At 65.4% G+C, this 57166-nt stretch carries 56 protein-coding genes (2 of these 56 running past the window's edge); 22 read left to right on the top strand and 34 right to left on the bottom strand.

The window, feature by feature from the left end; all coding sequences use genetic code 11:
* The 4 genes from CK489_RS24480 to CK489_RS24465 form a co-directional block, all read right to left on the bottom strand.
* A protein-coding gene (locus tag CK489_RS24480) for a potassium transporter Kup (protein WP_095734109.1) crosses the window boundary here: on the bottom strand, positions 1-1258 show its 5' portion. The gene continues 668 nt to the left of window position 1, outside the view; only the first 1258 of its 1926 coding nucleotides appear in the window; the start codon lies at positions 1256-1258; the stop codon falls past the left edge of the window.
* Positions 1259-1411: 153 nt separating this feature from the next.
* Positions 1412-3310 (bottom strand): potassium transporter Kup, encoded by a 1899-nt coding sequence (locus tag CK489_RS24475; RefSeq protein ID WP_095734108.1) that lies wholly within the window; start codon positions 3308-3310, stop codon positions 1412-1414.
* 112 nt (positions 3311-3422) lie between these two features.
* The gene (locus CK489_RS24470; RefSeq protein WP_050627046.1) at positions 3423-4253 is read right to left on the bottom strand and encodes an OmpA/MotB family protein; all 831 of its coding nucleotides are present in this window, start codon (positions 4251-4253) and stop codon (positions 3423-3425) included.
* Positions 4254-4281: 28 nt separating this feature from the next.
* The gene (locus CK489_RS24465) at positions 4282-5055 is read right to left on the bottom strand and encodes a motility protein A (protein ID WP_050418782.1); all 774 of its coding nucleotides are present in this window, start codon (positions 5053-5055) and stop codon (positions 4282-4284) included.
* A 375-nt stretch (positions 5056-5430) separates the two neighbouring features.
* Between CK489_RS24465 and CK489_RS24460 the strand changes: the two genes are divergently transcribed.
* The 4 genes from CK489_RS24460 (at position 5431) to CK489_RS24445 (ending at position 8729) form a co-directional block, all read left to right on the top strand.
* Positions 5431-6408 (top strand): NADPH:quinone oxidoreductase family protein, encoded by a 978-nt coding sequence (locus CK489_RS24460; RefSeq protein WP_095734107.1) that lies wholly within the window; start codon positions 5431-5433, stop codon positions 6406-6408.
* A 69-nt stretch (positions 6409-6477) separates the two neighbouring features.
* Entirely contained in the window at positions 6478-7365 is an 888-nt protein-coding gene (locus CK489_RS24455) for a haloalkane dehalogenase (RefSeq protein WP_095734106.1), read from the top strand.
* Positions 7366-8054: 689 nt separating this feature from the next.
* Complete coding sequence (locus CK489_RS24450) at positions 8055-8243, top strand: hypothetical protein (RefSeq protein ID WP_050627049.1); 189 nt, start codon at positions 8055-8057, stop codon at positions 8241-8243.
* A gap of 252 nt (positions 8244-8495) precedes the next feature.
* Entirely contained in the window at positions 8496-8729 is a 234-nt protein-coding gene (locus tag CK489_RS24445) for a hypothetical protein (RefSeq protein WP_050627050.1), read from the top strand.
* Positions 8730-8738: 9 nt separating this feature from the next.
* Here the strand turns inward: CK489_RS24445 and CK489_RS24440 are convergent, their stop codons facing one another.
* Positions 8739-10010 (bottom strand): NAD(P)/FAD-dependent oxidoreductase, encoded by a 1272-nt coding sequence (locus CK489_RS24440; protein ID WP_095734105.1) that lies wholly within the window; start codon positions 10008-10010, stop codon positions 8739-8741.
* On the bottom strand, positions 10010-11674 hold the full coding sequence (locus tag CK489_RS24435; RefSeq protein ID WP_095734642.1) for a thiamine pyrophosphate-binding protein: 1665 nt from the start codon (positions 11672-11674) through the stop codon (positions 10010-10012). Before CK489_RS24435 ends, CK489_RS24440 begins: the two co-directional genes overlap by 1 nt.
* 889 nt (positions 11675-12563) lie before the next feature.
* On the opposite strand from CK489_RS24435, the gene CK489_RS24430 reads away from it, so the two are divergent.
* Positions 12564-14054 (top strand): methyl-accepting chemotaxis protein, encoded by a 1491-nt coding sequence (locus tag CK489_RS24430; protein WP_158226499.1) that lies wholly within the window; start codon positions 12564-12566, stop codon positions 14052-14054.
* A 23-nt stretch (positions 14055-14077) separates the two neighbouring features.
* Here CK489_RS24430 and CK489_RS24425 read toward each other — a convergent pair whose 3' ends face one another.
* From CK489_RS24425 to CK489_RS24405, 5 genes are read right to left on the bottom strand one after another with little or no spacing between them, the layout of a single operon-like run.
* Complete coding sequence (locus tag CK489_RS24425) at positions 14078-15223, bottom strand: acyl-CoA dehydrogenase family protein (protein ID WP_095734103.1); 1146 nt, start codon at positions 15221-15223, stop codon at positions 14078-14080.
* 12 nt (positions 15224-15235) lie between these two features.
* The gene (locus CK489_RS24420) at positions 15236-16063 is read right to left on the bottom strand and encodes an SDR family NAD(P)-dependent oxidoreductase (RefSeq protein WP_095734102.1); all 828 of its coding nucleotides are present in this window, start codon (positions 16061-16063) and stop codon (positions 15236-15238) included.
* A gap of 8 nt (positions 16064-16071) precedes the next feature.
* Positions 16072-16479 (bottom strand): MaoC family dehydratase, encoded by a 408-nt coding sequence (locus CK489_RS24415; RefSeq protein WP_095734101.1) that lies wholly within the window; start codon positions 16477-16479, stop codon positions 16072-16074.
* Positions 16476-16907 carry a MaoC family dehydratase N-terminal domain-containing protein gene (locus CK489_RS24410; protein ID WP_095734100.1) on the bottom strand — a complete coding sequence of 144 codons (432 nt, stop codon included), beginning with the start codon at positions 16905-16907 and terminating at the stop codon, positions 16476-16478. Before CK489_RS24410 ends, CK489_RS24415 begins: the two co-directional genes overlap by 4 nt.
* Positions 16908-16915: 8 nt before the next feature.
* Positions 16916-18100, bottom strand: coding sequence for a lipid-transfer protein (locus tag CK489_RS24405; protein WP_095734099.1), 1185 nt, complete (start codon positions 18098-18100; stop codon positions 16916-16918).
* On the opposite strand from CK489_RS24405, the gene CK489_RS24400 reads away from it, so the two are divergent.
* The 5 genes from CK489_RS24400 (at position 18091) to CK489_RS24380 (ending at position 22843) form a co-directional block, all read left to right on the top strand.
* Positions 18091-19008 carry a TetR/AcrR family transcriptional regulator gene (locus CK489_RS24400; protein ID WP_349626941.1) on the top strand — a complete coding sequence of 306 codons (918 nt, stop codon included), beginning with the start codon at positions 18091-18093 and terminating at the stop codon, positions 19006-19008. The genes CK489_RS24405 and CK489_RS24400 overlap by 10 nt on opposite strands.
* Positions 18938-20494, top strand: a complete 1557-nt coding sequence (locus CK489_RS24395; RefSeq protein WP_095734097.1) for an acyl-CoA synthetase — start codon at positions 18938-18940, stop codon at positions 20492-20494. Before CK489_RS24400 ends, CK489_RS24395 begins: the two co-directional genes overlap by 71 nt.
* A gap of 100 nt (positions 20495-20594) precedes the next feature.
* Positions 20595-21191, top strand: a complete 597-nt coding sequence (locus CK489_RS24390) for a DUF2889 domain-containing protein (protein WP_050627060.1) — start codon at positions 20595-20597, stop codon at positions 21189-21191.
* A gap of 56 nt (positions 21192-21247) precedes the next feature.
* Entirely contained in the window at positions 21248-21796 is a 549-nt protein-coding gene (locus CK489_RS24385; RefSeq protein ID WP_095734096.1) for a GrpB family protein, read from the top strand.
* 129 nt (positions 21797-21925) lie between these two features.
* A complete protein-coding gene (locus CK489_RS24380; RefSeq protein ID WP_095734095.1) occupies positions 21926-22843 on the top strand; it encodes a DMT family transporter in 918 nt (305 codons plus the stop codon).
* Between the two features lie 37 nt (positions 22844-22880).
* On the opposite strand, the gene CK489_RS24375 is transcribed toward CK489_RS24380, so the two are convergent.
* On the bottom strand, positions 22881-23348 hold the full coding sequence (locus CK489_RS24375) for a carboxymuconolactone decarboxylase family protein (RefSeq protein WP_050627062.1): 468 nt from the start codon (positions 23346-23348) through the stop codon (positions 22881-22883).
* Positions 23345-23764 carry a cupin domain-containing protein gene (locus CK489_RS24370; protein WP_050627063.1) on the bottom strand — a complete coding sequence of 140 codons (420 nt, stop codon included), beginning with the start codon at positions 23762-23764 and terminating at the stop codon, positions 23345-23347. The genes CK489_RS24375 and CK489_RS24370 overlap by 4 nt, the downstream gene beginning before the upstream one ends.
* Positions 23765-23852: 88 nt before the next feature.
* Between CK489_RS24370 and pdxR the strand changes: the two genes are divergently transcribed.
* Positions 23853-25295, top strand: coding sequence for a MocR-like pyridoxine biosynthesis transcription factor PdxR (gene pdxR / locus CK489_RS24365; RefSeq protein WP_095734094.1), 1443 nt, complete (start codon positions 23853-23855; stop codon positions 25293-25295).
* Here the strand turns inward: pdxR and CK489_RS24360 are convergent.
* Positions 25273-26100 carry an SDR family NAD(P)-dependent oxidoreductase gene (locus CK489_RS24360; RefSeq protein WP_095734093.1) on the bottom strand — a complete coding sequence of 276 codons (828 nt, stop codon included), beginning with the start codon at positions 26098-26100 and terminating at the stop codon, positions 25273-25275. The two genes, pdxR and CK489_RS24360, sit on opposite strands and share 23 nt — an antisense overlap.
* Before the next feature lie 270 nt (positions 26101-26370).
* Here CK489_RS24360 and CK489_RS24355 point away from each other — a divergent pair, with 270 nt between their 5' ends.
* Together CK489_RS24355 and CK489_RS24350 are read left to right on the top strand one after the other, a co-directional pair.
* A complete protein-coding gene (locus CK489_RS24355; RefSeq protein WP_094193790.1) occupies positions 26371-26715 on the top strand; it encodes a hypothetical protein in 345 nt (114 codons plus the stop codon).
* Positions 26716-26986: 271 nt separating this feature from the next.
* Complete coding sequence (locus tag CK489_RS24350) at positions 26987-27607, top strand: TerC family protein (RefSeq protein WP_095734092.1); 621 nt, start codon at positions 26987-26989, stop codon at positions 27605-27607.
* 61 nt (positions 27608-27668) lie between these two features.
* Here CK489_RS24350 and CK489_RS24345 read toward each other — a convergent pair whose 3' ends face one another.
* The 4 genes from CK489_RS24345 to CK489_RS24330 all read right to left on the bottom strand — a co-directional run bounded on the left by CK489_RS24345 (position 27669) and on the right by CK489_RS24330 (position 32338).
* Positions 27669-28388: an RraA family protein gene (locus CK489_RS24345; protein WP_021081846.1), complete on the bottom strand. Its 720-nt coding sequence runs from the start codon at positions 28386-28388 to the stop codon at positions 27669-27671.
* Positions 28389-28560: 172 nt separating this feature from the next.
* Positions 28561-29436: a CDP-diacylglycerol--serine O-phosphatidyltransferase gene (gene pssA / locus CK489_RS24340; protein WP_095734641.1), complete on the bottom strand. Its 876-nt coding sequence runs from the start codon at positions 29434-29436 to the stop codon at positions 28561-28563.
* Positions 29437-29513: 77 nt separating this feature from the next.
* Positions 29514-30212, bottom strand: a complete 699-nt coding sequence (locus CK489_RS24335; RefSeq protein WP_050629004.1) for a phosphatidylserine decarboxylase — start codon at positions 30210-30212, stop codon at positions 29514-29516.
* A 137-nt stretch (positions 30213-30349) separates the two neighbouring features.
* Entirely contained in the window at positions 30350-32338 is a 1989-nt protein-coding gene (locus CK489_RS24330; RefSeq protein ID WP_245350500.1) for an ABCB family ABC transporter ATP-binding protein/permease, read from the bottom strand.
* A gap of 213 nt (positions 32339-32551) precedes the next feature.
* On the opposite strand from CK489_RS24330, the gene CK489_RS24325 reads away from it, so the two are divergent.
* Positions 32552-33157, top strand: coding sequence for an LOG family protein (locus CK489_RS24325; RefSeq protein WP_095734639.1), 606 nt, complete (start codon positions 32552-32554; stop codon positions 33155-33157).
* Between the two features lie 3 nt (positions 33158-33160).
* Here the strand turns inward: CK489_RS24325 and CK489_RS24320 are convergent, their stop codons facing one another.
* The 4 genes from CK489_RS24320 to cysS all read right to left on the bottom strand — a co-directional run bounded on the left by CK489_RS24320 (position 33161) and on the right by cysS (position 37362).
* The gene (locus CK489_RS24320) at positions 33161-33538 is read right to left on the bottom strand and encodes a VOC family protein (protein ID WP_095734091.1); all 378 of its coding nucleotides are present in this window, start codon (positions 33536-33538) and stop codon (positions 33161-33163) included.
* Between the two features lie 112 nt (positions 33539-33650).
* Positions 33651-35249 (bottom strand): citramalate synthase, encoded by a 1599-nt coding sequence (cimA, locus tag CK489_RS24315; protein ID WP_095734090.1) that lies wholly within the window; start codon positions 35247-35249, stop codon positions 33651-33653.
* Positions 35246-35752: a GNAT family N-acetyltransferase gene (locus CK489_RS24310; RefSeq protein WP_095734089.1), complete on the bottom strand. Its 507-nt coding sequence runs from the start codon at positions 35750-35752 to the stop codon at positions 35246-35248. Before CK489_RS24310 ends, cimA begins: the two co-directional genes overlap by 4 nt.
* The gene (cysS, locus tag CK489_RS24305; RefSeq protein ID WP_095734088.1) at positions 35749-37362 is read right to left on the bottom strand and encodes a cysteine--tRNA ligase; all 1614 of its coding nucleotides are present in this window, start codon (positions 37360-37362) and stop codon (positions 35749-35751) included. Before cysS ends, CK489_RS24310 begins: the two co-directional genes overlap by 4 nt.
* 294 nt (positions 37363-37656) lie before the next feature.
* Here cysS and CK489_RS24300 point away from each other — a divergent pair, with 294 nt between their 5' ends.
* Together CK489_RS24300 and CK489_RS24295 are read left to right on the top strand one after the other, a co-directional pair.
* Positions 37657-37980: a hypothetical protein gene (locus CK489_RS24300; RefSeq protein WP_198961012.1), complete on the top strand. Its 324-nt coding sequence runs from the start codon at positions 37657-37659 to the stop codon at positions 37978-37980.
* A 143-nt stretch (positions 37981-38123) separates the two neighbouring features.
* Positions 38124-39299, top strand: a complete 1176-nt coding sequence (locus CK489_RS24295; protein ID WP_050628997.1) for a DUF2865 domain-containing protein — start codon at positions 38124-38126, stop codon at positions 39297-39299.
* Positions 39300-39302: 3 nt separating this feature from the next.
* Here the strand turns inward: CK489_RS24295 and CK489_RS24290 are convergent, their stop codons facing one another.
* From CK489_RS24290 to CK489_RS24275, 4 genes are all read right to left on the bottom strand, one after another.
* Positions 39303-41054: an NAD+ synthase gene (locus tag CK489_RS24290; protein WP_095734086.1), complete on the bottom strand. Its 1752-nt coding sequence runs from the start codon at positions 41052-41054 to the stop codon at positions 39303-39305.
* Between the two features lie 84 nt (positions 41055-41138).
* Entirely contained in the window at positions 41139-42284 is a 1146-nt protein-coding gene (locus tag CK489_RS24285; RefSeq protein WP_198961011.1) for an NAD(P)/FAD-dependent oxidoreductase, read from the bottom strand.
* 2 nt (positions 42285-42286) lie between these two features.
* Entirely contained in the window at positions 42287-42640 is a 354-nt protein-coding gene (locus tag CK489_RS24280; RefSeq protein WP_092127200.1) for a diacylglycerol kinase, read from the bottom strand.
* Between the two features lie 57 nt (positions 42641-42697).
* Positions 42698-44086: a class II 3-deoxy-7-phosphoheptulonate synthase gene (locus tag CK489_RS24275; RefSeq protein WP_095734085.1), complete on the bottom strand. Its 1389-nt coding sequence runs from the start codon at positions 44084-44086 to the stop codon at positions 42698-42700.
* A 152-nt stretch (positions 44087-44238) separates the two neighbouring features.
* Here CK489_RS24275 and CK489_RS24270 point away from each other — a divergent pair, with 152 nt between their 5' ends.
* Positions 44239-45165 (top strand): alpha/beta hydrolase family protein, encoded by a 927-nt coding sequence (locus CK489_RS24270; protein ID WP_095734084.1) that lies wholly within the window; start codon positions 44239-44241, stop codon positions 45163-45165.
* Between the two features lie 40 nt (positions 45166-45205).
* On the opposite strand, the gene CK489_RS24265 is transcribed toward CK489_RS24270, so the two are convergent.
* The 8 genes from CK489_RS24265 to CK489_RS24230 all read right to left on the bottom strand — a co-directional run bounded on the left by CK489_RS24265 (position 45206) and on the right by CK489_RS24230 (position 52869).
* Entirely contained in the window at positions 45206-45559 is a 354-nt protein-coding gene (locus CK489_RS24265; protein WP_095734083.1) for a cupin domain-containing protein, read from the bottom strand.
* Positions 45560-45634: 75 nt separating this feature from the next.
* Positions 45635-45823, bottom strand: coding sequence for a DUF2934 domain-containing protein (locus CK489_RS24260; protein ID WP_050628993.1), 189 nt, complete (start codon positions 45821-45823; stop codon positions 45635-45637).
* A 610-nt stretch (positions 45824-46433) separates the two neighbouring features.
* Complete coding sequence (locus CK489_RS24255; protein WP_095734082.1) at positions 46434-47888, bottom strand: amino acid permease; 1455 nt, start codon at positions 47886-47888, stop codon at positions 46434-46436.
* A gap of 208 nt (positions 47889-48096) precedes the next feature.
* Entirely contained in the window at positions 48097-49185 is a 1089-nt protein-coding gene (locus CK489_RS24250) for an alpha/beta hydrolase family protein (RefSeq protein ID WP_095734081.1), read from the bottom strand.
* Positions 49186-49210: 25 nt separating this feature from the next.
* Entirely contained in the window at positions 49211-50596 is a 1386-nt protein-coding gene (gene gor, locus CK489_RS24245) for a glutathione-disulfide reductase (RefSeq protein WP_095734080.1), read from the bottom strand.
* Between the two features lie 76 nt (positions 50597-50672).
* Positions 50673-51206, bottom strand: coding sequence for a DUF2059 domain-containing protein (locus CK489_RS24240; protein WP_050628991.1), 534 nt, complete (start codon positions 51204-51206; stop codon positions 50673-50675).
* A 23-nt stretch (positions 51207-51229) separates the two neighbouring features.
* Positions 51230-51928 (bottom strand): ribose-5-phosphate isomerase RpiA, encoded by a 699-nt coding sequence (gene rpiA / locus CK489_RS24235; RefSeq protein ID WP_094194007.1) that lies wholly within the window; start codon positions 51926-51928, stop codon positions 51230-51232.
* 107 nt (positions 51929-52035) lie between these two features.
* Complete coding sequence (locus CK489_RS24230; RefSeq protein ID WP_095734079.1) at positions 52036-52869, bottom strand: SDR family NAD(P)-dependent oxidoreductase; 834 nt, start codon at positions 52867-52869, stop codon at positions 52036-52038.
* Between the two features lie 74 nt (positions 52870-52943).
* Here CK489_RS24230 and CK489_RS24225 point away from each other — a divergent pair, with 74 nt between their 5' ends.
* The 5 genes from CK489_RS24225 to CK489_RS24205 all read left to right on the top strand — a co-directional run.
* The gene (locus CK489_RS24225) at positions 52944-53624 is read left to right on the top strand and encodes an HAD hydrolase-like protein (protein ID WP_050628990.1); all 681 of its coding nucleotides are present in this window, start codon (positions 52944-52946) and stop codon (positions 53622-53624) included.
* A gap of 160 nt (positions 53625-53784) precedes the next feature.
* Positions 53785-54273 (top strand): hypothetical protein, encoded by a 489-nt coding sequence (locus CK489_RS24220; RefSeq protein ID WP_095734078.1) that lies wholly within the window; start codon positions 53785-53787, stop codon positions 54271-54273.
* A gap of 244 nt (positions 54274-54517) precedes the next feature.
* Entirely contained in the window at positions 54518-55552 is a 1035-nt protein-coding gene (moaA, locus tag CK489_RS24215) for a GTP 3',8-cyclase MoaA (protein ID WP_050628989.1), read from the top strand.
* Positions 55553-55894: 342 nt separating this feature from the next.
* Positions 55895-56434, top strand: a complete 540-nt coding sequence (locus CK489_RS24210; protein WP_050421808.1) for a TRAP transporter small permease subunit — start codon at positions 55895-55897, stop codon at positions 56432-56434.
* A protein-coding gene (locus CK489_RS24205; RefSeq protein ID WP_050628988.1) for a TRAP transporter large permease crosses the window boundary here: on the top strand, positions 56431-57166 show its start. The gene runs 869 nt beyond the window's last position; the window shows 736 of its 1605 coding nt (coding positions 1-736); its start codon is at positions 56431-56433; its stop codon lies off the right edge, out of view. The genes CK489_RS24210 and CK489_RS24205 overlap by 4 nt, the downstream gene beginning before the upstream one ends.

Genomic DNA, 57166 nt, shown 5'->3' with positions numbered 1-57166 from the left:
CCAGCGCGGCGGCAGCGATCGGCGACCATCTCCAGACCCGCCAGATCACCACAAAGCCCATCATCGCCGTCACCACCATGGTGCCGGTCACCGAGATGCCGTAGGCCGACGCCAGCGCGCTCGACGAGCGGAACATCAGCACCAGCACGATCACCGCGATGAATAGGAAACGGTTGATGCGCGGCATGTAGATCTGGCCGGAATGGGCTTCCGAGGTGTGGCGGATCTCGAACCGCGGCAGCAGGCCGAGCTGGATCGCCTGCCGCGTCAGCGAATAGGCGCCTGTGATGACCGCCTGGCTCGCGATCACGGTCGCCAGGGTCGCAAGCGCGACCATCGGGATCAGCGCCCAGTCCGGGAACATCAGGAAGAACGGGTTCTCGATGCCCTTGGGGTCGCCGATCAGGAGCGCCCCCTGCCCGAGATAGTTCAGCGCCAGCGACGGCAGCACGATGAACAGCCACGCGGTCTGGATCGGGCGTTTGCCGAAATGGCCGAGGTCGGCATAGAGCGCCTCCGCGCCGGTCACGGCGAGGAACACGGCACCGAGCGTGATGAAGCCGATCACGCCATGATGCAGCATGAACGACACCGCAAGGATCGGATTGAGCGCGTACAGCACCTCGGGATGCCGCACGATCTGCGGCAGCGCCGCGATCGCGATCACGGCGAACCACACGCACATCACCGGTCCGAAGAAGGCGGCGACGCGCGCGGTGCCGCGCGACTGCACCGCGAACAGCACGACCAGGATCACCACCGTGAGCGGGACGACATAGGGATCGAATGTCGAGGTGACGAGCTTGATGCCCTCGATCGCGGACAGCACCGAAAGCGCCGGCGTGATCACGGCATCGCCATAGAACAGCGCTCCGCTGATGATGCCGAGCAGCACGATGGCGCCGGCGCCCTTGGTGGCCACGCGCTGCGCCAGCGCCATCAGCGCCAGCGTACCACCCTCGCCGTTGTTGTCGGCGCGGAGTAGGATCACGACGTATTTCAGCGTGACGACCACGATCAGCGCCCACAGGATCAGCGACACCACGCCGAGCACCGCATGCGTCGTCACACCGCCCTCGCCGCCGGCCGCCGCCACGACGGCTTCGCGCAGCGCGTAAAGCGGGCTGGTGCCGATGTCGCCATAGACGACACCGATGCTGCCGAGCATCAGCGCCTTGAAGGTGGCGGTTGAATGCGCCTCGCCATGGCCATTTGCCGCGGGCGTTTCCGCCGCGGTGATCGCACTCTCGGATGACATGGGAAGTCGCGCCTCTGTCTTCTGCCGCACTGCACAATGCCGGTTGCAGGCCTATACTCCCGGCAGGAATGCATAGGTTAGCACGGATTCAGGCCTCCACCATGCGTATCACGCATAGATCACGGCTTTTCAACGCCGGAATTCGCTGTTGGCTCAAATAGTTACCTGGGTACCCACTTCAACCACCCGGCCGGTCGGGATCTGGAAATAGTCGGTGGCATCGTTGGCGGACCGGCTCATCGCGATGAACAGGTGGTCCTGCCACTGCGGCATCCCGGACTGGGCCGACGGCTTCAGCGAACGGCGCGACACGAAGAACGAGGTCGACATGATGTCGAACTGCCAGCCGAGCTTACGCGCAACCGCCAGCGCCTTCGGCACGTTCGGCGACTCCATGTAGCCGAAGCGCAGCCGCACCGCGGTGAACTTGTCGCTGACCTTCTCCATGTTGACGCGCTCGGAAATGTCGACGCGCGGCGTCGGTGCGGTCTCGATGGTCAGGATTACATTGTGCTCGTGCAGGACCTTGTTGTGCTTGAGATTGTGCAGCAGCGCGGTCGGCACGAAGCTCGGGTCGCTGGTCAGGAACACCGCGGTGCCCTTGACGATGTGCGGCGGCCGCTTCTCCAGACTGTGGATCAGGTCGCGCAGCGGCACCTCGATGCGGCGGGTCTTGGCGACCAGGATCGCAGCGCCCCGGCGCCAGGTCCAGATCATCGTCGCCATCACGACGCCGAACAGCAGCGGCACCCAGGCGCCCTCGAACAGCTTCAGCAGGTTGGCGCTGAAGAAGGTCATGTCGACGATCACGAACGGCAGGATCAATGCGGCCGCCGACGCCACGCGCCAGTTCCACAGCTTCCAGATCACGATGAAGCCCATGATGCCGTCGGCGACCATCGTGGTGGAGACCGCGATGCCGTAGGCCGAGGCGAGCCCGCTCGAGGTGCGGAACAGCAGCACCAGCAGCAGCACGCCGATCAGCAGCAGCCGGTTGACGCGCGGCAGATAGATCTGCCCGGCATGGGTCTCCGAGGTGTAGCGGACCTCGAAGCGCGGCAACAGCCCGAGCTGCACCGCCTGGCTGATCAGCGAATAGGCGCCGGTGATGACCGCCTGGCTCGCGATTACGGTTGCCGCAGTGGCGAGCCCGACCAGCGGCAGCAGCAGCACGTCCGGCACCATGCGATAGAACGAGTTCTCGATCGCGGCGGGATCGGACAGCACCAGCGCGCCCTGCCCGAAATAGTTCAGCAGCAGCGATGGCAGCACGAAGAACAGCCAGCCGGACTGGATCGGCTTGCGGCCGAAATGCCCGAGATCGGCGTACAGCGCCTCGCCGCCGGTCACCGCGAGGAACACCGCGCCCAATGTCACCAGGCCGACAGTGCCGTGGGTCAGCATGAATTGGAGCGCATAATAGGGATTGATCGCCGCCAGCACCGACGGATCGTCCATGATGTGGACGAGGCCCATCACCGCGAGCGAGGCGAACCACACCACCATGACCGGCCCGAACGCGGAGGCGACGCGCGCGGTCCCGTTGCGCTGCACCGCGAACAGCAGGACCAGGATCAGGATCGTCAGCGGCACCACATAGTGCTCGAGATGCGGCGTGGCGAGCTTGAGGCCCTCGACCGCCGACAGCACCGAGATCGCCGGCGTGATCATGGAATCGCCGATGAACATCGAGGCGCCGACCACGCCGAGCGCGAGGAGCGGCCAACTGCGCCGGCCGATTGCGCGCTGGCCGAGCGCCATCAGCGAGAGCGTGCCGCCCTCGCCATTGTTGTCGGCGCGCAGCAGCAGCAGCACATATTTTGCGGTGACGACGGTGAACAGCGCCCACAGGATCAGGCTGAGCACGCCGAGCACCATGATGCGGGTGACCGGCTGGCCGTGCGCGGCGCCGCCGACCGCCTCCCGGAATGCGTAGAGCGGCGAGGTTCCGATATCGCCGAACACCACCCCGATGCTGCCCAGCGTCAGGGCCCAGAAGCCGGAGGTGACCTTACCCTCCTGGGCTTCGGTTGATGAAACGCTGACGGCCATGGCGAGGTTGGAACGCCCGATCGGTTGATTTGATGCGCGCGGCTATCGACGCTTCCGCTCCGGCTGTCAACCGAGCACAAGGTCACCCTTGCGGTAGCATGGTAACCCGGAGTTACGGCTTTAGATCCGGTGGCAACGGGGGATTTTCCCGCATCAACGTGATCGTCACGCGACGGTTCGCCGGCAGCGTCGGATCGTCGGGAAACAGCGGCTGGCCGTCTGCCTTGCCGGAAACCGCGAAAATGTGCGACGGCGGCAGGCCTTCCCGCTCCAGGATCTGCCGCACCGCGTTGGCGCGGTCGGCGGACAGGTCGAAGGCGTCATAATCGCTGCGCGCCGGCACGAAGCCTGCGGCTGTATGCCCCACGATCGAGATCCGCAGCGGCGTCGCCTTCAAGGGCGCGGCGAGCTTCTGGATCAGCCGGCGGGTGCGCTCATACGGCTCCCTCGAACCGTCGGCGAACATCGAGCGGCCGTCCTGGTCGACGATCTCGAGGTTGAGCCCCTCCTTGGTCTCCTCGAACATGATGTTCTTGGAGATTTCGGTGAGCTCCGGCATGTCCTGCAGGGCCTGCCGGAGCGAAGCGGAGGCGAGTGCGAATTCGCGGTCGATCTTCAGCCGCGCGCCGTTGATCTGGCTGCGCTCCTTCTCGTCCGGCGTCGGGTTGGCCGAGGACTCCTCCGGCGAGATGTGCTCGACATTCTTCAGCTTCGGCCGGGTCGGCAGTCCGTCGGACTCGACGATCCCTGAATAGCGCACATTGGTCTGCACGCCGAAGGCGTCGCGCATCGAACCGGCGACGATCTTCAGCTTGTTGTTGTCCATGGTCGAGAACGCTACGAGCATCACGAAGAAGCTCATCATCAGGCCCATCAGGTCGGCGAAGGTCACGAACCAGCCGTGACCTCCGGTATGGGCGTCGCCGCGCTTTTTCTTGGCCATTGTCGCGTTTCCCGAAAGCGCCGGCCGGTCAGGCCGGCACCGGCTCGCCTTCCTCGTGGCGATGCTTCTCCGGCAGATAGGCCAGCAGCATCTCGCGCACCAGCGCCGGGCTCTTGGAATCGCGGATCATCAGGATCCCGTCGATGATCAGCGTACGGTTGGTCTCCTCGTCGAGCAGCTTGCCGTGCAGCTTGTCCGCGATCGGCAGGCAGAACAGGTTGGCGACCAGCGCGCCGTACAGCGTCGCGAGCAGCGCGGTCGCCATGAACGGGCCGAGCTTGGAAGGGTCGGTCATGTTGGCGAACATCTGCACCATGCCGATCAGCGTGCCGATCATGCCGAAGGCCGGCGCGCAGTCGCCGATCGCGCGATAGATCTTGCTGCCCTCGTCGAGGTGCATCAGGAAATTGTCGCGGTCGCGCTCCATGTTGTCGCGGATGAATTCGAGGTCGTAGCCGTCGGCGACGTAGCGGATGCCCTTGGCGAGGAACGGCTCGTCGGTCTCGACCTTTTCCAGGCCGACCGGGCCCTGCTTGCGGGCGATCTCGGCGATGCGGGCGAGCTCCTCGACGAGGTCGCGCGCCGACAGCCGGCTCATCGTGAAGGCGAACTTGGCGCCGAGCGGCAGGCCATGCAGCATCACGCCGAGCGGAAAGCGGATCATCGTCGCTGCAATCGAACCGCCGAAGATGATGATCATGGCATGTTCGGAAATGAACATGTGCAGGTCGCCGCCCATGAACATCATCACCGCGATGACGATGATGCCGGCCAGCAGCCCGGCGCCTGTCATGATATCCATGAAAAACTCCAACGCGAACGCAACCCGCCTGTCCTGGACGGCGCGCAGCCCGAGGCGGGCCGCGTGGAAAAACCCTAACGTTAATGCCATTAAGGACGCGTTACTGAATTTAGTAGGGATAACAACGGGTAAACGGCTGCCTTTTCGCGATGTCGTTGAAGATGCTGGCTTTCCGCATGCAACGCGGTCGCCGCATGCGCAAAAGACCTCCCCGTAGAACAACGGACATGAGATAGCTTGGGGCAGAGCGTTTTCGAGCGAAGTGGGTACCGGTTCGCGTGAAGAAAACGCGTCAACACAAGAATCGAGAGCCCCGTTCTGTATCAATCGGACCGGAAAGGGCTCGAGAGGAAACCAACCAGCGAGCAGGACAGAATGAAGGCGGTCGTCGTCGAGCAATATGCCCCCATCGATCAGATCGGGCTGAAGGAAATCGCCACCCCCGACCCCGCCGCCGGGCAGATCCGAGTCCGGGTCCACGCCGCGAGCATCGGCTTCGTGGACGGGCTGAAGGTCGAGGGCCGCTACCAGACCAAGGATGCCCTGCCCTTCACGCCCGGCGCTGAATTCGCCGGCGTGGTCGATGCGATCGCGAGCGGCGTCACCGGGATCGCGCCGGGCATGCGGGTGATGGGCGCGGCGCGCTCGGGCGCGCTGGCCGAGCACATCTTGGTGCCGCCTGAGGCCGTCGAGATCATGCCCGACGGACTGTCGATGGAAGCCGCCGCGGCCTTCCGCACCAATTACCTCACCGCGCTTTATGCGCTCGGCGAGCGCGGCGCGCTCAAGGCGGACGAGCAGCTGCTGGTGCTCGGCGCCGCCGGCGGCACCGGCGTCGCCGCAATCCAGGTCGGCAAGCTGCTCGGCGCACGCGTCATTGCCGCGGCCTCGAGCGAGGAGAAGCGCAACTTCGCCGCAAGCTTCGGCGCCGATGCCGTCGTCGACTACACGAAGGCTGATTGGCGCGACGCACTGAAGGATGCGACCGGCGGCCAGGGTCCCGACGTGATCTTCGATCCGGTCGGCGGCGAGGTCTCGCTGCAGGCATTCCGCTCGATCGCCTGGAACGGCCGCCATGTCGTGGTCGGCTTTGCGGCCGGCAGCATTCCTGCGTTGCCGTTCAATCTGCCACTGTTGAAGGGCGGCCTTCTGATCGGCGTCGACGCCGCCCAGATCGCACGCCGCGAGCCCGAGGCGCAGGCGCGCGTGATGACGCAATTGTCGGCATGGCTGAACGATGGCCGGCTGACGCCTGTTGTCGGCAAGGTGTTCACGTTTGACGATTTCCGCGCGGCGTTCACCACCATGCAGACCCGTGCCGCGCTCGGCAAGATGGTGGTGCGGATCGGTTAGCGGGAGAACCGAGATACACTTCGCTCGACGTGCTCGTGCGAGCCGATGACGGATCCAGAAGGGAGAGACATGCAGACGCTTCGAACACCGGACGAGCGCTTCGCCGGCTTGCCCGGATTTGCTTTCGTGCCGCGCTACACCGAGATCGGCCCGCTGCGCATGCACTATCTCGACGAAGGAATGAAGACCGCGCCGGTGGCGCTTTGCCTGCATGGCCAACCGACCTGGGCCTACCTCTACCGCAAGATGATCCCCATGCTCCTCGGCGCGGGTTTCCGCGTCGTGGCGCCGGACTTCTTCGGCTTCGGTCGCTCCGACAAGCCCGTCGACGAAGACATCTACACCTTCGACTTCCATCGATCCTCGGTGATGTCCTTGATCGAGGCGCTCGACCTGCGTCGCGTCATGCTCGTGTGCCAGGACTGGGGCGGATTGATCGGACTGACGATTCCGATGGACATGGTGAGCCGGTTCGACCGGCTGCTGGTGATGAACACGATGCTCGGCACCGGAGACATGCCGCTCGGCGATGGCTTCCTGGCATGGCGGGCCTTCTCCAACCGCAGCCCGGACATGGATATCACGGCACTGATGCAGCGGGCGGCCCCCTCGCTGGCAGACCAAGAAGCCGCCGCCTATGCCGCGCCCTATCCGGACGTGCGGTACAAGACCGGCGTCCGACGCTTTCCCAATCTGGTGCCGGACCGGCCGGACGCCGGCGGCGCTGCGCTTTCGCGGCGTGCGCGGGACTTCTGGTCGCAGCACTGGAGCGGACAGAGCTTCATGGCGGTCGGCATGAAGGACCCGGTGCTCGGGCCGCCGGTGATGAGCCAGTTGCGGCAGGTGATCCGAAACTGTCCACCGCCGCTCGAACTGCCCGATGCCGGACATTTCGTGCAGGAGGCCGGCGAGATCATCGTCGTGGAGGCGCTGAAGAGTTTTGGCCCGGTGCGCTGAAGCACGCAAATATTCGCGTTCTCGCGACATGAATTGTCCGAGTCTTGCTCTTCGTTCCGCCCTCTCTTCACAGAGGGCGCAGGGAAAGCCGGGTGCCGATCGCACCCATGGGCCCCGAGCGATGGGTAGAGAGCTCGGGGGGCGGACCACAGGTGTAACCGGAAACAACCCGGCTTTCCCTGCGCGATGGGCTACGGCTTATACGTGCTCTCCCCGGCGAGACTGGGCTTGCTTGTCACCGCCTTCGCAAAGCGCTTTCGCGCTTTGCGCGAGGACACCTGCCACCAGGGCGTCAGGACCACACGACTTCACCGTCCGCATCAGTCACACTCGTCAGTCGCGACGTCAGCGTCCACCGCATCTCACGCCGCGTTCGTGACGACCGCGAAGCGCCCCTCGTGTCGGGTGAGACGGATATATTGAACATCTGAGTTGGGTCCGGCGTCAAGCGAAATTCTGAAAAGCCGAACGACTAGTTTGACGCTGGACCGCGGGATGGGTGGCGCACTAGCAATACCCGTCACCTCACCGCGCGGCGCAACCGATGGGTATCGCTGCGCCTTGCACGGTCCGGTGCAGCGGCCGGCATGCGAGCGCGACCGCTGATCCCACCGACCAATTATCACACGTTATTGTCGCCCGGTTTCGTGCCTCCTACCGTTTGCCGAAAACGGAGGCCGGGTGAAAAAATGCAGGACATGCTGACGCATCTTGAGAAGCTTCGCACCGACGCTGCGGAGTGTGCCCTGATCCGCGACCTCACCACCGACATCCAGAAGCGCGAACTGTTCACCAAACTGGCCGAGCATCTCGCGGCCCTCGCGGCGGAGGTCGAAAAGGCCATCGCCGCGGCCCGCAGGGAGGGCGAAGCCATCTAGCGCGATGCCCTGCGGACGACACATGGAAACCGCAGCGCCGATCACCGGAACCAACGTCACGGCAACGCATTGTGGTTACGCCCGTCGGTTGAGAGTTCACGTCCGGCCTCGTGTTGGTATGCCTCTCCGCCGGGTACTATTTGGTTGGCATCTGTTGCACTTCAGGATCTTTCGTTTGGCACAAATTGCACAACCCGCATCCGGCAATGCGTCCCGGTCGCGACAGCAAACCATCCCCGCAAGAGACGCGCAATGAAGATGGACAAGGCCATCTGGTACGTCTCGTTCGCGCTGAGAAATCCAGACGCCGGACACCACCGCTTCGCGCGCCAGACCCGCACCTTCACATCCGAGCAGGATGCGAAGGCGTTCGCACGCACCCTGCTCGTTCAGACGCAGGACGTCAGCGCCGGCACGATCAATCCGCACATGCCACGGCGCGTGATCGCGCCCGCGGCGATCACGGCATGGGCCGGCGAGAGCTGAGATTATACTCTACAGAAATCGCGACGGCGCGAACGGCGCGAGCGGAATCTCCGGTGTCTGGCCACTGAGCAATTGCGCAACCAGCCGGCCGGTGCGGGCCGAGCCGACCAGGCCGACATGGCCGTGGCCGAAGGCATAGACGACATCGCGCGTGGCGCGGCTATGACCGATGCAGGGGCGCCCGTCGGGCATGCTCGGGCGGTGGCCGAACCAGGTCTTGATGCGCGATGGCGGGATATCCCTCGGCAGCTTCGGGAACATGCTGAACAGATGCTCGCGCAGGATCTCGGCGCGTCTCCAGTTCGGCTCGGCCTCGAGCCCGGCGATCTCGACCGTGCCGGCGGCGCGCAGCCCCTTGTCGGTCCAGTTGACGACCATCTTGGCGTCCGAGGCCATCATCGAATTGCGCGGCCCGGATTCCGGGCTCTCGATCATGACGTGATAGCCGCGCTCGGTCTCCAGCGGCAGCGGATCGCCGATCGATGCGGTCAGCTGCTTCGAGCGCGCGCCCGCGGCGACGACCGCCGCATCACAGGCAATCTCGCCGCTCTCGGTGACCACAGCAACGAGCCTGTCGCCGGAAAGCTTGAGGCCCGTGGCCTTCGCGGCGACGCGCCCGGCACCGTTCGCGATCGCGTGCGCGGCGAGTGCCGTCACATAGGCGCCCGGATCGCGGCAGCGTCCGGCCTCCTCGACCACGACGCCGAACTTGTAGCGCGGATGCAGATCGGGCTCGCGCTGGCGCATCTCGTCTTCGTTGAGCTCCAGCCATTCGATGCCGACGCGCTTGCGTATCCGCCAGCCGAGATCCTTGTCGAACGGCGCGCGTGACGGAAACACGTGCATGACGCCGCGCCGCTCGATCAGCTCGGGGACGCCGGCTTCCTCGGCGAGCTGCCGGTGCAGCAGCGGCGCGTCCTTGAGCAAATCGCGCATCGCCCGCGCGGTAGCCTCGACCTGCGCCTCGGTCCAGCTCGACAGCAGATACTTGACCAGCCACGGCAAGGCCTTCGGCAGATACGACCAGCGGATCGCGAGTGGCCCGAGCGGGTCCATCAGATAGCCCGGCACCTTCTTCCAGGTGCCAGGCTCGGCCGGCGGGATCACCGAATGCGACGACAGCCAGCCGGCATTGCCATAGCTCGCCGCCTGCTGACCGCCGGGCTCGCCCGGATCGATCAAGGTAACGCGATGGCCACAGCGCTGCGCCTCGATGGCGCTGATCACGCCGACCGCGCCGGCGCCGATGATCGCGACGTGACGGCGGGCGGATTCAGGCATCAGCGCACAGCCTGCTCGGGCACAAAATCCTTGCCGACCGACAGCGCGCGCTGATCGACCAGGCAGTGCAGGATCGCCGGCTTGCCGGAAGCCAGCGCGCGCTCGAAGGCGGGCGCGAAGTCCTCGGTGCGCTCGACCCGCTCGCCATGGCCGCCGAACGCCTTGGCGTACAGCGCGAAGTCCGGGTTCTTGAGCTGGGTGCCGACGACGCGGCCGGGATAGTCGCGCTCCTGATGCATGCGGATGGTGCCGTATTGGGCGTTGTCGATCACGACGACGATCAGCGGCGCGTCGTACTGCACGGCGGTAGCGAACTCCTGCCCGTTCATCAGGAAGCAGCCGTCGCCGGCGAACGCCACGACGACGCGATCCGGATGCTGCCGCTTGGCCATGACAGCCGCCGGCACGCCATAGCCCATCGAGCCCGAAGTCGGCGCGAGTTGCGCCGCGAAGCTGTGGAAGCGATGGTGGCGATGAATCCAGCCGGCATAGTTGCCGGCGCCGTTGCAGACGATCGCATCCTTCGGCAGCCGATCGCGCAGCCAGGTGACGACCTCGCCATATTGAAAATTGCCCGGCAGCTCGCGTGGCTTGTCGGTCCAGGCCAGATAATCCGCGTGCGCCTTCGCCGCCTCGCCCTTCCAGGCCGGCGTCGCCGTAGGCTTCATGGTTTCGACCGCGGCGGCGAAGGCGGCAGGCGTCGCCTGGATTGCCAGCGCCGGCTGGTAGACGCGGCCGAGCTCTTCGGCGCCGGGATGCACATGGATCAGCTGCTGGCTCGGCGTGGGGATGTCGAGCAGCGTGTAGGACGATGACGGCATCTCCGACATGCGGCCGCCTATCAACAGGATCACGTCGGCGCCGGTGATGCGGTCTTTCAGCTTCGGGCTCGGGCCGATGCCGACATCGCCGGCATAGTGCGAGTGGTCGGCGTCGATCAGCGAGGCGCGACGGAACGAGGTCGCGACCGGGAGATCAAAACGCTCGGCAAAGCGCGCAATGCCTTTCGCCGCCTCTGCGGTCCAGGCCGAGCCGCCGAGCACCACGATCGGCGCCTTGGCGGATGCGAGCATCGCGCCGAGACGCTCGAGATCGGACGGGGCCGGCCAGGTGGCCGCAGGCTCGACCTTCGGCGCGTCGGCGATGGCTACGGTTTCGGTCAGCATGTTCTCCGGCAGCGAGATCACGACCGGACCGGGACGGCCCTGCAACGCAACGCGGAACGCGCGTGCGACCAGCTCGGGAATGCGGTCGGGACGATCGATCTCGACGGCCCATTTCGCCATGGTGCCGAACACCGCCTTGTAGTCGAGCTCCTGGAACGCCTCGCGCTCGCGCATGCCGGTGTCAACCTGGCCGACGAACAGGATCATCGGGGTGGAATCCTGCATCGCGATGTGCACGCCATGGGCGGCATTGGTCGAACCGGGGCCGCGGGTGACGAAGCAGATGCCCGGACGTCCGGTGAGCTTGCCATAGGCTTCAGCCATCATCGCAGCGCCGCCCTCGGCGCGGCAGATCACGACATCGATCGGGCTGTCATGCAACGCGTCGAGCGCCGCCAGATAGCTCTCGCCAGGCACGCAGGTGACGCGTTCCACGCCTTGCGCGACCAGCTGGTCGATCAGGATCTGGCCTCCGGTGCGGGCATTGCTTTTGGTCATGAGGGCTCCCTGCGGGCATTGGCGCGCCTTGGCGTCGCGCGGATCGTCGTCCCACGGGGTATGATAGACGGAAATATGGTGCAAGGCCGAAGCCGCGTCGCGAGGCCGCAGCGACGTCAAGCCATGCGATTGGCAATGGGCAACGCTGTTTCATCATCGATTTCCGCAGAGCGGAGCATCGCGGGCCGGATCGCGGCGGCCGGGCCGGCGAGCAAGCCAATACCCTCCGTCCACATCCTGGACGCATCTCGCCGCCGGACGCCATATCGCGACGCCGGTCGCCGGGATCGATCCGGTATCACGCAACGATCTATTTAAACGTGCATACATAACGCTCACTACCACCAACGGTGCGGCAGCCTAACCGCCATTGCACGACGCCGATCGCCGCGCGCGGCGCGGACGCCGGACGATGATCCGCATGCCGCATCGTCAAGACGAAAGCGCAAGACAACAATGCGAGACGATCGAAGTCAGGCACACTACGATGCGCGTGACGACAGCGTGGCACAAACTGCACACGCAGCTCCATCATGTGCACGACAACGATCACAAGCAGCGCGCGCGTGCGCTTCCGTATGACTACGGTGCGGCGATCGATAGCTTCGCATCACGCGCCGCTGAACCGCCGGATTCCACAGCAAATCGCGGCCTTGCACGCAGATATCGACTGTGTGCACCGCATGCACCACGCGTGATGCCTTGCGCGATCACGCGCGGCGCATTGCATGCGCTTTGGGACGGAACTCGAATCGCCTACGGTTCGACGCAGTCACAAATTCGTAGATCGTGTATCGCACCTGCCCGCTCACCGGCGGCGGAACGCCTTCTGCTGCCGATCAGGTGCAGTGTTTCGGTTCACCAATTGATATCAAGCTGGAGGCAATGCATGTTGGGGATGAAGAGCGTCGCGAGCGTGGTCGGCTCGGATAGTTCATATCGGCTGTTCGACGACATGCCGATCAGTGTCATGCTCTGCGAGCTGGGCGATTTCAGGATCACCTACATCAACGAGTCGACGCGGCAGAATCTGAAGAAGATCGAGCATGTGCTGCCGGTGAAGGTCGACGCACTGATCGGTCAGTCGATCGATATCTTTCACAAGAACCCGCAGCATCAGCGCCGACTGCTGTCCGATCCTAAGAACCTGCCGCACAAGGCCCGCATCACCATCGGCGGCGAGACGCTCGATCTCACCGTGACGGCGATGACCAATTCGCGCGGCCGCTATAGCGGGCCGATGCTGACCTGGGAGCTCGCGACCGAGAAGGCGCGGCTCGAAACCCAGACCGAGCGGCTGTTGCAAATGCTCGACAACATGCCGATCAACATCATGATGTGCGATACCGATTTCAACATCACGTACATCAACCAGACCAGCCTCAAGACGCTCGACACCGTGAAGCATCTGCTCCCGGTGCGGCCGGACCAGATCCTCGGCAACTCGTTCGACATCTTCCACAAGAACCCGGCGCATCAGCGCCGCATCGTCGGCGATCCCAAAAACCTGCCGCACGCGGCCAAGATCAAGCTCGGCCCGGAAACGCTCGACCTCAGGGTCTCCGGGCTGACCGACAAGCGCGGCAACTATACCGGCGCGATGCTGAGCTGGTCGGTGGTGACCGGCAATGTGAAGCTCGCGGACGATTTCGAGAGGGATGTAAAGGGCCTTGCCGGGATGCTGTCATCGGCCTCGACGCAGATGCAGGGCACGGCACGATCGCTGACCACGACCGCCGAATTCGTCAATCAGCGCTCGGCAAGCGCGGCGTCCGCGTCGGAGGAGCTTTCCTCATCCGTCAACGAGATCAGCCGCCAGGTGTCCGAGGCGAGCCGCATCGCCCGCATGGCGGTCGAGGAAGCCGAGAAATCCGACAAACTGGTCGCGGGCCTCGTGACCATGGCCCAGAAGATCGGCGACGTCGTCGCGCTGATCAGCCAGATCGCCGGTCAGACCAATCTGCTCGCGCTCAACGCGACGATCGAGTCCGCCCGCGCCGGCGAGGCGGGGCGCGGCTTCGCTGTCGTTGCCTCCGAGGTCAAGGCGCTGGCCAACCAGACCGCCAAGGCCACCGAGGACATCTCGGCGCAGATCAACGAGATGCAGGCCGCGACCGGCAACACCGCCTCCGCGCTGAAGGCGATCTCGAGCGTCATCGTCCAGATCAGCGAGATCTCGACCGTGATCGCCAGCGCCGTCGAGGAGCAGGCCGCGGCCACCAAGGAGGTCACCGCGAACATCAACGGAACCACCAAGGCGATCGACGACGCCAGCAAGGCCGCCGAGAACGTGCTGGCGGCCTCCGGAGAAGTCGCTAGCAACGCGTCCGAGCTGGAGGTCCAGGTCGACAAGTTCCTCAAGAACGTGCGGGCGATGTAACGTCGCCGAGATCGCGCGCCCGCCTACAGCGAGCGCGCGATCAACACCTTCATGATCTCGTTGGTGCCGCCATAGATCTTCTGGATGCGGGAATCGATGAACATCCGCGAGATCGGATATTCCTGCATGTAGCCGTAGCCGCCATGCAGCTGCAGGCATTCGTCCGCGGTCTCGACCTGCTTCTGCGAGCACCACCATTTTGCCATCGAGGCCGTCACGGTGTCGAGGTCGCCGACGACCAGCCGTTCGACGCACCAGTCGACGAACACGCGCGCGATCACCGCCTCGGTCTTGCGCTCGGCGAGCGTGAACGCCGTGTTCTGGAATTCGATCAGCGGCTTGCCGAACGCGGTGCGCTCCTTGGTGTATTCGGCGGTGATCTTGACCGCGCGCTCCATCGAGGCGACCGCGCCGATCGCGAGCGACAGCCGCTCCTGCGGCAATTGCTGCATCAGCTGGACGAAGCCATTGCCCTCCTCGTTGCCAAGCAGATTTTCCGGCGGCACCGTGACATTGTCGAAGAACAGCTCAGAGGTGTCGGAGGCGTGCAGGCCGATCTTGTCGAGGTTGCGGCCGCGGCGGTAGCCCTCGGCGCCGGCGGTCTCCACCACGATCAGCGAGATGCCCTTGGCGCCGGGCGCGCCGGTGCGCGCCACCACGATCACGAGGTCGGCGGCCTGGCCGTTGGTGATGAAGGTCTTCTGGCCGTTGATGACGTAGGAATTGCCCTGCTTCTTCGCGGTGGTCTTGACCGCCTGCAGGTCGGAGCCGGTGCCGGGCTCGGTCATCGCGATGGCACCAACCATCTCGCCCGAGGCCATCTTCGGCAGCCAGCGCTGCTTCTGCTCCTCCGAGCCGTAGTTGAGGATGTAATGCGCGACGATCGCACTGTGCACGGAGACGCCGGTGGTCAGCTCCGGCACCGTGCTCTCGAGGTCGTCGAGCACCGCGGCATCATAGGCGAAGGTGGTGCCGAGGCCGCCATAGGCCTCGGGCACGCTCGGCAGCAACGCGCCCATCTCGCCGAGCGCGCGCCAGGCGGAGCGGTCGACCAGCTTCCGCGCGCGCCATGTCTCGGCGTGCGGCGCCAGGTCCTTGGCGAGGAATTTGCGGAACTGGTCGCGGAAGGTGTCCAGCTCCTCGGTCATCCAGGAAGATCGGTAGTGCATGCTATCCTCGCATCAAATCAGCAGACCGCCGCCGGCGACGATCACCTGACCGCTGATGTAGTTCGATTCCGGGCTGCAGAACAGATAGACCGCGTCCGCGGCCTCTTCCGGGGTGCCGCCGCGGCCGAGCGGGATCATCCGGCCCATCGCCTCCAGCATCTGCGGCTGCACGCCGACCTTGATGTCGCGGCCGGCGACATCGATGGTCTTCTGCTGGGTCTCGATCGGCTGGGTCAGGCGGGTGTTGATCAGGCCGAAGGCGACGCAATTGACGTTGACCTTGTAGCGGCCCCACTCCTTGCACATCGTCCGCGTCAGCCCGATCAGCGACGCCTTTGCAGATGAATAGCTCGCCTGCCCGGCATTGCCGTAGAGGCCCGCGATCGAGGAGATGTTGACCACCTTGCGGAACACCTCGCGACCCGCCTCGGCCTCCTTCTTCGCCATCACCCGAATCGGCTCGGACGCCGCGCGCATGATGCGGAACGGGGCGACCAGATGGACGTCGAGCATCGCCTGGAACTGCTCGTCGGTCATCTTCTGGATCGTCGAGTCCCAGGTGTAGCCGGCATTGTTGACGAGGATGTCGAGGCCGCCGAACTGTTCGATGGCGCTGCCTACGAAACGATCGGCAAAGCCGGCTTCGGTCACGCTGCCATTGACCGCGATCGCGTCGCCGCCCATGGCCTTGATCTCGGCGACGACGGCGTTGCCCGGCTCGGCATCGAGGTCATTGACCACGACCCGCGCGCCCTCGCTCGCAAGCTTCAGCGCAATCGCCCGCCCGATGCCGCGGCCAGAGCCAGAGACGAGCGCGACCTTTCCTTGCAGTTTCGACATGGTCTCTCCTAGAGCGCGATGATGGCTTCGCCGGCGAGCTTGATCTCGCCGTTCTGGTCCTTGGTGGTGAGCGCGAGTTTTGCGCGCTGCTCACCGCCCTGTTCGATCAACTCGGTCACCGTGCCTTCGCAGGTCAATTGCGCGCCGAGCTGGGTGATCGCGGCAAAGCGGGTCGAGAACGAGCGGATCCGCGACGGCGCGACCACATCGGTCAGCGCCTGGCCGAGATAACCCATCACAAGCATGCCGTGCGCGAACACGTCGGGGAAACCGGCCGCCTTCGCGAAGTCGATGTCGACATGGATCGGGTTGTGGTCGCCGGAAGCACCGCAATACAGCGCCAGGCGATGCCGGGTGATCGGCGGAAACTCCTTGTGGACGATGACATCGCCGACCGAGGGAACGCCAGCACTCATGACGGCCTCGCATTGCGCACCACGATGGTGCGCGAGACATCGGCGACATGGACGCCGCTCTGGTTGGTGACGGGGGTGTCGACCACGATCAGCGTCATCGCTCCGCCCTTCTTCTCAGTCACGCTGGCGACACGCGGCTGGAACGTCAGGGTGTCGCCGACCACGACAGGGGCGTGATAGTCGAAGCGCTGCTCGCCGTGCAGCACCCGGGCAAGATCGATGCCGAGCGCGGTCAGGAACTCGAACGGGACCGTCGCGTCCATCATCTCCAGGCAGAACAGATAGGTCGGCGGCACCGGCGCCGCCGCCACATCACGGTAGACCGGGTTGGTCTCGCCGAGCGTATTGAGGAAGAAGCGCAGGCGTCCCGGCTCGACGCGCGCGGTCACCGGCGTGAATTCACGCCCGACAGCGGATTGATCGACCATGGGCTGCCTCAGGCGCGTTCGTAAAGCGTGACGACGCAGGCGCCGCCGAGACCGAGATTGTGCTGCAAGCCGAGCCGCGCGCCCTCCACTTGCGTCGCCGCCGCGGTGCCGCGCAGTTGCCGGGTCAGCTCGTAGCACTGCGCAAGCCCGGTGGCGCCGAGCGGATGGCCCTTCGACAGCAGGCCGCCGGACGGATTGGTCACGATCCTGCCGCCATAGCTGTTGTCGCCGTCGTCGATGAACTTCGCGGCCTCGCCCAAGCCGCACAGGCCGAGCCCCTCATAGGTGATCAGCTCGTTATGCGCGAAGCAGTCATGCAGTTCGACGACGTCGAGATCCCTGGGGCCGATGCCGGCCGCTTCATAGACCTTGCTGGCGGCATCGCGCGCCATGTCGTAGCCGACCACCTGCATCATGTCGGAGGCGCCGAAGGTCGACGGCGTGTCCGTCGTCATCGCCTGCGCCGCGATGCGCACCTGCTTGTTGAGGCCGTGCTGGTCGGCGAATTTCTCCGAGACCAGGATCGCGGCGGCGCCGCCGCAGGTCGGCGGGCATGCCATCAGCCGCGTCATCACGCCGGGCCAGATCACCTGGTCGTTCATCACGTCGTCGGCGGTGACCTCCTTGCGGAACAGCGCCAGCGGATTGTTCTTGGCGTGGCGGCTCGCCTTGGCACGTACTTTCGCGAACGCCGAGAGCGGCGTGCCGTATTTCTTCATATGGCTGAGACCAGCACCGCCGAAATAGCGCAGCGCCAGCGGCACGCCGGGCGCGTCGACCAACTTGTCGGCGGCGGCATCGAAATCGTCGAACGCGCTCGGGCGGTCGGTGAACACGGCGCCCAGCGCGCCGGGCTTCATCTGCTCGAAGCCGAGCGCCATCACGCAATCGGCCGCGCCCGACTCGATCGCCTGCCGCGCCAGGAACAGCGCGGTCGATCCGGTCGAACAGTTGTTGTTGACGTTGACGATCGGGATGCCGGTCATGCCGACCGGATAGAGCGCGCGCTGGCCGCAGGTGGAGTCGCCATAGACATAGCCGACATAGGCCTGCTGGACCTTGCCGTAATCGAGACCGGCATCGGCAAGCGCGAGCTTCGCGGCCTCGGCGCCCATCACGTGATACGGCGCGTTGGCGCCGGGCTTGACGAACGGGATCATGCCGACCCCGGCAACATAGGTGCGTGACGTCATCGCGTGTCCTCCCGAAAATTACCCACTGGACTATTTATTACCCATGGGTAATATACGGGCCATCACGCAGAGTCAATGCGACATCGGCTTCAGGACACCGGCTTCAAGATATGGACGACGGTCACATCCCCTCCTCCAGCCGGTCCCCCTGGCTGCCCTTCGAAAGCCGGCGCCGCGCCCGCGACGAGAAGCGCGAGGCGGTGCTGCGCACGGCCGTCGCTCTGTTCCTGGAACAGGGCTACCACGGCGCCACGCTGAACGAGGTCGCCAGACGGCTCAACATCACGAAGCCGGCGCTCTACAATTACTTCCGCGGCAAGGACGAGATCCTCTACGAATGCTGGTCGATCGGTAATGAGCTAGTCGACGACTGTATCGCCGAGACCTCGGCCGCCGGCGGCTCGGGACTCGACAAGCTGCGCAAGCTGATCGTCCGCTACGCCGAGCTGATGACTGAGGACTATGGCAAGAGCCTGGTTCGCTTCGACCTCCGCGATCTCAGCGAGGATAATCGCAAGATCGTGCAGACCGCCAAGCGGCGGATCGACCGCGCCTTCCGCGACTATATCGCCGATGGCGTCGAGGACGGTTCGGTGAAACCCTGCGACCCGAAGCTCGCGGCGTTCGCGATCGCGGGCTCGCTGAACTGGATCGGACATTGGTTCCAGCCCGGCGGCGAAATGACCGGACGCGCCGTCGCCGAGGAATTCGCGATCCGCCTCACCGAGGGGATCGCCACGACCGCAACGCGCAAGACAACGCAGAAAGCAGCCGTTCCGGCTGCAGAGAAGGCGGACAAACCGCCTCGCAAGGGAAACGCACCAAGGGAGGACAGGAGTGAACATCACACACGGGCTGCGGCGCGCGCTGCAGGTCAATCCAAACGGGCTCGCGATCGTCTGCGGTGAACGGCGCCGCAACTGGCGCGAAGTCGGCGAACGGGTCGCCCGCCTCGCTTCCGCCATTCGGGGCCTCGGAGCTGACAATGGCGACCGCGTCGCGATCCTGTCGCTGAACTCCGACCGCTATCTCGAGCTCTATCTGGCGGTCGGCTGGGCCGGCGCCGTGATCGTGCCGCTCAACATCCGCTGGTCGCCGATCGAGAACGAGGACGCGCTGCGCGACTGCCGCGCCACGATCCTGTTCGTCGACAAGGCATTCGCGGCGGTCGGCACGATGCTGGCAGGCGCCATCCCCGGTCTCAAGCTGGTCTACGCCGACGAGGGCGAAGCGCCTGAAGGCATGGAGAGCTACGAGACGCTGATCGCGCGCAGCGAACCCGTTCCGGATGCGATGCGCACGCGCGACGATCTCGCCGGCATCTTCTACACCGGCGGCACCACCGGCCGTTCCAAGGGCGTGATGCTGAGCCACGGCAACCTGATGGCCAACGCGCTCAACGCGCTCGGCGAAGGCCTGTGGCCAAGCAGCACGATCTACCTGCACGCGGCGCCGATGTTCCACCTCGCCAACGGCGCGGCGATGTATTCGGTGCTGCTGTCCGGCGGATCCAATGTCGTGATCCAGGGCTTCACGCCCGACGGCGTCGCCGCTGCCGTGCAGAAGGAGCGCGTCACCGACGTGCTGCTGGTGCCGACCATGATCCAGATGTTCGTCGATCATCCGACGCTCGGCAATTACGACCTGTCGTCGTTGAAGCGGATCGCCTACGGCGCCTCCGTGATCAGCGACGCGGTGCTGATGCGCGCCATGAAGGCGCTGCCGCATGTCGAATTCACCCAGGCCTACGGCATGACCGAATTGTCGCCGATCGCGACGCTGCTGCACTGGAAGGAGCATATCGGCGACGGCCGCGCCAAGGGCCGGCATCGCGGCGCCGGCCGGGCGACGCTGGGTGCCGAAGTGAAGATCGTCGACGCCCTCGATCAGGTGGTACCAACGGGCACCGTCGGCGAGATCGCGGTGCGCGGCGACATGGTGATGATGGGCTATTGGGAGCGGCCGGAGGAAACCGCGCGCGCCGTGATCGACGGCTGGATGCACACCGGCGACGGCGGCTATATGGACGCGGACGGTTTCGTCTACGTGGTCGACCGCGTCAAGGACATGATTATCTCCGGCGGCGAGAACGTCTATTCGGCCGAGGTCGAGAACGCCCTCGCCCAGCACCCGTCGGTGGCGCAATGCGCCGTGATCGGCATTCCGAGCGAACGCTGGGGCGAACAGGTCCACGCCGTGGTGGTGATGAAGAGCGGCGCCAGCGCCACGCCTGAGGAGCTGATGGAGCACTGCAAGGCGCTGATCGCCGGCTACAAATGCCCGCGCAGCGTCGACATCACCGCAACGGCGCTGCCGCTGTCGGGTGCCGGCAAGATCCTGAAGCGCGAGCTGCGCAAGCCGTATTGGGAGAACCGCGAGCGGCGGGTGAGCTGACGGCGGAGACCCGCAGGGCATGGCGCTGCGCGCGCCATGAGCGTTGACATCGGATCACGCGGCCGATTGGATCGATCCAGATTCAATCCAGCGAGTTCCGATGTCCGCACCTGATACCAACGCCGACGGCAAGCCCCGCCGCCTGATGCACCGCCGCTCCGTCGAATGTCTCGGCTATCTCCGCGACGACGGGCTGTGGGAGGTCGAGGCGCGGCTGGTCGACACCAAGCCCTATGCACGACAGGACAGGCATCGCGGCCTGCAACAACCTGACGATCCCGTGCACGACATCAGGCTGCGGCTCGCGGTCGACGACAGTTTCACGATCCGCGAGACCGGCACCAATATGGCCTCAACGCCGTACCCGTCCTGCCTCGACGTCGAGGGTATCCTGCAGCGGCTGGTCGGCGAACGCATCGGCAAGGGCTGGCGCGAGCTGGTCCGCCGCAAGATCGGCAAGTTGGAGACCTGCACCCATCTCGCCGAGTTGTTGGGTCCTGCGGTGACGACGCTGTTCCAGACCGCGACCTCCGGCAAGGACCCGCAGGGCCGTGGCGCGCTCGATCATCAGCGCGATGTCACCGAGCCGCCGTTCTTCGTCGGCGGCTGCTATTCGTGGCGACTGGATGGACCGGTCGTCGCCGAGACATTTCCGCAGTTCGCGAAGCAGCCTGTCGAAGTGAAGCAGGGTTCGTGAGCGATGCACCGCCGCCGCCCACGTGATAGTCTGTAACGGACGATCAGGAGGTGAGCGTGGAGAAGTACGGTGCCGGGTCGATCGTCGTCTCCGACTATGACCCCAACTGGCCCACCTTGTTTGCGCAGGAGTGCGGGCGGATCAAGCAGACGCTCGGCGCGTTCGCATTGGCGATCGAGCATATCGGCAGCACGGCCGTTCCGGGCCTCCCCTCGAAACCGATCATCGACCTGTTGGTTGGCATCCCCAACCTCGAACAGGCCCGGCGGCAATGCATCACTCCGCTTGAGGCGCTTGGCTATATCTACGTGCCGGAATACGCGTCATGGCTCCCCCGCGAGTTGTTCTTCCGCAAGGGGCCGCCGGGTCCGTGGACCCACCATGTTCATATGATGGAGCCGTCGCATCCGCGATGGGAGACACTGGTGGTGTTTCGCGACTATCTTCGCGCACATCCCGAGGCAGCCCGCGCCTACGCCGATATCAAGTGCGAGCTTGCCGCTTCGTCAAACGACAACATCGGGGCATATCGAAACGGCAAAACCGCATTCGTCGAGGAGACAACGGCAAAAGCTCGAGCTTGGCACGCAGCGGTACGAGATTGAAGCACAAGCGGTCCCCGGCACGGGTGCACGATCATCGCCGGACATGGGTCTTCGCGATCGGCCGCTGCGCCATGCAGCCCTGCATCGCAATGGGTTGATCCGCGCCGCGCGCTCACGTAGTCGTCCGGCATGAGCGAACATACGGCCGGCGCCAAGGCCGCAGCCCCTCCGGACACGAAAGCCGTACTGCTCGGGGTCGGAAGCGGCCTTGGCGCGGCGCTGTGCTGGGCACTCGGCTTCGTGGCGACCCGGCACGGCCTGAAAGTCGGGTTCACGCCCGTGGACCTTCTGATGCATCGATTCCTGTGGTCAGGCATCGCGTTCATCCCGCTCGTGCTCCGGGCCGGCCTCGGGAATCTCTGCGGCATCGGATGGGGCCGCGGCATGGCGCTGATGCTGCTGGGCGGACCGGTGATGTCGCTGATCAGCTATACCGGCTTCATGTTCGTGCCGCTTGGGCATGGCAGCGTGATCCAGCCTTCCTGCGCCACCCTGGGCGGACTGTTTCTCGCCGTCGTCCTGCTGAAGGAATCGATCTCACTCTCCCGGGTCGCCGGCGCTGTGGCCATCGTGGCCGGGCTTGCCGTGATCGGCAGCGAGTCGATCGGCCACATGGGATCGAGCGCCGTGATGGGCGATCTGATCTTCGTGACGACCGGACTGATGTTCGCAGGCTTCGCGACGCTGGTGCGCTATTGGCGCGTGTCTGCGTTCGCGGTGGCCACGGTCATCAGCGTGTTGTCGCTTTCGCTGTTTCCACTCTATGCCGGCTCGGGAGGACTGGCGCGCGATGCGGCGATCGGCCTGAACGAAAATGCGCTGCAGGCGGTCGCCCAGGGTATCCTCGCCGGCCCCGCGGCGATGTATCTGTTCGCACTGTCGATCCAGCAGCTCGGCGTTGCCCGCGCAGCGGTCTTTCCTGCGACAGTACCGGTGCTGACCCTGCTGCTGGGATGGCTCCTGATCGGCGAGCCTCCAACCACGCTACAGGCCGCCGGCTTGGTAACCGTATTGGCTGGATTCTACCTCGCGCAACGGCAAAGTTAGGCAGCCTTGCAATTGTCCTGATCTGATGCCCGGAAGATCAAGCCGCGGCGGAATGCTCGGCTACGGCCTGCGGCGGGTTGCGGAAGCCGATCGCGATCCGGTTGTAGGTGTTCATCAGGCCGATCGCGATGGTCAGGTCGACCAGCTGCTTCTCGTTGAACACAGCCCGCGCGGCCTGATAGTCGTCGTCCGGGATCGCGGTCTCCGCCACGCGGGTGACGGTTTCGGCCCACGCCAGCGCCGCGCGCTCCTCGGCGTCGAACAGCGCTTCCGCTTCGCGCCAGACCTGGAGCAGCGCCAGCTTCTCGGTCCTGACGCCCATCTTCAAGAGCGAGCGCGTGTGCATGTCGAGGCAATAGGCACAGCCGTTGATCTGTGAGATGCGCAGATAGACCAGCTCGATCAGCTGCGCGGAAAGTCCACATTGCGTGAGATAGCCATAGACGCCGCCGAGCGCCTTGATGCCCGCGGGCGCGGCCTTGCCGTAGTCGATGCGCATGCTCACTGCTTGTGTCCTTCCGTTCGGTCTGCCTTGTCGTAGACCGTGAGCGCCTTGTCGTTGCTGTCGACGACGAAGACGGCAAGCAGCTTCGCCGGCTCGGTGCTGCTGACGTTTCGCGCGAGCACATGATGCGTGCCGGGCGGCTCGAAGAAGCTGTCGCCGGCCCGATAGGTGCGCGCTGCCTCGCCGCCGAGCTGGCTCTCGATCGCGCCCTGGACGACGTAGACATAGAGAAAGCCCGACTTGGCGTGATGGTGCGGCGCCGAGGTCTCGCCCGGCGCGAAATTGACCTCGACCGCGACCAGCGACTTGCCGGGAATGTTCGTGATCGCCTGCTCGAATTTCGGCGTCACCGATTGTGCCATCGCCGGGGTCGCAAGCGCGGCGCAGGCGATCAGCGTCGTCCAAAGGGTCTTCATCTGGTGCCTCCGTTGCTGTCCGATAGATGCGGGCGCGCGGGGCTGAAAAGAAGCACCAAGAATGAACTGAATTGGTGTACCACGGGCCATGCCAAATCCGCTTCCCATCGCCCTTGATCGCTCGGCCCGGACGCCGCTCTCGGAGCAGATCCGCAAGGCGATCGCGGTTGCGATCGACAATGGCGTGCTGGTGCCCGGCGCTCGGCTGCCGTCGTGGCTCGACCTCGCCGCACAGCTCGGCGTCGCCCGCGGCACGGTGCGGGCAGCCTACGACAAGCTGTCGGATGCGCAGCACATCGTGTCGTCGAAGGCGAATGGCACGACGGTTGCGAAGCGGCCTCGAAAAGCCGCCAAGCCCGACACGCCGGTCGCGCCCGGCCCGGTCGCCGAGATGTTTCAGGACCTCAACGGTCAGGGGCACTTCCGAATGGGCGTCCCCGCGCAGGATACCCTCCCCGCAAAGCTGCTGGCGCGAATCCGCGCCCGCGCCGTGCGGGCGGAGTTGAGCGCCGTGACCCGCTACAGCGATCCGCGCGGCGAGCTCGAGCTGCGGCGTGAGATCGCGGCGCATCTTGCGATCGCGCGCGGGCTCGAATGCTCACCGGCGCAGATCGTCATCACCTCGGGCTTCAGCGGCGGACTTGGCCTAGCGCTCCGTGTACTCGGCCTCGATGGCCGCCGCGCGTGGATGGAAGAGCCGGGATTTCCATTGACCCGGAAGGGGCTCGAGCTCGCCCGGCTGACGCTGGTTCCGATCCCTGTCGACGGCGACGGCATCGATGTCGAACATGGCCTGAGGCACGCCCCTGACGCGGCGCTCGCAGTGGTGACGCCGGGACAGCAGGCGCCGCTCGGTCCGCCATTGTCGGCGACGCGCCGCGCGCAGCTGCTCGACTGGGCCGCGCAAACCGGCGGCTGGATCATCGAAGACGACTATCTCGGCGAGTTGCAGCTCGATGGCCGTGCCGCGCCCGCGCTCGCCTCGCTCGATCACGCCGGCCGGGTGATTCATCTCGGCTCCTTCAGCAAGACCATCTCGCCGACGCTGCGGCTCGGCTTCCTGGTTGCGCCCGAGCCGTTGGCCGCGCAGTTCGCCGATGTCGCGACCTGCCTCGTTCCGGCCCCCGGACCGGCCGTGCAGCTTTCGACCGCGGAGTTCATACGTGATGGCCACTACATCCGCCATCTCCGGCGCACCAAGCGGGCCTATTGCGACAGCCGCGATGCGCTGACGTCAGCGCTGCGGCCGTGGAGCAACGACGTGCGGGTGGCCGGCCTCGCCGTGATGCTGACGCTGCCGGACAGGACCTCCGATGTCGCGATCGTACGGCAGGCGCTGGCGCACGGCTTGGCACCTGCACCGCTCTCGCCGTGGTACCTCTCTCCGAAGCGCGCGCAGCCGGGCCTGCTGCTCGGCATTGCAACGGTGCCGGATCGCGGCGTTCCGGTTGCCTGCAAGCGTCTGTTCGAGGTGATCCGCGCTCAAGGCACGCCGGCCTCGCGCCGGGTCAGGAAGCCCGCAAGCCGGTGAGCGCAAGGCTCAGCGCCCGCAGCCGCTGGCGCGCCTCCGCGTCATAGGCCTGCGCATGGGCGCGGGCTTCGCGCTTGCCGTCGAAGAACAGCCCGCTCTTGCCGGCGACGTCGTCGTCCTGAACCAGGCGCAGGATGGCGTCGCCACCCTGCTCGACGGTCGAGATCGGCGTCGCGCCGCTGGCGCGCACCATCGTGGTGTTCATATAGGTCGCCGGGTGCAGCGAGTTGACCGTGACGCCGGAGCCTTCCAGCTCCGCGGCGAGATCGATGGTGAACATGATCTGCGACAGCTTGCTCTGCGCATAGGCCCGTGCACCGCTGTAATTCCTGGTGATCATCACGTCGGCGAAATCGATCGGATGCTGGCCGAGTGAGGCGACATTGACGATGCGCGCCGGGCTGCTGGCCTTGAGCCGCGGCAGCAGCAGATGCGCGAGCAGGAAGCCGGCGAGATAGTTGACCGCAAAGCGCAGCTCATGGCCGTCCTTGCTGGTCTGCCGCGCCGGCCCCTCGTTCTGCGAACCGATGCCGGCATTGCTGACGAAGACATCGAGGCGCTCCTGGTCGTCGAGCACGAGCTGGGCGAACTCGCGGACATCGGCGAGCGAGGACAGGTCGGCCTGGTAGAACATCGGCTCGCGGCCACTGACCCGCTTGATCTCGTCGGCGAGGACCTGCGCCCGCTTGGTATCGCGGCCGTGGATCAGGACCCGGGCGCCCGCGGACGCCAGCTTCATCGCCACGTAGCGGCCGACACCGTCGGTGGAACCGGTGATCAGCACCGTCTTGCCTGCCATATTCATCGAAATTGCCTTTCGATCAGTTCGCCCAGCGCTGCAGCAAAGATAAATCCCCGCAGCGGGGTTTGCCATGGCGACTGCGGCGCGATCAGCCCCAAAACGGCGCCGAAATGGCCCCGCGCACCACCCTCGCCACGGCCGCGAGGTGCACAATCTGTCGCGCGGCCTGCGGTCGCGCGGCGCCGCGCCGCGCGTCAAGGTAAGCACATTCTGATATCGTCGCGACGAACGACAAGACAGCGATTGAAGGATTTGGATCGGCAAGGATTTGGAATGTCCTCGACCATTCCAGGCAAGTTCGTGCTGAAGGCTCCCTCGCGGGAGCCGCTCGGCATGCTCCTGCTATTTGCAGCGTTGACCGCGCTGCCGATCATCCTGACGCTTCGTCTGGTTGAGCCCGCACTCGTGCTGCCCGCGCTCAGCCTCGTGTTGTTCGCTGAGGCAGCCATGGCCGCGCTTGCGGCGCGCGTGATCCGCGTGCGCGCAAGCGTGGCGAATCTCACGCTGTGGGATTTTGCCGGTGCCTTCACCTTCATGGGGTGTGCAGCGGCGATCCTCGGCGAGCCGGACCAGGCGGCGCTGTTCTTCGAAGAAGAAGCAGCGCTGCGTCCGGACTAGCATGATCCGGAAAAGCGTGAAGCGGTTTTCCGAACAGATCATGCTCAAATAAGAAGCTAAAGTGCGATGACGCTTCTCATCGCGCCTTAGCGACCGTAATCCCAGGCCGGGCCCCTCTGGCAGCCACAAGCTGCGATGTCGGACTGGAACTCAGTTGGAGTGGCCCTGCCTCGACCCGCGACGCGACACCGTCGCGGCGGATTTGCCGTCGGATGACGGCAGCATCCGGTTTCGTCGAACGGTCCACTCCCCGACCTCAAGGGGATGATCCATGTCCGAACTATTTTCACTCGACGCGCTCAGCGCATTGCTGCAAGTCGTCGTCATCGACCTCGTGCTGGCGGGCGACAATGCCGTCGTGATCGGCCTTGCCGCGGCCGGTCTGCCGGCGAACCAACGCGGCAAGGCGATCCTGATCGGCATCGGCGCCGCGACCTTGCTGCGCATCCTGTTCGCGCTTCTCACCACGCAATTGATGCAGATCGTCGGCCTGCTTCTGGCCGGCGGCATCCTCTTGCTGTGGGTGTGCTGGAAGATGTGGCGGGAGCTGCGCGCCAACGCGCACGAGACCACTGCCGAACACGCCGCCGATGGCGCGGACGGCCAGCGCAAGACGCTGTGGCAGGCGACGACGCAGATCATCGTTGCCGACGTCTCGATGTCGCTCGACAACGTGCTGGCGGTTGCAGGCGCGGCGCGCGAGCAGCCGATCGTGCTGGTGTTCGGCCTCGCGCTCTCGATCGCGATGATGGGCGCGGCCGCAACCTTCATCGCGCGGCTGTTGCAGAACCACCGCTGGATCGCCTATGTCGGCCTCGCCGTGATCCTCTATGTCGCCGTCGACATGACGATTCGCGGCGCCAACGAGATCGCCAAGGTCGCGCCGGTCTGACGAAAGCAAAGCGGCGGGCCTTTTCGGCCCGCCGCTCCGCATATCGAAAACGCGCAATGTGTCAGTGGATTTCCGACGAACGCTTCAGCGCGTCCTTCAGCTTCTCGAGCGAAAAGTCCTTGCTGCGCGCGATGTCGAGGATCGGGGTCTCGCGGCGGCCGCACAGCTCGGCGGCCTCCGGCAGCTTGGCCGCGACGTCATAGGGGATCACGATCGCGCCGTGGCTGTCGGCATGGATCAGGTCGTCGGAGCGCACCGTCATGCCGGCGACGCGGACCTCGCCGCCGAAGCTTTCGGCGTGCACCCAGGCGTGCGACGGGCCGATCGAGCCGGCCAGCGCCTGGAAACCCGGCGCCCATTGCGGGATGTCGCGGATCGAGCCGTCGGTGATGACGCCGAGGCAGCCGAGCGCCTTGTGCACGGCGCTTTGCACCTCGCCCCAGAACGCGCCGTAGCCGACGTCCGGACCGTCGATGTCCTGGATCACCGAGATGCGCGGGCCGAAGCCGGTGCCGACATATTCGTAATAGTCGATGCGGCGCTTCGACTGCTCCTCGGCCGAGAGGCCGGATTTCAGCACCGAGCGGATCGCGACCGTGCGCGCGTAGCCGACGATCGGCGGCAAGGTCGGGAACGGGCAGACCAGGGGCTTCACGGTGTAGCCGATCAGACGGCGCTCGGGCGCTACGATCTCCATCGCGTTGCAGATCGTCGGCGTGTCATAGCGCGCCAACGCTTCAAGGACGGAGGCAGGAAGCGGGGCGGAAGCGGATGTCGTCACGGCGTTTCTCTCCTGATTATTGGCGTTCGCGAGGCCGTCCCAGCCTATAGCCGAGATCAGAGGCGAACCCAACCGAGGCACGCTCATGGCTGATATTTGGGAAGTGCTCCATCACCGTCATCCCCGCGCAAAGGCTTGCCTTTGCGCGGGGATGACGGATTATACAGTGGCCTTAATGCAGATGCGACGGACGGTCGTCGTGGACCGTATCTGCGACCGGTGCCGTGTAGGGCGTGGCGGCCGGTGCCGGCGCACTCGCCGCCTGCGTCTGCGCCGCAAGTTGGCGCTCCTGGTCGCGATAGGACTTCCAGCCCCAGGGCAGGCTGATCAGATAGGCCACCGAGCCCGCCGACAGGATGTGCCAGGGATACCCGATCAGCAGCGCGACGAAGAACACCACCGACACGAACACCGGCAGCACCATCTCCGGCGGCACGCGCATCTTCACGGTCTTGCCGGAGAACACCGGCAGCCGCGACACCATCAGGAAAGCGATCAGCAGCGTGTAGAACGCCGTCAGCGTCGCCGGCGGCATTGGCACGCCGAGGAAGGCGAGATAGATCGGCAGCAGCACGGTGATCGCACCGGCCGGTGCCGGCACGCCGGTGAAATAATTGGCGGCGAAGGCCGGCTTGTTCGGGTCGTCGATCGAGGCATTGAAGCGCGCCAGGCGCAGGCCGCCGGAGATCGCAAACACCATCGCGGCGATCCAGCCGCCATTGTTCAATTCATGCAACTGCCAGAAATACAGGATCAGGCCCGGCGCGACGCCGAAATTGACGAAGTCGGCGAGGCTGTCGAGCTCGGCGCCGAATTTCGACTGGCCCTTGATCATGCGCGCGACGCGGCCGTCGATGCCGTCGAGGATCGCGGCGAACACGATGGCGGCGACCGCAAGCTCCATCCGCCCTTCCGTCGACAGCCGGATCGCGGTGAGGCCGGCGCAGATCGCCAGCAGCGTGATCATGTTCGGCACCAGCATCCGCACCGGGATCGGGCGGAACCGGCGGCGGCGAAGCTCGCTGGAATTGTTATCGAATGGCGTCATGGTCCGATAAATATAGCAAGCATGGCCCCGCTCCGCCATTGGCGCGGGAACCGACTGATCAGCCTGCCAAAACAGAGTTAATCGGCGCGGTAGGTGCGGCCCGGATCGGCGTTGCGGAAATCCGCCAAAATCGTCTCGCCGGCCACCGCGGTCTGGCCTTCGGAGACCAGCGCCTTGGTGCCCTCGGGCAGGTAGACATCGAGCCGCGAGCCGAACCGGATCAGGCCGAAGCGCTCGCCGGCGCCGATCGACTGGCCTTCCTTGACGAAGCAGACGATGCGCCGCGCCACGAGACCCGCGATCTGGACCACGCCGATGCGGCCGTTGGCGGTCGAGATGACCAGCGAATTGCGCTCATTGTCCTCGCTCGCCTTGTCGAGCTCGGCATTGATGAACGCGCCGGGCCGGTAGGCGATGCGGTCGATGCGGCCGACCACCGGGCTGCGATTCACATGGCAGTTGAACACGCTCATGAACACCGAGACCCGCGGCAGCGGCTTGTCGCCGAGGCCGAGCTCGGCCGGCGGCAACGCCTGCACCACCATGGAGACGCGGCCATCCGCCGGCGACACCACGATGCCGTCACGCAGCGGCGTCACCCGCACCGGGTCGCGGAAGAACAATGCGCACCAGACCGTCAGCAGCGTCCCGATCCACCCCAGCGGGGTCCAGATCCAGAACAGGATCAGGCTCGCCAGAGCGAACCCGCCGATGAAGGGATAGCCCTCCGGATGGATCGGCGGGATCTGCGCGCGGATGGAATTGGCGATCGACATCAGAGCTCGCTTGGGTTTCCCCGCCCCGGTTGGCGGGAGAGGCCTTAAAGCGCGATCATCGCGCTTTGGTCGGTTGTCTTCGGCATGATCCTTTTCGGAAAACCGCTTCGCGCTTTTCCGGATCATGCCCTAATCGACTATTCCGCGGCGGTCGGCAAGGGCTTCTCACCCGCAACGGGGCTGGAATCCTGTGAGGATTCAGTGACCGCCGGCGGCAGGCGATTCGGCGCGGTGCCGTCGTCATCGACCTGGGCGAGCCGTTCGCGGGCCTCCTCGGCCTCGCGCTGCCGGTTCCACATGCTGGCATAGAGCCCGTCGGCGGCCAAAAGCCGCGCGTGAGTGCCGCGCTCGGCGATCCGGCCCTGGTCCAGCACGATGATCTCGTCGGCGCCGACGATGGTCGACAGCCGGTGCGCGATCACCAGCGAGGTGCGGTTGCGCGAGACCCGCTCCAGCGCGCCTTGGATCTCGGCCTCGGTGTGACTGTCGAGCGCGGAGGTCGCCTCGTCCAGCACCAGGATCGGCGGCGCCTTCAGCACGGTGCGCGCGATCGCGACGCGCTGCTTCTCGCCGCCGGAGAGTTTCAGGCCGCGTTCGCCGACCTGGGTCTCGTAGCCCTGCGGCGACATCCGGATGAAGCCGTCGATCTGCGCGAGCCGCGCCGCCTCCTCGACCTCGTCGTCACCGGCATCCCAGCGGCCGTAGCGGATGTTGTAGCGGATGGTGTCGTTGAACAGCACGGTATCCTGCGGCACCATGCCGATCGCCGAGCGCAACGAGGCCTGCGTCACGGTCTTGATGTCCTGGCCGTCGATCAGGATGCGGCCGCTCGAGACGTCATAGAGCCGGAACAGGAGCCGCGAGATCGTCGACTTGCCGGCGCCCGAGGGACCGACGATCGCAACCGTCTTGCCGGCCGGCACCTCGAAGCTCAGGCCCTTGAGGATCGACCGGTCCGGCTCGTAGGCGAAGCGGACATCCTCGAAGCGCACGCTGCCGGCGGACACTGCGAGCGGCTTTGCGCCCGGCATGTCCTTCACCTCGGGATCGCGCGCCAGCACGTCGAACATCTTCTCGATGTCGATGATCGCCTGCTTGATCTCACGATAGACCATGCCCATGAAGTTCAGCGGCTGGTAGAGCTGGATCATCATCGAATTGATCAGCACGAAATCGCCGACGGTATGGGTGCCGTTGCGGATGCCGAACGCGCACATCAGCATGGTCGCGGTCAGGCCGGCGGTGAAGATGATCGCCTGCCCGGTGTTGAGCACGGCGAGCGAGGTGTAGGTCTTCACGCTGGCCTGCTCGTAGCGCTCCATCGAGCGGTCGTAGCGCCTCGCCTCGCGCTCTTCGGCGCCGAAATATTTCACCGTCTCGTAGTTGAGCAGCGAGTCGATCGCCTTGGTGTTCGCCTCGGTGTCGGAATCGTTCATCTTGCGACGGATCTCGATCCGCCACTCGGTCGCGATGTAGGTGTAGTACATGAACACCACGACCGTGATCAGCACTGCGACCACGTAGCGCCAGTCGAACTGCCACAACAGCACCGCCGCCAGCAGCGCGACCTCGACGATGGTCGGGATCAGCTGCAGGATCACCATCCGCACGATGGTCTCGATGCCGGAGCGGCCGCGCTCCAGCACGCGGGTCAGGCCGCCGGTCTTGCGCTCCAGATGGAAGCGCAGCGACAGCTCGTGCATGTGGACGAAGGTGATGTAGGCGAGCCGCCGCACCGCATGCATCGCGACGCGGGCGAAGATACCGTCGCGCCACTGGGTGAGCACCGCCATGATGATGCGGACCGCGCCATAGCTGATCGTCATCAGCACCGGCGAGGCGATCAGCCAAAGCACCCAGTTCGATGGCTCGACCGGTGCCGAGCCCGCGCCGTTCAGCGCGTCGATCGCCCATTTGAAGGTGAACGGCACCGACAGCGTCGCCAGCTTGGCGAACAGCAGCAGCACCACCGACCAGATCACGCGCATCTTTAGATCGGCGCGATCGCCCGGCCAGATGTAAGGCCAGAGATGAACCAGGGTACCGAGCAGCGTGCCCCTCTCGGCGGCCGGCGTGGTAGCCGTGGGCTCCGCGGCAGCGGTGATCCTCTGTTGCGGCGGCACCATCAGGAGCCCACCCTCGCCGTCATGGCGCGGCGGTCCGCTGCCACATCTTTTCCACGATTTGCCATTGTGCCCGTCATATAGATCGTTTGGACGCGGCGTACAGGCTTATGACGAAAATTGTTCGCGATTCGCGGGAATTTACGGGATTTTTTGGCTTTCAATCCCCATATGGGAGTCTTGACCCTGTTTACGCTGCAGTGCCACAAGGAACGTATGAACGAAATCAAGACCGTCTGTGTTTATTGCGGCTCCGGCCCCGGTAACAATCCCCGCTTCGTTGAAGGTGCCGTCGCGCTCGGCAAGGCCTTTGCTGAAAACAACGTACGCCTGGTCTATGGCGGCGGCTCGATCGGCCTGATGGGCGCGGTCGCCAAATCCACGCTCGATCATGGCGGCTCCGTGACCGGCATCATCCCGGAATTCCTGCGGGCGCGCGAGAATGCGCTGACCTCGGTCCAGGAGATGATCGTCACGCCCGACATGCACGAGCGCAAGCGCCTGATGTTCGAGCGCTCGGACGCGTTCGTCGCGCTGCCGGGCGGCATCGGCACCCTGGAGGAACTGGTCGAGCAACTGACCTGGCAGCAGCTCGGCCGCCACTCCAAGCCGATCCTGCTCGCCAACATCGACAACTTCTGGGAGCCCCTGCTCTCGCTGCTGAACCACATGCGCATGACCGAGTTCATCCGCCCGACGCTGCCGATCAACGTCCTGATGGCCGACCGCGTCGACGACATCCTGCCGCGGCTGCGTTCGGCGGTAGCCGGCAAGCCGGCCGCGGCGAAGGAACTCGCGCCTGAAGTCGCGCGGCGCCTGTAGCCGCTACTCGCTCGGAAACGTCACGGCTTCGATGCGGTTGCCGTCGGGGTCGAGCACAAAGGCCGCGTAGTAGCGCACGCGGTCGTGCGGCCGCAGGCCGGGCGGGCCGTCGGACAGGCCGCCGGAAGCCAGCGCGGCGGCATGGAACGCATCGACCTCAGTCGTGCTCTTCGCGCGCAGGCAGATATGGGTGCCGCTCTCATGCGCGACGTGCGCCATCGCGGCGCGCAGGTTGATCCAGAATTCAGGGTAGGCCTTGCCGAAGCCGATGGTCGCCGGCCGCGTGACGAGACGGTTGAGGCCGAGCGCGGCCAGCGTCGGCTCATAGAACCGCGCCGCGCGCTCGAGATCGCGGACGCCGACGGAGACGTGGTCGATCATGATTGACGCTCTCCTTCCATCCGTCATTCGGGGGCGACGCGAAGCATCGAACCCGGATCTCGAGATTCCGGGTTCGCGTCTTCGACGCGCCCCGGAATGACAGCCTAGCCTCTCACGCCTGCGCGCCCGACTTCACCAGCTTGTAGAACACCGAATCCATCAGCGCCTGGAACGAGGCGTCGATGATATTGGGCGAGACGCCGACCGTGGTCCAGCTCTCGCCGGTCTCGTCTTCGCTCTCGATCAGAACCCGCGTCACCGCCTCGGTGCCGCCATTGAGGATACGCACGCGGTAGTCGATCAGCTTCAAGCCATCGATGTATTTCTGGTACTTGCCGAGGTCCTTGCGCAGCGCCACGTCGAGCGCGTTGACCGGACCGTTGCCTTCGGCGGCCGAGATCAGTCGCTCGCCGTCGACGTCGACCTTGACCACCGCCAGCGCCACGGTGACGCGCTGGCCGTTGGCGTTGTAGCGCTGCTCGACATTGACGTCGAACTGCTCGACGGTGAAATATTGCGGCACCTTGCCGAGCGTGCGGCGCGCCAGCAGGTCGAACGAGGCATTGGCGGATTCATAGGCGAAGCCCGCGGCCTCGCGCTCCTTCAACTCCTCGACCAGCCGCGTCAGCCGCGGGTCGCCCTTGTCGTAGACGATGCCGGCGCGGTCGAGCTCGGCCATCACGTTGGAACGGCCGGCCTGATCCGAGACCAGCACCTTGCGGTGGTTGCCGACGGTCTCCGGCAACACATGCTCATAGGTCTGCGGATCCTTCATGACAGCAGAGGCATGGATGCCGGTCTTGGTCACGAAGGCGCTCTCGCCGACGTAAGCCGCATGACGGTTGGGCGCACGGTTCAGCATGTCGTCGAGCGTGCGCGACACCTTCATCAGCGTCGCCAACTTCTCGGTGGTGACCCCGATCTCGAACTTGTCGGAGAACTCCTGCTTCAGCTTCAGGGTCGGGATCAGCGAGCAGAGATTGGCGTTGCCGCAGCGCTCGCCGAGGCCGTTGAGCGTGCCCTGGATCTGCCGCGCGCCGGCGCGCACCGCTGCGAGCGAATTGGCGACCGCCTGCTCGGTGTCGTTATGGGCGTGGATGCCGACATGGGCGCCCGGCACCTGCGTGACGACATCGGCGACGATGGTCTCGATCTCATGCGGCATGGTGCCGCCATTGGTGTCGCACAGCACCACCCAGCGCGCGCCGGCCTGATAGGCCGCCGTCGCGCACGCGAGCGCGTAGTCGCGATTCTCTTTGTAGCCGTCGAAGAAATGCTCGCAGTCAACCATCACCTCGCGGCCGAGCGCCTTCGCGGCAGCGACGCTGTCGCGGATCGAGGCGAGATTCTCCTCGTTGGTGGTCTCGAGCGCGACGCGGACCTGGTAAGCGGAGGATTTCGCGACGAAGCAGATCGCGTCCGCCTTGGCCTCGAGGATGCCGGCGAGCCCCGGATCATTCGAGGCCGAGCGGCCAGGCCGCCGCGTCATGCCGAACGCGGTGAAGCGCGCGTGGTCGAAGGCAGGCTTTTTGCTGAAGAACTCGGTGTCGGTCGGATTGGCGCCGGGATAGCCGCCCTCGACATAGTCGATGCCGAGTTGGTCGAGCATGCCTGCGATCACCTGCTTGTCCTGCAGCGTGAAGTCGACGCCGTTGGTCTGCGCGCCGTCGCGCAGCGTGGTGTCGAACAGATAGAGGCGCTCGCGGCTCATGCGTGGCCTCCGGGGGCGGCAACGCCGTCGAGCGTCTTCTGCATCGTGGTGTTGGCGAGCCACTCGTCGCCGATGGTGACCGAATTGCGCTGCTGCGCGACATAGCCGTGCTTGCGGAAGAATTCGAGCGCGGTGTCGCTGGCATCGACCTTCAGCGTCTTGGTGCCGCGGGCGCTGGCGATCTTCTCCAGCGCATCGCACAGCGCGGCGCCGACGCCCTGCCCAACCGCACTCGGATGCACGTAGAGCATGTCGATGTGATCGGCCCCCTTCAGCGAGGCGAACCCGACCGGCGCGCCCTGCAACGTCGCGATCAGCGTCAGTTGCCCGGCGAGCTTCTTGCCGAACGCCTCTTCGTCGTCGGCGGCCGTCGCCCAGGCTTCCTGCTGCGCCTCGCTGTAATCGTCGCCGGTCAGATCCATGATCGAGGCCGCGAAGATCGCCGCCAGCAGCGGCGCGTCGTCAGGCAGATACGGACGCAATGCGGGTGCAGAACGGCTCATCGCGCGATCTCCCAGGTGGTGATCGGATTGCCGTCCGCGTCCTTGCCGTCTTTGAGTTGCACGCCCATTGCAGCGAGTTCGTCGCGAATGCGATCAGACTCCTTGAAGTCTTTTCGGGCGCGAGCGGCTGTGCGCAGGTTGATCAGCTCCTGCACTTTGGCCTCAATACCGCTTCTGTCGCCAAGCACTAGTTCGATATTGTACCGATTGTCGATCTCAACTCGTACGCCTGTACCCTCGATTTCCGATTTGATCGACGAAATCACGGTCGGCGCGGCCGCGTTGGCATAGGCTGCTCGCAACGCCTGAACGCGTGTCGCGTTCTCGAATAAGAGACGGGCAGATCCCTCGCCAATGCCTGAGGTGCCTTGCTCAAAGAGGCCAGGCTTATCAAGATTGCGGAAGCCTAACAGACGGCAGGAAGCGGCAAACTCAAGTACGTCTTTCTGAGTCCCCTTTCTTGCACGTGAGTATAGCTCACGCAGCAGCGTTACGGCGTTGGGTGTGTCTAGATCATCCGCAAGAACCTCGAAGAGCCTTTCCGGCGATGGAAAGACCTTCTCAGGCCACGAATAATAAGACTGCAGAACATGAGACCAGTCCTCCAACTCGATATTGGCCTGTAACGTGCGTTCTTCGGTCCAATCAAGCGGTGACCGATAGTGCGTCATCAACATTTGAAGACGAAGCACATCTCCGGGCCATTTCCCCAGCAGATCGCGGATCGTGAAGAAGTTGCCGAGCGACTTCGACATCTTCTCGCTTTCGATCTGCAGGAAGCCGTTGTGCATCCAGACATTGGCCATGCGGTCGGTGTGGAACGCGCAGCAGGTCTGCGCCAGCTCGTTCTCATGGTGCGGGAACACCAGATCGATGCCGCCGCCATGGATGTCGAACTTCTCGCCGAGATGCTTCCAGGCCATCGCCGAGCACTCGATATGCCAACCGGGCCGGCCCTCGACCGCAATGCCCGCCGGCGACGGCCAGGACGGCTCGCCCGGCTTCGACGGCTTCCACAGCACGAAGTCGGTGTTGTCGCGCTTGTAGGGCGCGACATCGACGCGGGCGCCCGCGATCATCTCGTCGAGCGAGCGCTTCGACAGCGAACCGTAACGCGGCAGCACCGAATTGGCCGCGTTCATCGCCTGCGGCGAGAACAGCACGTGGTCTTCGGCGACATAGGCGAAGCCGCCGGCGACCAGCTTCTCGATGATCGCGCGCATCTCCGGGATGTGCTCGGTCGCGCGCGGCTGCACGGTCGGCGGCAAGCAACCGAGCGCGGTGACGTCATCCTGATACTGCTGGTAGGTCTGCTCGGTGACCTTGCGGATCGCCTCGTTCAGCGGCACGCCGGGATAGTCCCGCGCGGCGCGGACATTGATCTTGTCGTCGACGTCGGTGATGTTGCGGACATAGGTCACGTGGCCGGCGCCATAGCGATGGCGCAGCGCGCGGAACAGGACGTCGAAGACAATGGCCGCACGGCCGTTGCCGATATGGGCGAAGTCGTAGACCGTCGGTCCGCAGGCGTACATGCGGACATTGTTGGTATCGAGCGGCACGAACGGCCGCTTCTCCCGGGTCAACGTATCGTAGAGGCGCAAATCCATGGGTACCCATCCCTTGCGGCCGGGCGTCCAGTGATTCTCAGGCGATTGAGAAAAGACGGCCTCAGCCAGCGAATCGCTAGCTCATAATCTCGCGGCAAATGCTGCAGATGGCGAGGTGGCCGTTCATGGTTCCACCATGTCTCATGACCCCCTTATCGCGTCAAGGGGCTGTTTCCGGGCGTTTTGCGCCGTGCCGCTGAGCGAAATCACGCCAACGCCCTCATGGTTAATCATTATTAAGCATTTGGGCGTATCCGGTGGCTCGCGGATTCCCCGCCATTTCACTGGTGCACCATGCGGCCCATTTCAGCATTGATTGCCTGCTCGCTTTTCCTTGTCCCGTCCGCCCTTATCCCCTCGGCCGCGCTGGCCGACAGCCGGGTTTTCATCATCGCCAATGAGGCCGACGGCTACGGCATCGACCAGTGCCTCGCCCGTGGTGACCGCTGCGGCGCGTCCGCTGCCCGCGCCTATTGCCGGTCACGCGATTTTGCGCAGGCCACCAATTACCGTCGCGTCGATCCCGACGAGATCACCGGCGCGGTTCCGCACGCCGCGAACCAGAAATGCACCGGGAATAGCTGCGGCGAATACGTCGCCATCACCTGCCAGCGCTGAGCCAAGCCGCTGGATAAACGGGGTTATTGCCACACCGGCGCCCCGGAAACGACGTGACGCTGCCCCGAGAAAAGGCTATTGCAGCGGCCTTGCCCGCGCGCTTTGGCGTTGCTCGCCGCGCGGCGTCGTTTTAATGGCCGGATATGCCCAATAGCTCCCGATCTCGCTTCCCCCGCTGGTTTTTGACTTGCGCCGTGCTGGCCGGCATCGCCCTGCCCGCCACTGATGTGCTGGCGCAGGTGCCGCCGGGCCCGCCCGGCCCGGCGCCCCAGGGCGCCCAGCCCAATCCGCAGGCCAATCCGATGTGCGTGCGGCTCGAGGGCCAGCTGGCGGCGATCGATCGTGGCGGCGGCAGCGGCGACCCGGCCAAGGACGAGCAGATCCGCCGCTATCAGGACGCGGCAACGCGGCAGCAGGGCGAGCTCGATCGCGTAACCGCGCAGGCCCGCCGCATGGGCTGCGACAGCTCCGGGTTCTTCTCGCTCTTCAATAACAACTCGGCGCAGTGCGGACCGGTCAACAACCAGATCCAGCAGATGCGCGCCAATCTCGACCAGATGACCGCCAACCTCGAGCGGCTGCGCACCGGCGGCCTCGGCGGCGCCGACCGTGAAAACCAGCGCCGCTCGGTCCTGACCGCGCTGGCGCAGAACAATTGCGGCCCGCAATACGCCGCGGCCGCCGCGCGTGGCCCCGGCAATTTCATCGAGAACCTGTTCGGCGGCGGCGGTGGCGGCAATCCGGGAAATCCGCTGCCCCCGCCCGACGCGCAATATGCCGGGCAGTCCGGCACCTTCCGCACCGTCTGCGTCCGCACCTGTGACGGCGCCTATTTCCCGATCTCGTTCGCAACCACGCAGGCGCGCTTTGCCGCCGACGAGCAGGTCTGCAAGGCGCAGTGCCCGGCCGCGGAGGCCAGCCTGTTCGCCTACCGTAATCCCGGCGAAGACATCAACCAGGCGGTCTCGATCAGCGGCCAGTCTTACTCATCGCTGCCGAACGCCTTCAAGTACCGAACCGAGTTCAACCCGTCCTGCTCGTGCAGGGCGGCCGGCCAGAGCTGGGCCGAAGCGTTGAAGGCGGTCGACGACCAGTCGGCCGCTGCGCAGCAGGGCGACATCATCGTCACCGAGGAGAGCGCGCGGAAGATGCAGCAGCGCGCGCAGACCAAGGCTGCCGCCGGCAAGAAGGGTGCGCCGGCAGCGGCCGCTCAGCAGCCGGCTGCCGCTGACGCCACTGCGCCGGCCCCGGCCGCGCCCACGAGCGACGGCCAGATCCGCACGGTCGGCCCGACGTTCATCCAACAGAAGAAGCAGTAGGGTTTAGCCCTCAAACGCCTCCGCCGACGCGCGCGAAGTGCGCGTCACCAGCTTCTCGTCGGGCTCCGGCAGCGCCTTGCCGAAATCGCGGAAGCGGTTGGTGATGGGATAGCGGCGGTCGCGGCCAAAGTTCTTCCGCGTCACCTTCACCCCGGGTGCAGCCTGCCGCCGCTTGTATTCGGCGATGTTGAGCAGGCGGTCGACGCGGGTCACCACGTCGCGGTCGAAGCCGGCTTCGATGATGGTCGCAAGCGGCTCCTCGCGCTCGACGAGCCGCTCCAGGATCGCGTCCAGCACATCATAAGGCGGCAGCGAATCCTGGTCGGTCTGGTTCTCGCGCAACTCCGCGGTCGGCGGCCGAATGATGATGTTGACCGGGATCACCTCGCCCGACGGGCCGAGCGCGCCGTCCGGCTTCCAGGCATTGCGCAGGCTGGACAGGCGGAACACCTCGGTCTTGTAGATGTCCTTGATCGGGTTGAAGCCGCCATTCATGTCGCCATACAGCGTGGCGTAGCCGACCGACATTTCCGACTTGTTGCCGGTCGTCACCACCATGGCGCCGGTCTTGTTGGAGATCGCCATCAACAGCGTGCCGCGGGCGCGCGCCTGCAGATTCTCCTCGGTGATGTCGCGCTCCATGCCAGCAAACACCGGCGCCAGGATCTTCTCGAACCCGTTCACGGCGTCGGCAATCGGCAGGATCTCGTAGCGGATGCCGAGCGCGGCGGCGAGCTTGGCCGCATCGTCGAGCGACACCTGCGCGGTGTAGCGGAACGGCAGCATCACGCCGCGCACCTTGTCGGCGCCGAGCGCGTCGACTGCGATCGCCGCGCACAGCGCCGAGTCGATGCCGCCGGAGACGCCGAGCAGCACGCCGGGAAAACCGTTCTTGCGGACATAGTCGCGCAGGCCGAGCACACAGGCCGCGTAATCGGCCTTGTCGCCCTCGAGCTGCGCAGTGCTCGGCCCGTTGCAGCGCCAGCCATCCGCGGTCTTGCGCCAGGTCAGCGTCGTGATGTTCTCCTCGAACGCCGGAAGCTGCGCCGCGACTGAGAGATCAGCATTCAGCGCGAACGAGGCGCCGTCGAAGATCAATTCGTCCTGGCCGCCGACTTCATTCAAATAGACCAGCGGCAGCCCGCTCTCGGTGACACGCGCCACCACGATCGACAGCCGGAGGTCGGCCTTGTCGCGGGCATAGGGCGAGCCGTTCGGCACCACCAGGATCTCGGCGCCGGTCTCGGCGAGACATTCGACGACGTTCTCGTACTCCTCGGACTCCTCGAGCCAGATGTCCTCGCAGATCGGCACGCCGATGCGCACGCCGCGCACCGTCACGGGACCCGGCGCGGGACCGCGCGCGAACAACCGCTTCTCGTCGAACACGCCGTAATTGGGCAGATTGGCCTTGAAGCGCAGCGCGGCGATGCGTCCGCCGTCGAGCAGCGCGCAGGCATTGTAGAGCTTGCCGTCCTCGACCCAGGGCGTGCCGATCAGCATGGCCGGACCGCCGTCCTTGGTCTCGCGCGCCAGCTCTTCGACCGCGGCACGGCAGGCCGATTGGAACGCCGGCTTGAGCACCAGATCCTCCGGCGGATAGCCGGCAAGGAACAGCTCCGACAACACCACGAGGTCGGCGCCGTCGGCCTTGGCTTTCTCGCGCGCCGCGCGCGCCTTCGCGGCGTTGCCGGTGACGTCACCGACCGTCGGGTTGAGTTGCGCCAGGGTGATCTTGATCTGTTGTTCGCTCATAGCTTTATGTTGTCCCGCACAAGGGCAAACTTCAATGGCCGTCCGGTCATGGTGCGATTGCAGAAATCGCACTGGGATCCCTGGTCAGGGTGCAAGCTCCGCCCTCACCTCGCCGAGCAGCGCCAAAGCACCCATCCGGCCCAATTCGTCCGAACATTTTGCGCTCTTGCCGTAGCAGCAAAATGCGACGGTGACCCGCTCGGACAGCGGCCCGATAAGAGGCAAGCCGCTATCGCCAAAGCTGGTCATGCAGGGCACGACGCGGCGCTCTTCGAACTTGAGGCCGCGGATGCGATCGAGGATTTGCGCTTGCAGGCGATCAGCGACGTCGACTGATCCGCCCGACCGGAACCAGTCCTTGATGTCAGCTTCGCTGCCGAGCGGACGATCGACCGGATCGCCGCCGAGCTTCAACCAGGTCTGGCCGCCCGGATACGGGATCGGCGGCAGGATATAGGGGTTGTCGCCCTTCGGCCCGAGACAGCGCATCGACGGCATGCCGGCCAGGCGTTCGACCTCTGCCCGATCGAGCCGGAACAGCGCCGCGGTGCGCGCATAGACCGTAACACCCAGCGATCGGCCGAGCAGCGATTGGGTATGCCCGCCGGCGGCAACCAGCACACGATCGGCTTCGACATGACCCGATCGCGTCCGGATCGTCACACCGGAAGCGGTTTCCGAAATCCCGAGCGCAGCTTCGTCGATGATCCGCGCGCCCGCGCGCTCCGCCGCGATCGTCTGCGCCCGCACCAGGCGCCGCGGGCTGATGTAGCCGGCATTGCGCGGCTCGAAATAGCCCAGCATGCCCGCGGTTGATTTCAGAAACGGAAACCGCTCGGCGAGCGCCGTGTCCTGATAGGATTCACAGGAGATCGCCTCGTCGGCACAGACTTGGCCAACTGAAGCGACATCGGTGGTTTCGCTGTTGCCGACATGAAGCGCGCCGGCTTCCCGATAGAAATCGACACCGCTTTCCGCAGCAATCTCGCCGTAGCGCGCGATCGCGGCGCGGTTCATCTGCCGCCAGAAGGCTTGCGGATCGTAGGTCCGGGTGATGCGGCCTTCGTCATAGTGGCTGCCGAACACGCCGTCATGGTGCGAAAAATCAGCCGGCTCACCCGGCCCGATCAGTGCGACCTCATGCCCCATCTTGCTCAGATGCCGCGCGGCCGCCGACCCGATCAGACCTCGTCCGATCACCGCAAGCTTGATCGGCTTATCGACGGTCACGGTTAGAACGCACCCATGCGCTCGGCGAGGGCAAACAGCCAGAACAGCCCGGCCATGACCAGCGCGACGCCGACGGCGGCGGAGCCCATGTCCTTGACCCGCCCGATCTGCGGATCGTGATCCATGGTCAGACGGTCGGCGAGCTTCTCGATCGCGGTGTTGAGCAGCTCGATCACGAGCACCAGCACCACGGTCGCGACCAGCTCGACCCGACGCATCACGGTGGCGCCGACCAGCCAGGCCAGTGGCACCGACAGCACGAGCGCAACGACCTCCTCGCGGATCGCCTGCTCCGAGCGGATGGCGAATGCCAGCCCGTTGCGCGAGTTGATGGTGGCTCGCCAGAACCTCAGCAAGTCACTGCCCCCAAAACACTGCCCTCAAGTCACTGCCCCCAACTCGCCTGCCCCAAATCACAACCCCGCGGCGGCCGGCATCGGTTTGACCTTGCCGGCGCGCTCCTGCTTCAGGAGCTCGGCGATCAGGAAGGCCATGTCGATCGACTGTTCGGCGTTGAGACGGGGATCGCAGACCGTGTGATAGCGGTCGTTGAGATCCTCATCGGTGATGGCGCGCGCGCCGCCGATGCATTCGGTGACGTCCTGCCCGGTCATCTCCAGATGCACGCCGCCGGCATGGGTGCCCTCGGCCGCATGGATTGCGAAGAACGACTTCACCTCCGCCAGCACGCGGTCGAACGGCCGCGTCTTGTAGCCCGAGGTCGAGGTGATGGTGTTGCCGTGCATCGGATCGCACGACCAGACCACGACACGGCCCTCGCGCTGCACGGCGCGGATCAGGCCCGGCAGGTGGTCGCCGACCTTGTCGGCGCCGAACCGGTTGATCAGGGTCAGGCGTCCCGGCTCATTGTCGGGATTGAGGATATCGATCAGCTTCAAGAGCTCGTCCGGCTTCAGCGACGGGCCGCATTTCAGGCCGATCGGGTTCTTGATGCCGCGGAAATATTCGACATGGCCATGGTCGAGCTGACGGGTGCGGTCGCCGATCCAGATCATGTGGCCCGAGGTCGCGTACCAGTCGCCGGTGGTGGAATCGACCCGCGTCATCGCCTGCTCGTAGCCAAGCAGCAGCGCCTCGTGGCTGGTATAGAAATCGGTGGCGCGCAGCTCGGGATGGCTCTCGAGATCGAGGCCGCAGGCGCGCATGAAGTTCAGCGCGTCCGAGATGCGGTCGGCGAGCTCCTTGTAGCGGCGGGACTGCGGCGAATCCTTCAGGAAGCCGAGCATCCATTGATGCACGCTGCCGAGATTGGCGAAGCCGCCGGTCGCGAACGCACGCAGCAGGTTCAGCGTCGCCGCGGATTGGCGATAGGCCATCAGCTGGCGCTGTGGATCGGGAACACGCGCTTCCGGCGTGAAGGCGATGTCGTTGACGATGTCGCCGCGATAGCTCGGCAGCTCGACGTCGCCCTGCTTCTCGGTCGGCGACGAGCGCGGTTTTGCAAACTGCCCGGCGATGCGGCCGACCTTCACCACCGGCAGCGCGCCGGCATAGGTCATGACCACGGCCATCTGCAGCAGCACGCGGAAGAAGTCGCGGATGTTGTTGGCGCCGTGCTCGGCAAAGCTCTCGGCGCAGTCGCCGCCCTGCAGCAGGAAGGCTTCACCGGCAGCGACCCGGCCGAGCGCCTTCTTCAGGCTGCGTGCCTCGCCCGCGAACACCAGCGGCGGAAAGGTCGCCAGCTGGGCCTCGACATCGGCCAATGCCTTGGCATCGGGATAATCGGGCACCTGCAGCACCTTCTTGGCGCGCCAGCTATCGGGTGTCCACCGCTCGGACATGAGGTCAACTCCTGAGCAAAAACCGCGACTTAATCGCGGGCCTACGGAAAGCCCGGCTTATACACAGGGCGCCAGCCTCTCGCTAGAAGGATTCCTGCAATTCCGTCAAGCCCTTGCAAGAAAATCCGAATTCGCATTTGGTAGAGCATAGCATGAATGCCGGGGAAATCGCCGTGGCCGCCGCCGCGCTGGACGACGTTTTTAGCGACGATATCGTCGTGCCGGCCGCGGACGGCTATCCGCTTGCCGCGACGCTGTTCCTGCCCCGGGCTAAGAAGCGCCACGCCGTCCTGATCAACTCGGCGACCGCGGTGCCGCGCAAGGTCTATCGCGGCTTTGCCGGCTACCTCGCCCGCCGCGGCGCCGCGGTCCTCACCTACGACTACCGTGGCACCGGGGATTCCAGGCCGATGGCGGCGACCGGCCTGAACAAGCAGAAGTCGCTGGCCGGCTTCAAGGCCACGATGGCGGACTGGGCCGCGCTCGACGCCACCGCCGCCGTGCGCTGGATGCACGAGCGCTATCGCGACCTGCCGTTTGCCTATGTCGGCCACTCCTTCGGCGGCCAGGCGCTCGGGCTGCTTGCCAACAACGCTGACATTCCCCGCGCGCTGCTGATCGCCTCGCAGGCCGCGCATTGGAAGCTGATGGCCTCGCCCGAGCGCTACCGCGTCGTCGCCTTCATGAACGGCATCGGGCTGCCACTGGCGCGGACGCTCGGCTATGTGCCCGCCTGGGCCGGCCTCGGCATGGACCTGCCGCGCGGCGTGTTCGAGCAATGGCGAAGCTGGGTGATGCGCGAGCGCTACCTGCTCGACGATCCAGCACTTGCCGCGCGCGAAAATTTTCCGAAGTTCAAGGGCAAGCTCCGCGCGCTCACCATCACCGACGACACCTGGGCGACGCGGCCGGCGGTCGAACTGCTGTGCTCGGCGTTCACGTCGATCACGCCCGACATCATCGTGATCAGTCCCGCGGACGCCGGCGTGCCGAAGATTGGCCATTTCGGCTTCTTCCGCAGCGAACACCGCGACGCGCTGTGGCGCGGCGCCGCGGAATGGCTCGAGGCGGAGGGGTAAGGGCGACACCCTCCGCTGTCGCCCCTGCGAACCGAAGGTCTCACACCACCTTCCGCGCCGCTGCCGTCGCCACATCCCCCGTATTCGGCGTCCCGGTCGGCTCGATCAGCAGCAGATGCACCTCCTCCCGCGCGATGGGGCGATGCTCGACGCCCTTCGGCACGATGTACATCTGGCCTTGGCTCAGCGTGACGGTGCGGTCGCGCAGCTCGATGTCGAGCACGCCTTTCAGCACCAGGAAGAAGTCGTCGGTGTCGTCGTGCTTGTGCCAGACGAACTCGCCCTGCACCTTCACCACCATGACGTCGCAGGCGTTGAACTGCGCGACGGTGCGCGGCGACCAGTAGTCGGAGAAGGTCGATAATTTTTCGTCGAGATCAATCGCATCGCTCATTGGTGCCTCAGGGTTCGGTCAAGGCACACTAGCGCAATCATCTCTGCGATGCTTCGCAGCTTGGCCGGCGCGCTCCTATTGATAGGTGGACGGCTTGTGATGGCCGTTCATTCCGCAGGGCGTTTCGCCGTTGGCGGCCTTGCGCTCCAGCAGTTCCCGTTCGGCCTTGTACCAGAGCTGATCCATCTGGCCTGGCGGCTCGCCGGCGTCCTTCCACAGCTCATAGGCGCGGGTCCGAATCTCTTGCTCGGTGGGACCTGTCATGGGCGGCTCCCTCAATTTGAGACATCAAACTGTTTGAGAGTGGAACAGCCAGCATAGCGCAAGGTTCCAAGGCGCGCGAGATGCCGCACTGCCGACAGCGCGCCATCTGTGCACAAGCCCATGGCGCAGGCCATTCGCCCGAAACCGGATCTGATTTTGAACCTGCCCAAAGAAAAGGCCCCAGCAGGGGGGCACAGGCTGAGGCCAAGTCATCACAAATGAGGTCGAAGCGTCACGCGACCAGCAGCCAGGCGACGCTGACGATGAGGGCGATGAATGACGCCCCGGCAAAGCCGAGGAAGCCGTAATCCAAACTGTCCATGTGATCCGGTCTGAACATGCCCGCAGTCTGAGCCCGGACAAGCGCGGCCGCATTCACATATGCATGTCAGCAAGGGTGCCCTAATTCCCCCCGGCGCCGGAACGAACGGCCGCAGCGAGCAGCCCGCGCTCCGGCAACGCGCGATATTACAGCGGCAAACTACCCCTTCAGAGGTATGAAACCTCTGCGGCTCTACGCAGACCAATCCTCATCAGGATTTTGCCACGACCCTCCTGGGGCTAGAGACAGCGCCGCTCGCAAGTATTTCAAGCGAGCGGCGTTGCGCTGTCAGGAAGATCTCGTTCCGTTGAGCAGCACCGAGTGACGGCGGCCATAGGCGAAATAGAGCCCGAGGCCGATCACCAGCCACACGACGAGCCGCAGCCAGGTCTCCAGCGGCAGGAACACCATCAGCATCAGCGAGAAGGCGATGCCGAGCACCGGGACGACAGGGACGCCGGGCGTGCGGAACGGGCGCGCGATCTCCGCATCGCTCTTGCGCAGATAGATCACCGCGCCACAGACTAGCACGAAAGCGAACAGCGTGCCGATAGAGACCATCTCGCCGAGGATATCGATCGGGGTCAGCGCGGCGACAATGGCGACCACGATGCCGATCATGAGCTGGCTCTTCCAGGGCGTCCCGAGCGAGGGATGCACGTCGGAGAACAGCCTTGGCAGCAGGCCGTCCTTGGCGATCTGGAAGAAGATCCGGCTCTGGCCATACAGCAGCACCAGGATCACCGTGGTGAGGCCGGACAGCGCGCCGATCTTGATCAGCACCGAGAACCAGGTCTGTCCGATGACATCGACGCCCTTGGCGATCGGATCGGCGACGCCGAGCTCGGTGTAGGGCACGAGGCCGGTGAGCACGCCGGCGACCGCGACATACAGGATCGTGCAGATCAGCAGCGAGCCGAGAATACCGATCGGCATGTCGGTCTGCGGATGCTTGGCTTCCTGCGCCGCGGTCGACACCGCGTCGAAGCCGATGAAGGCGAAGAACACGACGGAGGCGCCGCGCATCACGCCGGTCCAGCCGAACTGACCGAAGGTGCCGGTGTTATCGGGGATGAAGGGATGCCAGTTCGCCGGCGTCACGTACCCGGCGCCGAACAGGATGAAGGCGAGCACAACGGCGAGCTTGATGCCGACCATGATGTTGTTGAGCCGGGCCGACTCCTTGGTTCCACCGATCAGCATCGCGGTCAGCAGCAGTACGATGAACGCCGCCGGCAGATTGACGATGCCGGCGACCGTCGAGCCATCGGCCAGCTTGGCCTCGGTCCACGGCGCCGCGGCATATTGCGCGGGAATGTTGATGCCGAAATTGCGCAGCAGCGAGGCGATGTAGCCGGACCAGCCGACTGCGACGGTGGAGGCGCCCATCGCGTATTCGAGGATCAGGTCCCAGCCGATGATCCAGGCGAACAGCTCGCCGAGGGTCGCGTAGGTGTAGGTATAGGTGCTGCCGGAGACCGGCAGCAGCGCCGCGAGCTCGGCGTAGCAAAGGCCGACAAAGGCGCAGGCGATGCCGCCGACGACGAAGGACAGCATGATGGCAGGGCCGGCATAATGCGCCGCCGCGGTGCCGGTCAGAACGAAGATGCCCGCACCGATGATGCAGCCGATCCCGAGTGCCGTGATGCTCAGCGCCCCGAGCGTCTTGCCGAGCGTGTGCTCGCCCGCCTCCGCGATGATGGTGGCGACCGACTTGCGCGTCATCAAACCCAGATCAGTCATGGCGACATCTCCTTCCGATGTGACCGGTACTGGGTAACAATCAGAACGAGCGCTTCGGGTTCCGCGTATCGGAACGATTGTCCTGCCCGGCGGCCTGGGTTGGCGCTTGATTGGCGCGGAGTAACGGCGCCGGTCGCAGACCAGACGCGAGCCGAATGTGTCCGGATGTTGCGACACGACGATCCGCATCGTCATGGCGTGATCCCACTCACCGCAGGTTTGCGGTGAAGAAATCGAGCGCAAGTCTCAAGGTCTCTGCATGAACTTCATCCCGATCGGTGCCGTCGGGATCGCGGCATACGGCCCGGCCGATCACCAGGCGCCCTGCCAGGGTACAGGTCCCGAAGAAGATAAAGTGGCCTGCGCCTGGAAACAGCTTGAGCGTGGCATGGGGCACCGCCTTGCCGAGCGCCTCGGCACCCGAGGCCGGCGGTGTGACCTCGTCGGCGCTTCCCGCGACGATCGCGAGCGGGATCGATATGGCGCCGAGGCTCTCCGGCGTGAAGGACGGCACGGGGCCCGGCGCCATTGCGAACACGGCGCGAACGCGCTCGTCACGATAGGATCTGCCAGCAAGACCGTAGCGCTGGCGGAAATCGGGGTCGGTCGTCAGGCGCGACAGGCTCTTCTGGCGCAACTCTGTCGCGCCCGACTGCGACGTGCACAGCGCGTCGGCGGCGGGCGAGCGGCAGAATGCCGGAGTGCGCTCCGGATCGGTGATGCCGCCGGCGATGGCGATCGCGGTGTTGCCGCCGTATGAATGACCGGCGGCGCCGATCCGCGCCGGATCGATCTGGTCGCCGAAGGTCCTGTCGGCACGCATGGCGTCAATCACCGCGCTGAGATCGACGGCGCGCAACCACGTCAACGTGTAACCCTCGACCGTCGTAGGTTCGGATCCGTTGTTGCCGGGGTGGTTGAGCGCAACGGCGATGAATCCGTGCGCCGCAAGCCCTGCGCCGAACCAGGCGAGAGTGGATGCGGAGCCGCCAAAACCGTGGGACAGCAGGATCAGCCCGCGGCGGGGCCCCGCCGCCGGCGCCGCATCGGGCGCGGCGCTGCCGGTGCTGACGAATGGGACGATGCGCGGCCCGGTCCATTGCGGCTGCTCGCGCGCATCGGCTGCGGCCGGGTACCAGATCGTGACGCGGAGCGCGTGCAGCTTGGCGCCGCGCCAATCGTAAGGCTCGGGCGGAATCAAATCACGCGTCGTGACGCCGACCTTGAACGCAGTGTCGTCGGCGCGTGCGAGCCCCGGCGCGGCGAGCAGGATCAGCCACAGCGCCAGAAACCTCATCGGCAGAATGCCTCGTCTGGGTGTCCTACTCCGCCGCCTGCCGCACGTGGCGGGCGGTGGGCGTGCGCATCGTCACCAGTTCCTCCGATGCGGTCGGATGCAGCGCGATGGTGGCATCGAAATCCGCTTTCGTCGCCTTCATCTTCACGGCGATCGCGACGACTTGCGTGATCTCGGCGGCGCAGTCGCCGACGATGTGGCAGCCGAGCACGCGGTCGCTCGACCCGTCGACCACGAGCTTCATCAGCACGCGGGTGTCGCGGCCGGACATCGTCGCCTTGATCGGGCGGAAATCGGTCTTGTAGATGTCGACGTGGCTGAACTGCGCCCGCGCCTCTTCTTCCGTTAGACCAACCGTGCCGACCTCGGGCTGCGAGAACACCGCGGTCGGGATCGTCGCGTGGTCGACCTGCACCGGACGCTTGCCGAACACGGTGTCGGCGAAGGCATGGCCCTCGCGGATGGCGACCGGCGTCAGATTCGCGCGGTGGGTGACGTCACCGACCGCGTAGATATTGTCGACCGAGGTCTTCGACCAGCCATCGACCTGGATGCCGCCATTGGCGGGATTGATGGCGACGCCTGCCGTCTCCAGCCCGAGATTGGCGACGTTGGGATGGCGGCCGATCGCGAACATCACCTGGTCGGCGGCAATGCTCGACCCGCCGGACAGATGCGCGGTGAAGTCCCGTCCGTGCTTGTCGACCTTGGTCACCGTGCAGCCGGTGATGATGGTGATGCCGCGCTTCTCCATCTCGGCGCGGACATGCTTGCGCACGTCCTCGTCGAAGCCGCGCAGGATGTTGTCGCCGCGATAGACCACCGTCACGTCGGAGCCGTAGCTGGCGAAGATGCCGGCGAATTCCAGCGCGATGTAGCCGCCGCCCTGGATCACGATCCGCTTCGGCAGCTCCTTGAGATGAAACGCCTCGTTGGAGGAGATCACGTGCTCGATGCCGGGGACATGCGGCCCGTGATTGGGCGCGCCGCCGGTGGCGATCAGGATGTACTTCGCGGTGACCTTCTCGCCGGTGGCGAGGCGGAGCGTGTGGGCATCCTCCAGCACTGCGCGGGACTTGACGATCCGCGCACCGGACTTCTCGACATTGGTGGTGTAGGCGCCCTCGAGCCGGGCGATCTCCTTGTCCTTGTTGGCGACCAGCGTCGCCCAGTCGAACGAGACCTGGCCGATGCTCCAGCCGAAGCCGGCTGCGTCCTCGATCTCCTGGTGGACATGGCTGCCGATCACGAACAGCTTCTTCGGCACGCAGCCGCGGATCACGCAGGTACCGCCCATCCGGTATTCTTCGGCAACCACGACCTTCGCGCCATAGTTGGCAGCGATGCGGGCGGCACGCACGCCGCCCGAACCACCACCGATGACAAACAGGTCGACGTCAAACTCGGCCATGGGTACCTCTCTTTTCATCCTCGCCCCGCGAGCGGGGCGAGGTCACACGGAGCGCATCAGAGCGCTCAAAAACCCATCAGATATCCTTGCCGCGCTTCTTCATCTCGGCCTTGAACTGGCCGTTGACGATCACGCCGAACTGCTGCGCCCACTGCTGCATATATTGCAGCGAGCCGTTGATTGCAGTGGGCTCCGCGGTCAAAAGCTTCTGACCGAGCGGCGTCTTGTAGAACGTCACGAGGTCCTTGAGCTCCTGCTCGGTGAACTCGGCGGCGTAGATCTGCGCCATGCCGTCGCCGATCTCCTTCTCGCTGCCCGCGAATTGCTTGGCGACGATCACCGCGACCTCGTCGAGATCCTTCTGGTAGTTCAGGTACTGCTGCAGCAGGCCGGTCTTGGTCTTCTCGATGATTCCCGGAACGGCGCCGGAATACATCACCGCGACGTTCTTCATCGCCAAGATTTCCTTGGCGGCCGCGATCGCCGCGGGCGTCGACTGCTTGACCTTGGGCATGGGGGGCAATTGCTGCTGCGCCATGGCCGGCGCTGCCGCGAGCGCCAGTCCCGCCGCCAGGGCCGCTGCCGACAAAAGTCCCGAAAAACGCTTCATTCCAAGTCTCCTTGCTTGCGGCGCTATCGCCGTTCAACAACCCGAATTCCCTGTGCGCCGGCCAGGACGGCGACGCTGCCAAGCCCGATGAACAGGCCGTGTTCGACCACGCCCGGAATGACGCTGAGCAGACCCGCAAGACGCGGCGGGTCGCCGATCCGGCCGAGATGGGCATCGACGATCCAGTGGCCGCCATCGGTGACAAAAACGTGACCGTCCTTGCCCTTACGGATGATCATTTGGCCGGACACGCCGGCCTCACGGAACGCCCGCGCCATCGCAGCCTGCGTTGCGGCGAGCCCGAACGGGATCACCTCGACCGGCAGCGGAAAGCGGCCGAGCACGTCGACCCATTTGCTGTCATCGGCGATCACGATCATGCGATCACTTGCGGCGGCCACGATCTTCTCGCGCAGCAGCGCGCCGCCACCGCCCTTGATCAGATTGAGCGCGGGGTCGATCTCGTCGGCGCCGTCGATGGTGAGGTCGAGATGGTCGATCTCGTCCAGCGTGGTCAGCGGCACGCCGCAGCGGATCGCGTCCGCCCGCGTCGCCTCTGAGGTCGGCACTCCGATCACCTTCATACCGGAGCGGACCTTCTCGCCGAGCAGTTCGACGAAGTGCTTGGCGGTCGACCCGGTGCCGAGCCCGAGTTTCATGCCGTCGCGCACCTCTTCGAGCGCGCGCGCCGCCGCCTGGCGTTTCAGTGCGTTCATGTCCACGGCCGATAGCCCCTCGGTTGTCCGTTACGGGCGCGCCATCGGGCGGCCCGGCGGGCGCATATCTAGCCTCGATTCACGGACAGGAATAGCGTCATCCGGACCCGTCCTTAGGCCGAAACGGCGTCCATCGCGGCCAAAATCGCCGCAAAACGGTCCTCGACCTCGGCTCGCATCCCGGGGTGGGTAAAAATGTAGAACTGGTCGTCGCGGATCGCGGCCAGCACCTGGGCCGCAACCAGCGACGGGTCGAGGCCGGTCTCCAGGCGGCGCGCGATCTCGGCGATGAGCGCGGCTGCGGGGCTGTCCGGAGCGGGCTGGCGCGGCGGGCCGTATTGCTCCGGGCGGTTGCGCCCGCTCTCGCCGATCCGGGTCCGCACATAGCTCGGGCAGAGCACGCTGACGCCGATCCCGAGCGGCTTCAGTTGCGCCGAAAGCCCCTCGGAGAGGCTGACGACGGCGAATTTGGACGCCGAATACGGGCTCACGCCGAGCCCCGCATTCATGCCGGCCATCGACGCCGTGTTGACGATATGGCCGCCCTCGCCGTGCGCGCGGATATGCGGCAGGAAGCTCCGGATGCCATGCACGACGCCCATCAGGTTGACGTCGATCACCCAGCGCCAGTCGTCGACGGAGATCCGGTCGATGCCCCCGCCCCCCGCGACGCCGGCATTGTTGCAGACGACATGGACCTTCCCGAAAGCGAGGAACGAGGCCTGCGCCGCGCCGTCGACGCTGCCGGGGTCGGCGACGTCGCAAACCACGCCACGGACATCCGCGCCGCCGGCCCGCAGCGTGTCGACGGCCTTGTCCAGCGCGTGGGTTTCGATGTCGGCGAGCATCACCTTCATGCCCTCGCGCGCGAACGCGGTTGCCATGGCCAGTCCGATTCCGCTGGCCGCGCCGGTGACAAAAGCGGCTTTTCCGGCAAGTTCCCGCATCCGAGCCTCCCTTTTTTGCGCGACACTAGCATCTTCTCTTGCATCGCGCGGCGCTGCCCGATAGCGAAAGACAGATGTCCGCCTCGTCTCCTCCCATCATTGTATTCGATCTCGACGGCACGCTGGTCGACACCGCGCCTGATCTCATCAGCGCGCTCAATTACGTGCTCGACCGCGAGGGTATGCGGCCGGTGCCGTTGTCGGCGGCGCGCAACATGATCGGCGCCGGCGCGCGCAAGCTGCTCGAGCGCGGGCTCGAGGTGGACGGACGCGTGGTCAGCCTCGCTGACCTCGATCGTCTGACCAAGGATTTCGTCGACTTCTACGCCGAACACATCGCCGACGGCTCGCGTCCGTTCGAGGGGCTGGAGACTACGCTCGACTTGCTCGCGGCGAAGGGCCACCAGTTTGCGGTCTGCACCAACAAGCTGGAGTGGCTGTCGAAGCTGTTGCTCGACCGGCTCGGTTTGACGCCGCGCTTTGCTGCGATCTGTGGCCAGGACACGTTCGGCGTTGCCAAGCCCGATCCGGCGTTCCTGCGCGAGACGGTGGTCCGCGCCGGCGGCAGGCTGCCGGGCGCCATCATGGTCGGCGATGCCGGTCCTGACGTCGGGGTCGCCCGGCGCGCAAACGTGCCGGTGATCGGGGTCGATTTCGGCTACACTGACGTGCCGATGACCGAGCTGAAGCCGGATCGGCTGATCAGCCATATGCGCGACCTGCCGGACGCCATCGCCAGCCTCATCGGCGCATAAGCTTCTCACAACACACTGATATCGCTTGGCAATATTTTGCCATGCGATTTTGCCATTAACCATCCTTTAACGAACAGCCCTCCCCCTGTTGCGCCTCTGTTCCGACGCTCCTATGGTCGGGCCGGGGATTGTGGCTGATTGCCGCATTAGAGTGTGGATCATGCGTCGTATCATCGTAATTGCGGCCGCCGGGCTGAGCCTGGCCGGCTGCTCCTCCTTCTCATTGGATTCGTTCAAGTCCGCGCCGCCGCCAATGCAGGTGCAGCTGGATTCGAACCCACAAGGCGCCGACGCCGTGACGTCGATCGGGCCGGGCTGCAAGACGCCCTGCTCCGTGTCGATCCCGGCTCCGGAGAGCAACTTCACCGTCACCTTCAATATGCCGAAGTTCCAGCCGGCGACGGTGCCGGTGACAGTGACCCGCTCGCCGGGCGACTTCAGCAGCCCTGCCACCACCACGCTCGATCCGAGCCCGGTGTTCGCCGAGCTACAGCCCGCCGGCCCGCCGCCGCGCGCGCACAAGCCGCGGCCGAAGCGGAAGAAGCCGAAGCCGGCTGCTGCCGGGGCGCCTGCCGCCGCGCCGGACGCGGCGTTCCCTGCCCCGGCTGCGGCGCCGCCGCCGGCTGCCGCGCCAGCGCCAACGCGCTAGACATTGCGTGATTGCAGTGCACAAGAACCCGGCCGCAGGCCGGGTTTTCTGCATTGTGTGAAGACACATCGGCGATTGCGATCATGCATCGCGCGATCTGCCTCACCTATCGCTTCGCAATTCGCATTGCAGGTTGCGGATCATCCCTTGGAACGCATTGTGACGGTGTGCCAACATGCATAGATTGTGCGTGCGGGCCGACCACGGCTCGGCACGCAGCGACAGATTGCAAGGCTTGAGCTGAATGAACGGATCCACGCAGGCGCAACCCGACACGCTGTTCCGTCCGATGACCGATCCGTTCGGCCGGACGATCCGTTACCTGCGCGTCTCCGTCACCGACCGCTGCGACCTGCGCTGCTTCTACTGCATGTCGGAAGACATGACGTTCCTGCCGAAGGCGGATCTCCTGACGCTGGAGGAACTCGACCGGCTCTGCTCCGCCTTCGTCGCCAAGGGCGTGCGCAAGATCCGCCTCACCGGCGGTGAGCCGCTGGTCCGCCGCAACGTGATGGGCCTGGTGCGTTCGCTGTCGCGCCACCTTTCGACCGGCGCGCTCGACGAATTGACCCTGACCACCAACGGCTCGCAGCTCGCCCGCTTCGCGCAGGAGCTGGCCGATTGCGGCGTGCGCCGCGTCAACGTCTCGCTCGACACGCTCGACCCCGTAAAATTCCGGGCCATCACCCGTTGGGGCGACATCGACAAGGTGCTGTCGGGCATCGAGGCGGCGCGCTCGGCCGGGCTCGCGGTCAAGATCAATGCGGTCGCGCTGAAGAACATGAACGAGGACGAGATTCCCGCGCTGATGGAATGGGCGCACGGCAAGGGCATGGGCCTGACGTTGATCGAGGTGATGCCGATGGGCGACATCGGCGAGGGCCGCATCGATCAGTACGTGCCGCTGTCACTGCTGCGCGCGCGGCTCGAGAAGCACTACACGCTGACCGACCTTGCCGACGACACCGGCGGCCCTGCCCGCTATGTCCGCATCGCCGAGACCGGCGGCAAGCTCGGCTTCATCACGCCGATGACCCACAATTTCTGCGAATCCTGCAACCGGGTGCGGATCACCTGCACCGGCACGCTGCACACCTGCCTCGGTCACGAGGACGCCTCCGACCTGCGTCGCCCGCTCCGCGCTTCGCCCGATAATGATCTGCTGTCGGCGGCCATCGACCGGGCCATCGGACTGAAGCCGAAGGGGCACGACTTCATCATCGACCGCCGCCATAACCGCCCGAGCGTCAGCCGCCACATGAGCGTGACCGGCGGCTAGTCCGAAGCCCTCTCCCGACGCCTGCTTCGTCCCCCGATTACCAAGGCGGGACAACGGTTTGCCGCGGCGTCAATTTGCCCATTTTCCGATTGACGGCGTTCCGCGGCGCTGATTTGGTGCCCCGGCTTTCACGCTTGCCAGGCCGGACAGGCCGCTGCCCGTCGGTTGTCGACGATCCGGCAGCCAAGAGCAGCTAACAACGGCGGAAGCGCATTTCGGGGGAGGACGATCGCTTGCAACTGCTCCTGAAAGTGAGCCGTGGCTCCGTGCGCATGCGCGCGGCGGCCAGATGATGCTTGAGAAGATATTCGGTGCGCAGATCGCGCGACCGCGGAGATCGTGATGCGCCCAATGTTGGCACTAAGTCAGGCCATCGACCGCCTCAATGAGAAGATCGGCTACGTCTGCAACCTGCTCGTGCTGATCGCCTGCCTGGTCAGCGCCGGCAACGCCATGATCCGGTATGCGTTCAGCTACTCCTCGAACGGCTGGCTCGAGGCGCAGTGGTACATGTTCGCGATCCTCGTGATGTTCGGCGCCTCCTACACCTTCAAGCGCAACGAGCATGTGCGCGTCGAGATCCTCTATCTGATGCTGTCCGAGCGCGGCCAGCTCTGGCTCGACATGATCGGCACCTTGTTCTTCCTGATCCCGGCCTGCCTGCTGCTCGCCTATCTGTCCTGGCCGTTCTTCTACCAGGCCTATGCGGTCGGCGAGATGAGCGGCAATGCCGGCGGCCTGCTGCGCTGGCCGATCAAGTTCGTTATCCCGTCCGGCTTCGTGATGCTTGCGTTGCAAGGCGTCTCAGAGGTGATCAAGCGGATCGCCGCGCTGCAGGGCTATGTGACCATCGACGCGAAGTATGAGAGGCCGACGCAATGACGATCACGCTGGAGATGATGCCGCCGCTGATGTTCGGCGGCCTGATCATTGCGATGCTGGTCGGCTATCCGGTGGCGTTCACGCTGGCCGCGGTCGGCCTGTCGTTCGGGTTTCTGTCGATCTATCTCGGCTTCTTCGACCTCAACTTCCTGCAGGCGATCCCGGGCCGCATCTTCGGCAGCGTGCTGTCCAACGAGCTGCTGCTCGCGATCCCGTTCTTCACCTTCATGGGCGCGATATTGGAGAGATGCGGGCTCGCCGAGGACATGCTGGATTCGATGGGCCAGCTGTTCGGCCCGATCCGCGGCGGCCTCGGCTATTCCGTGATCATCGTCGGCTTCATCCTCGGCGCCATCACCGGCACGGTGGCGGCGCAGGTGATCGCGATGGCGCTGATCTCGATGCCGGTGATGATCCGCTACGGCTACAACATCCGCTACATCACCGGCGTGCTCGCGGCCTCCGGCACCATCACGCAACTTGTCCCTCCCTCTCTCGTCCTGATCGTGCTCGCCGACCAGCTCGGCAAGTCGGTCGGCGACATGTATCTCGGCGCGTGGGGACCGTCGGTGTTCCAGATCATGCTGTTCGCCGGCTACACCTTCCTGCTCGGCGTCTTCAAGCCGAGCCACGTCCCTGCCGTGCCGGTCGAGGCCCGCACGCTGACCGGCTGGGCGCTGTGGAAGAAGTGCCTGCTCGGCATCATCCCCTCGGCCGTGCTGATCTTCGTCG

It is taken from the genome of Bradyrhizobium sp. UFLA03-84 (assembly GCF_002289535.1).
GTDB lineage: Bacteria > Pseudomonadota > Alphaproteobacteria > Rhizobiales > Xanthobacteraceae > Bradyrhizobium > Bradyrhizobium viridifuturi.
Note: the sequence above shows the minus strand (reverse complement) of the source record. Positions and strands in the feature narration are given on the sequence as shown.

Coding starts and splice junctions, on each gene's coding strand:
- CK489_RS24475 (WP_095734108.1), bottom strand. CDS start 3,310: ATGGCCGTCAGCGTTTCATCAACCGAAGCCCAGGAGGGTAAGGTCACC.
- CK489_RS24470 (WP_050627046.1), bottom strand. CDS start 4,253: ATGGCCAAGAAAAAGCGCGGCGACGCCCATACCGGAGGTCACGGCTGG.
- CK489_RS24465 (WP_050418782.1), bottom strand. CDS start 5,055: ATGGATATCATGACAGGCGCCGGGCTGCTGGCCGGCATCATCGTCATC.
- CK489_RS24460 (WP_095734107.1), top strand. CDS start 5,431: ATGAAGGCGGTCGTCGTCGAGCAATATGCCCCCATCGATCAGATCGGG.
- CK489_RS24455 (WP_095734106.1), top strand. CDS start 6,478: ATGCAGACGCTTCGAACACCGGACGAGCGCTTCGCCGGCTTGCCCGGA.
- CK489_RS24450 (WP_050627049.1), top strand. CDS start 8,055: ATGCAGGACATGCTGACGCATCTTGAGAAGCTTCGCACCGACGCTGCG.
- CK489_RS24445 (WP_050627050.1), top strand. CDS start 8,496: ATGAAGATGGACAAGGCCATCTGGTACGTCTCGTTCGCGCTGAGAAAT.
- CK489_RS24440 (WP_095734105.1), bottom strand. CDS start 10,010: ATGCCTGAATCCGCCCGCCGTCACGTCGCGATCATCGGCGCCGGCGCG.
- CK489_RS24435 (WP_095734642.1), bottom strand. CDS start 11,674: ATGACCAAAAGCAATGCCCGCACCGGAGGCCAGATCCTGATCGACCAG.
- CK489_RS24430 (WP_158226499.1), top strand. CDS start 12,564: ATGTTGGGGATGAAGAGCGTCGCGAGCGTGGTCGGCTCGGATAGTTCA.
- CK489_RS24425 (WP_095734103.1), bottom strand. CDS start 15,223: ATGCACTACCGATCTTCCTGGATGACCGAGGAGCTGGACACCTTCCGC.
- CK489_RS24420 (WP_095734102.1), bottom strand. CDS start 16,063: ATGTCGAAACTGCAAGGAAAGGTCGCGCTCGTCTCTGGCTCTGGCCGC.
- CK489_RS24415 (WP_095734101.1), bottom strand. CDS start 16,479: ATGAGTGCTGGCGTTCCCTCGGTCGGCGATGTCATCGTCCACAAGGAG.
- CK489_RS24410 (WP_095734100.1), bottom strand. CDS start 16,907: ATGGTCGATCAATCCGCTGTCGGGCGTGAATTCACGCCGGTGACCGCG.
- CK489_RS24405 (WP_095734099.1), bottom strand. CDS start 18,100: ATGACGTCACGCACCTATGTTGCCGGGGTCGGCATGATCCCGTTCGTC.
- CK489_RS24390 (WP_050627060.1), top strand. CDS start 20,595: ATGTCCGCACCTGATACCAACGCCGACGGCAAGCCCCGCCGCCTGATG.
- CK489_RS24380 (WP_095734095.1), top strand. CDS start 21,926: ATGAGCGAACATACGGCCGGCGCCAAGGCCGCAGCCCCTCCGGACACG.
- CK489_RS24370 (WP_050627063.1), bottom strand. CDS start 23,764: ATGAAGACCCTTTGGACGACGCTGATCGCCTGCGCCGCGCTTGCGACC.
- pdxR (WP_095734094.1), top strand. CDS start 23,853: ATGCCAAATCCGCTTCCCATCGCCCTTGATCGCTCGGCCCGGACGCCG.
- CK489_RS24360 (WP_095734093.1), bottom strand. CDS start 26,100: ATGAATATGGCAGGCAAGACGGTGCTGATCACCGGTTCCACCGACGGT.
- CK489_RS24355 (WP_094193790.1), top strand. CDS start 26,371: ATGTCCTCGACCATTCCAGGCAAGTTCGTGCTGAAGGCTCCCTCGCGG.
- CK489_RS24350 (WP_095734092.1), top strand. CDS start 26,987: ATGTCCGAACTATTTTCACTCGACGCGCTCAGCGCATTGCTGCAAGTC.
- pssA (WP_095734641.1), bottom strand. CDS start 29,436: ATGACGCCATTCGATAACAATTCCAGCGAGCTTCGCCGCCGCCGGTTC.
- CK489_RS24335 (WP_050629004.1), bottom strand. CDS start 30,212: ATGTCGATCGCCAATTCCATCCGCGCGCAGATCCCGCCGATCCATCCG.
- CK489_RS24330 (WP_245350500.1), bottom strand. CDS start 32,338: ATGGTGCCGCCGCAACAGAGGATCACCGCTGCCGCGGAGCCCACGGCT.
- CK489_RS24325 (WP_095734639.1), top strand. CDS start 32,552: ATGAACGAAATCAAGACCGTCTGTGTTTATTGCGGCTCCGGCCCCGGT.
- CK489_RS24320 (WP_095734091.1), bottom strand. CDS start 33,538: ATGATCGACCACGTCTCCGTCGGCGTCCGCGATCTCGAGCGCGCGGCG.
- cimA (WP_095734090.1), bottom strand. CDS start 35,249: ATGAGCCGCGAGCGCCTCTATCTGTTCGACACCACGCTGCGCGACGGC.
- CK489_RS24310 (WP_095734089.1), bottom strand. CDS start 35,752: ATGAGCCGTTCTGCACCCGCATTGCGTCCGTATCTGCCTGACGACGCG.
- cysS (WP_095734088.1), bottom strand. CDS start 37,362: ATGGATTTGCGCCTCTACGATACGTTGACCCGGGAGAAGCGGCCGTTC.
- CK489_RS24300 (WP_198961012.1), top strand. CDS start 37,657: ATGCGGCCCATTTCAGCATTGATTGCCTGCTCGCTTTTCCTTGTCCCG.
- CK489_RS24295 (WP_050628997.1), top strand. CDS start 38,124: ATGCCCAATAGCTCCCGATCTCGCTTCCCCCGCTGGTTTTTGACTTGC.
- CK489_RS24290 (WP_095734086.1), bottom strand. CDS start 41,054: ATGAGCGAACAACAGATCAAGATCACCCTGGCGCAACTCAACCCGACG.
- CK489_RS24275 (WP_095734085.1), bottom strand. CDS start 44,086: ATGTCCGAGCGGTGGACACCCGATAGCTGGCGCGCCAAGAAGGTGCTG.
- CK489_RS24270 (WP_095734084.1), top strand. CDS start 44,239: ATGAATGCCGGGGAAATCGCCGTGGCCGCCGCCGCGCTGGACGACGTT.
- CK489_RS24265 (WP_095734083.1), bottom strand. CDS start 45,559: ATGAGCGATGCGATTGATCTCGACGAAAAATTATCGACCTTCTCCGAC.
- CK489_RS24260 (WP_050628993.1), bottom strand. CDS start 45,823: ATGACAGGTCCCACCGAGCAAGAGATTCGGACCCGCGCCTATGAGCTG.
- CK489_RS24255 (WP_095734082.1), bottom strand. CDS start 47,888: ATGACTGATCTGGGTTTGATGACGCGCAAGTCGGTCGCCACCATCATC.
- CK489_RS24250 (WP_095734081.1), bottom strand. CDS start 49,185: ATGAGGTTTCTGGCGCTGTGGCTGATCCTGCTCGCCGCGCCGGGGCTC.
- gor (WP_095734080.1), bottom strand. CDS start 50,596: ATGGCCGAGTTTGACGTCGACCTGTTTGTCATCGGTGGTGGTTCGGGC.
- CK489_RS24240 (WP_050628991.1), bottom strand. CDS start 51,206: ATGAAGCGTTTTTCGGGACTTTTGTCGGCAGCGGCCCTGGCGGCGGGA.
- CK489_RS24230 (WP_095734079.1), bottom strand. CDS start 52,869: ATGCGGGAACTTGCCGGAAAAGCCGCTTTTGTCACCGGCGCGGCCAGC.
- CK489_RS24225 (WP_050628990.1), top strand. CDS start 52,944: ATGTCCGCCTCGTCTCCTCCCATCATTGTATTCGATCTCGACGGCACG.
- CK489_RS24220 (WP_095734078.1), top strand. CDS start 53,785: ATGCGTCGTATCATCGTAATTGCGGCCGCCGGGCTGAGCCTGGCCGGC.
- moaA (WP_050628989.1), top strand. CDS start 54,518: ATGAACGGATCCACGCAGGCGCAACCCGACACGCTGTTCCGTCCGATG.
- CK489_RS24210 (WP_050421808.1), top strand. CDS start 55,895: ATGCGCCCAATGTTGGCACTAAGTCAGGCCATCGACCGCCTCAATGAG.